46 protein-coding genes and 1 tRNA gene (1 of these 47 running past the window's edge) are annotated in these 57,671 nt (G+C 59.7%); 14 read left to right on the forward strand and 33 right to left on the reverse strand.

The window, feature by feature from the left end:
- Positions 1-341 precede the first annotated feature (341 nt).
- Complete coding sequence (locus PMX21_RS05220) at positions 342-1,415, forward strand: hypothetical protein (RefSeq protein WP_271758488.1); 1,074 nt, start codon at positions 342-344, stop codon at positions 1,413-1,415.
- Here PMX21_RS05220 and PMX21_RS05225 read toward each other — a convergent pair.
- The 6 genes from PMX21_RS05225 to pheS all read right to left on the reverse strand — a co-directional run bounded on the left by PMX21_RS05225 (position 1,412) and on the right by pheS (position 9,015).
- Complete coding sequence (locus PMX21_RS05225; RefSeq protein WP_271758490.1) at positions 1,412-2,260, reverse strand: hypothetical protein; 849 nt, start codon at positions 2,258-2,260, stop codon at positions 1,412-1,414. The two genes, PMX21_RS05220 and PMX21_RS05225, sit on opposite strands and share 4 nt — an antisense overlap.
- A gap of 80 nt (positions 2,261-2,340) precedes the next feature.
- Positions 2,341-3,111, reverse strand: coding sequence for an energy-coupling factor ABC transporter ATP-binding protein (locus tag PMX21_RS05230; RefSeq protein WP_271758492.1), 771 nt, complete (start codon positions 3,109-3,111; stop codon positions 2,341-2,343).
- Positions 3,112-3,155: 44 nt separating this feature from the next.
- Complete coding sequence (locus PMX21_RS05235) at positions 3,156-3,992, reverse strand: energy-coupling factor transporter transmembrane component T family protein (RefSeq protein ID WP_271758494.1); 837 nt, start codon at positions 3,990-3,992, stop codon at positions 3,156-3,158.
- Positions 3,970-5,055, reverse strand: coding sequence for a cobalt transporter CbiM (gene cbiM / locus PMX21_RS05240; RefSeq protein ID WP_271758496.1), 1,086 nt, complete (start codon positions 5,053-5,055; stop codon positions 3,970-3,972). Before cbiM ends, PMX21_RS05235 begins: the two co-directional genes overlap by 23 nt.
- A gap of 245 nt (positions 5,056-5,300) precedes the next feature.
- Positions 5,301-7,754 (reverse strand): phenylalanine--tRNA ligase subunit beta, encoded by a 2,454-nt coding sequence (pheT, locus tag PMX21_RS05245; RefSeq protein WP_195543801.1) that lies wholly within the window; start codon positions 7,752-7,754, stop codon positions 5,301-5,303.
- Between the two features lie 184 nt (positions 7,755-7,938).
- Positions 7,939-9,015: a phenylalanine--tRNA ligase subunit alpha gene (gene pheS, locus PMX21_RS05250; RefSeq protein ID WP_117770495.1), complete on the reverse strand. Its 1,077-nt coding sequence runs from the start codon at positions 9,013-9,015 to the stop codon at positions 7,939-7,941.
- 505 nt (positions 9,016-9,520) lie between these two features.
- Between pheS and PMX21_RS05255 the strand changes: the two genes are divergently transcribed.
- The gene (locus tag PMX21_RS05255) at positions 9,521-11,104 is read left to right on the forward strand and encodes a carboxypeptidase M32 (RefSeq protein ID WP_271758498.1); all 1,584 of its coding nucleotides are present in this window, start codon (positions 9,521-9,523) and stop codon (positions 11,102-11,104) included.
- A 266-nt stretch (positions 11,105-11,370) separates the two neighbouring features.
- Here PMX21_RS05255 and glmM read toward each other — a convergent pair whose 3' ends face one another.
- From glmM to PMX21_RS05270, 3 genes are all read right to left on the reverse strand, one after another.
- Positions 11,371-12,702, reverse strand: coding sequence for a phosphoglucosamine mutase (gene glmM / locus PMX21_RS05260; RefSeq protein WP_271758500.1), 1,332 nt, complete (start codon positions 12,700-12,702; stop codon positions 11,371-11,373).
- Between the two features lie 83 nt (positions 12,703-12,785).
- On the reverse strand, positions 12,786-15,098 hold the full coding sequence (locus tag PMX21_RS05265; RefSeq protein ID WP_271758502.1) for a DUF4012 domain-containing protein: 2,313 nt from the start codon (positions 15,096-15,098) through the stop codon (positions 12,786-12,788).
- 149 nt (positions 15,099-15,247) lie between these two features.
- A complete protein-coding gene (locus PMX21_RS05270; protein WP_271758504.1) occupies positions 15,248-16,270 on the reverse strand; it encodes a DMT family transporter in 1,023 nt (340 codons plus the stop codon).
- 289 nt (positions 16,271-16,559) lie between these two features.
- Between PMX21_RS05270 and PMX21_RS05275 the strand changes: the two genes are divergently transcribed.
- Positions 16,560-16,634 (forward strand) — tRNA-Val (locus tag PMX21_RS05275).
- 317 nt (positions 16,635-16,951) lie between these two features.
- Complete coding sequence (locus PMX21_RS05280) at positions 16,952-17,638, forward strand: DUF5710 domain-containing protein (protein ID WP_195920039.1); 687 nt, start codon at positions 16,952-16,954, stop codon at positions 17,636-17,638.
- A 219-nt stretch (positions 17,639-17,857) separates the two neighbouring features.
- On the opposite strand, the gene PMX21_RS05285 is transcribed toward PMX21_RS05280, so the two are convergent.
- The 6 genes from PMX21_RS05285 to PMX21_RS05310 all read right to left on the reverse strand — a co-directional run bounded on the left by PMX21_RS05285 (position 17,858) and on the right by PMX21_RS05310 (position 23,650).
- The gene (locus tag PMX21_RS05285; protein WP_271758507.1) at positions 17,858-18,676 is read right to left on the reverse strand and encodes a PTS system mannose/fructose/sorbose family transporter subunit IID; all 819 of its coding nucleotides are present in this window, start codon (positions 18,674-18,676) and stop codon (positions 17,858-17,860) included.
- Positions 18,666-19,436 carry a PTS mannose/fructose/sorbose/N-acetylgalactosamine transporter subunit IIC gene (locus tag PMX21_RS05290; protein ID WP_271758509.1) on the reverse strand — a complete coding sequence of 257 codons (771 nt, stop codon included), beginning with the start codon at positions 19,434-19,436 and terminating at the stop codon, positions 18,666-18,668. Before PMX21_RS05290 ends, PMX21_RS05285 begins: the two co-directional genes overlap by 11 nt.
- Before the next feature lie 44 nt (positions 19,437-19,480).
- Positions 19,481-19,951 carry a PTS sugar transporter subunit IIB gene (locus PMX21_RS05295; protein WP_117746736.1) on the reverse strand — a complete coding sequence of 157 codons (471 nt, stop codon included), beginning with the start codon at positions 19,949-19,951 and terminating at the stop codon, positions 19,481-19,483.
- Between the two features lie 43 nt (positions 19,952-19,994).
- Positions 19,995-20,963 carry an SIS domain-containing protein gene (locus tag PMX21_RS05300; protein ID WP_195920042.1) on the reverse strand — a complete coding sequence of 323 codons (969 nt, stop codon included), beginning with the start codon at positions 20,961-20,963 and terminating at the stop codon, positions 19,995-19,997.
- 132 nt (positions 20,964-21,095) lie between these two features.
- A complete protein-coding gene (locus PMX21_RS05305; protein ID WP_158554614.1) occupies positions 21,096-21,812 on the reverse strand; it encodes a GntR family transcriptional regulator in 717 nt (238 codons plus the stop codon).
- Positions 21,813-22,144: 332 nt separating this feature from the next.
- Positions 22,145-23,650 (reverse strand): Sau3AI family type II restriction endonuclease, encoded by a 1,506-nt coding sequence (locus PMX21_RS05310; RefSeq protein WP_195920043.1) that lies wholly within the window; start codon positions 23,648-23,650, stop codon positions 22,145-22,147.
- A gap of 142 nt (positions 23,651-23,792) precedes the next feature.
- Here PMX21_RS05310 and dcm point away from each other — a divergent pair, with 142 nt between their 5' ends.
- Entirely contained in the window at positions 23,793-25,055 is a 1,263-nt protein-coding gene (gene dcm / locus PMX21_RS05315) for a DNA (cytosine-5-)-methyltransferase (RefSeq protein WP_271758513.1), read from the forward strand.
- A 126-nt stretch (positions 25,056-25,181) separates the two neighbouring features.
- Positions 25,182-25,673, forward strand: coding sequence for a hypothetical protein (locus PMX21_RS05320; RefSeq protein ID WP_195920044.1), 492 nt, complete (start codon positions 25,182-25,184; stop codon positions 25,671-25,673).
- Between the two features lie 100 nt (positions 25,674-25,773).
- On the opposite strand, the gene PMX21_RS05325 is transcribed toward PMX21_RS05320, so the two are convergent.
- Positions 25,774-27,240, reverse strand: a complete 1,467-nt coding sequence (locus PMX21_RS05325; protein WP_271758515.1) for an ATP-binding protein — start codon at positions 27,238-27,240, stop codon at positions 25,774-25,776.
- A 621-nt stretch (positions 27,241-27,861) separates the two neighbouring features.
- Between PMX21_RS05325 and PMX21_RS05330 the strand changes: the two genes are divergently transcribed.
- The 4 genes from PMX21_RS05330 to PMX21_RS05340 all read left to right on the forward strand — a co-directional run bounded on the left by PMX21_RS05330 (position 27,862) and on the right by PMX21_RS05340 (position 32,365).
- Positions 27,862-30,906 (forward strand): insulinase family protein, encoded by a 3,045-nt coding sequence (locus tag PMX21_RS05330; RefSeq protein WP_271758517.1) that lies wholly within the window; start codon positions 27,862-27,864, stop codon positions 30,904-30,906.
- Positions 30,907-31,061: 155 nt separating this feature from the next.
- The gene (locus tag PMX21_RS10080; RefSeq protein WP_084591735.1) at positions 31,062-31,325 is read left to right on the forward strand and encodes a type II toxin-antitoxin system HicA family toxin; all 264 of its coding nucleotides are present in this window, start codon (positions 31,062-31,064) and stop codon (positions 31,323-31,325) included.
- Entirely contained in the window at positions 31,318-31,647 is a 330-nt protein-coding gene (locus PMX21_RS05335; protein WP_022094981.1) for a type II toxin-antitoxin system HicB family antitoxin, read from the forward strand. Before PMX21_RS10080 ends, PMX21_RS05335 begins: the two co-directional genes overlap by 8 nt.
- A 121-nt stretch (positions 31,648-31,768) precedes the next feature.
- Positions 31,769-32,365 (forward strand): 5-formyltetrahydrofolate cyclo-ligase, encoded by a 597-nt coding sequence (locus PMX21_RS05340; protein WP_271758519.1) that lies wholly within the window; start codon positions 31,769-31,771, stop codon positions 32,363-32,365.
- Positions 32,366-32,388: 23 nt separating this feature from the next.
- On the opposite strand, the gene metA is transcribed toward PMX21_RS05340, so the two are convergent.
- Positions 32,389-33,315 (reverse strand): homoserine O-acetyltransferase MetA, encoded by a 927-nt coding sequence (metA, locus tag PMX21_RS05345; RefSeq protein WP_006235124.1) that lies wholly within the window; start codon positions 33,313-33,315, stop codon positions 32,389-32,391.
- Positions 33,316-33,526: 211 nt separating this feature from the next.
- Between metA and PMX21_RS05350 the strand changes: the two genes are divergently transcribed.
- The gene (locus PMX21_RS05350) at positions 33,527-34,504 is read left to right on the forward strand and encodes an L-lactate dehydrogenase (RefSeq protein WP_271758521.1); all 978 of its coding nucleotides are present in this window, start codon (positions 33,527-33,529) and stop codon (positions 34,502-34,504) included.
- Between the two features lie 94 nt (positions 34,505-34,598).
- Here the strand turns inward: PMX21_RS05350 and PMX21_RS05355 are convergent, their stop codons facing one another.
- The 12 genes from PMX21_RS05355 to PMX21_RS05410 all read right to left on the reverse strand — a co-directional run bounded on the left by PMX21_RS05355 (position 34,599) and on the right by PMX21_RS05410 (position 48,084).
- On the reverse strand, positions 34,599-35,567 hold the full coding sequence (locus tag PMX21_RS05355) for an SIS domain-containing protein (protein WP_271758523.1): 969 nt from the start codon (positions 35,565-35,567) through the stop codon (positions 34,599-34,601).
- Positions 35,568-35,711: 144 nt separating this feature from the next.
- Positions 35,712-36,467, reverse strand: coding sequence for a GntR family transcriptional regulator (locus PMX21_RS05360; protein WP_271758525.1), 756 nt, complete (start codon positions 36,465-36,467; stop codon positions 35,712-35,714).
- Between the two features lie 2 nt (positions 36,468-36,469).
- Complete coding sequence (locus PMX21_RS05365) at positions 36,470-38,452, reverse strand: RecQ family ATP-dependent DNA helicase (protein ID WP_271758527.1); 1,983 nt, start codon at positions 38,450-38,452, stop codon at positions 36,470-36,472.
- 266 nt (positions 38,453-38,718) lie between these two features.
- Entirely contained in the window at positions 38,719-39,438 is a 720-nt protein-coding gene (locus PMX21_RS05370) for a GntR family transcriptional regulator (protein ID WP_271758529.1), read from the reverse strand.
- Between the two features lie 218 nt (positions 39,439-39,656).
- Positions 39,657-40,664 (reverse strand): YitT family protein, encoded by a 1,008-nt coding sequence (locus PMX21_RS05375; RefSeq protein WP_022095157.1) that lies wholly within the window; start codon positions 40,662-40,664, stop codon positions 39,657-39,659.
- 355 nt (positions 40,665-41,019) lie between these two features.
- Positions 41,020-41,649 (reverse strand): HAD family hydrolase, encoded by a 630-nt coding sequence (locus PMX21_RS05380; RefSeq protein WP_271758531.1) that lies wholly within the window; start codon positions 41,647-41,649, stop codon positions 41,020-41,022.
- Positions 41,650-41,809: 160 nt separating this feature from the next.
- Positions 41,810-42,793 (reverse strand): SIS domain-containing protein, encoded by a 984-nt coding sequence (locus tag PMX21_RS05385; protein ID WP_022095159.1) that lies wholly within the window; start codon positions 42,791-42,793, stop codon positions 41,810-41,812.
- A gap of 199 nt (positions 42,794-42,992) precedes the next feature.
- Positions 42,993-43,826 (reverse strand): PTS system mannose/fructose/sorbose family transporter subunit IID, encoded by an 834-nt coding sequence (locus tag PMX21_RS05390; protein WP_271758533.1) that lies wholly within the window; start codon positions 43,824-43,826, stop codon positions 42,993-42,995.
- Positions 43,827-43,839: 13 nt separating this feature from the next.
- The gene (locus PMX21_RS05395) at positions 43,840-44,634 is read right to left on the reverse strand and encodes a PTS mannose/fructose/sorbose/N-acetylgalactosamine transporter subunit IIC (RefSeq protein WP_006235136.1); all 795 of its coding nucleotides are present in this window, start codon (positions 44,632-44,634) and stop codon (positions 43,840-43,842) included.
- Between the two features lie 36 nt (positions 44,635-44,670).
- Positions 44,671-45,594 carry a PTS sugar transporter subunit IIAB gene (locus PMX21_RS05400; protein WP_271758535.1) on the reverse strand — a complete coding sequence of 308 codons (924 nt, stop codon included), beginning with the start codon at positions 45,592-45,594 and terminating at the stop codon, positions 44,671-44,673.
- 183 nt (positions 45,595-45,777) lie between these two features.
- The gene (locus PMX21_RS05405; protein ID WP_271758537.1) at positions 45,778-46,860 is read right to left on the reverse strand and encodes a DMT family transporter; all 1,083 of its coding nucleotides are present in this window, start codon (positions 46,858-46,860) and stop codon (positions 45,778-45,780) included.
- A 231-nt stretch (positions 46,861-47,091) separates the two neighbouring features.
- The gene (locus tag PMX21_RS05410) at positions 47,092-48,084 is read right to left on the reverse strand and encodes an SIS domain-containing protein (protein ID WP_271758538.1); all 993 of its coding nucleotides are present in this window, start codon (positions 48,082-48,084) and stop codon (positions 47,092-47,094) included.
- A 205-nt stretch (positions 48,085-48,289) separates the two neighbouring features.
- Here PMX21_RS05410 and PMX21_RS05415 point away from each other — a divergent pair, with 205 nt between their 5' ends.
- Positions 48,290-49,012 (forward strand): GntR family transcriptional regulator, encoded by a 723-nt coding sequence (locus PMX21_RS05415; RefSeq protein WP_195247000.1) that lies wholly within the window; start codon positions 48,290-48,292, stop codon positions 49,010-49,012.
- Between the two features lie 21 nt (positions 49,013-49,033).
- Here PMX21_RS05415 and PMX21_RS05420 read toward each other — a convergent pair whose 3' ends face one another.
- The 4 genes from PMX21_RS05420 to mfd form a co-directional block, all read right to left on the reverse strand.
- Positions 49,034-49,624 carry a GNAT family N-acetyltransferase gene (locus PMX21_RS05420; protein ID WP_195247001.1) on the reverse strand — a complete coding sequence of 197 codons (591 nt, stop codon included), beginning with the start codon at positions 49,622-49,624 and terminating at the stop codon, positions 49,034-49,036.
- 78 nt (positions 49,625-49,702) lie between these two features.
- Positions 49,703-50,728, reverse strand: coding sequence for a threonine aldolase family protein (locus tag PMX21_RS05425; protein WP_271758541.1), 1,026 nt, complete (start codon positions 50,726-50,728; stop codon positions 49,703-49,705).
- Between the two features lie 45 nt (positions 50,729-50,773).
- Positions 50,774-51,637 (reverse strand): phosphatase PAP2 family protein, encoded by an 864-nt coding sequence (locus tag PMX21_RS05430; protein ID WP_217750338.1) that lies wholly within the window; start codon positions 51,635-51,637, stop codon positions 50,774-50,776.
- Between the two features lie 215 nt (positions 51,638-51,852).
- A complete protein-coding gene (gene mfd, locus PMX21_RS05435) occupies positions 51,853-55,485 on the reverse strand; it encodes a transcription-repair coupling factor (RefSeq protein ID WP_271758544.1) in 3,633 nt (1,210 codons plus the stop codon).
- Positions 55,486-55,807: 322 nt separating this feature from the next.
- On the opposite strand from mfd, the gene PMX21_RS05440 reads away from it, so the two are divergent.
- Both PMX21_RS05440 and PMX21_RS05445 read left to right on the forward strand, forming a co-directional pair.
- Positions 55,808-56,764, forward strand: coding sequence for an FHA domain-containing protein (locus PMX21_RS05440; RefSeq protein WP_271758547.1), 957 nt, complete (start codon positions 55,808-55,810; stop codon positions 56,762-56,764).
- 142 nt (positions 56,765-56,906) lie between these two features.
- Positions 56,907-57,671 carry the 5' end (the start) of a DUF6273 domain-containing protein gene (locus tag PMX21_RS05445; RefSeq protein WP_271758549.1) on the forward strand. The gene runs 1,245 nt beyond the window's last position, so only the first 765 of its 2,010 coding nucleotides appear in the window; the start codon lies at positions 56,907-56,909; its stop codon lies beyond the right edge, outside the window.

The following is a 57,671-nucleotide window of genomic DNA, read 5'->3' on the forward strand; positions in this document are numbered from 1 at the left end:
CGCCGCACGGCAAAACACGCACTCATTTCTTTACCAAAAGCGCGAAATCCACCCTTCGAGGCCCAAAAAATAAAGCCCCAAGCGCTAAAAGTGTTCGCCCGGTGGCAAACCCACACCTTAACCGACGCTGCTAAATCGTTTTAGCAAGAGCAAGATCAACCGCGTTTTCGGAAGTGCGGGGAAAAATTGCTTATCCCCGAGCACAAGTCCTTTTATTTCAACAAAACCCCTGATAAAGTTGGCTTAAATACCGCTTGTGCCTGACCTATTTGTCTTTTTCACCGCACTTCCGAAACGGATAGCTTTTCTAGCCCAAACAACGCTCAAACGATCGGATCGCTATGTCATTTCTTGCCTGCGGACCCACGGCTTTTCAGTACTATCGCATCCCGCCCCAAATACTGGGACTCTATCCGGCAATCCTGCCGCCCGACCATGACCATCGCTTGGTGCATTACTCAAAACAACCGGTATTTAAAGACTTGCTCGGCACACCAGTTTGGAGATTCGTGAGCGAAAGGAAACAACGCGCGAACGGAAAGCTATTTCATAGCCGTCTACTAACCCAAGAACCACCTCCGGGGTCGTTTAGGCAGACTGAACATGGATTTGATGTCACTTCACCGGAGTTCACGCTGCTCAGCCTTGCCACGCAGGTCTCACGCAACCAGTTACTCATGGCGTGCTACGAGATGTGCGGCTCCTTTGCAGTGTTTAAGCCCTGCGAGCGAACGCAACAACAACTCGATGAAGCTATTTCGCTTAAGTTCATTCCACCCAACTGCGGCTGGGAGCGAGTTAACGACACCAAGGGCAATGACACCAACTTGTGGAAGCGCACGCCGCTTCTTACCGCAACGGATATCGCCGCGTTCGCCAAGCAAGCCGCAGGCCTGCGCGGCGTCAAACAACTGCGCTGGGCGGCCGAGCACATGACGGGGCAGGCCGCCTCACCCTTCGAAGTACAGACCTCCATGCTTATCTCGCTCCCCCGCGACGAGGGCGGCCAGGGCATCGAGATCGCCAACAACGCGCGCGTCCCGCTCAGTGAAGCCGCACGTTCGCTGTATGACAAAACCTGCTGCTACGCCGATATCCTCATCGAAAGCGCCACCGACAGCATGGGCGTCATTCTGGAATGCCAAGGCCGCTCTGCCCACGACAGCGATGCCGCGAGCCTCTCCGATGCCGAGCGCGCCACCGCACTCACAAGCATGGGCTACGACGTCATCCAAATTACCTATGACCAGATCAAGGAGAAGAAGAGCTTCGACCACATAGCCGAGCTCATCCATAAAAAGGCCGGGCTTCCCCACATCCCAAAGACCAAACAGGAGCGCATTGCCGAAGATACCTTACGGCAAGAGCTACTTGTCGATTGGGTTGAGCTATTCACTGCCGGGCCGGCCAGCTAGCAGCTAGCAATCAGGGGCAGCGCAGGCACATCGGGCGATTCGACACGGGCGGCAAAACCCGCCTCGGTCAGCTCGATGACCTCGGTAAACGTTGCGTCGAAGAATTCCTCGGTTAGCAGGCGGTATGGCGGATGGTCGGGATCGCCGGGGTTTTCGCGTACAATCTCGTGCATGACGCCGATGGTCTTGAGCACATACTCCTTATGGATGGGATACTGCCCAAAACGCGTCGCCGCAGTATACAGGCGATCGGTCGCGCGCGGAATCGAAACAATGCCGAGCGTCTTGCCGAACCAGTCAAAGTCGCCTTGCTTTTTAATGCGGAACTCCTCGCACGGCTTGCCGCCGTGCGCCTCCAGGTACTGATTCACGCGCGTATTCCATACGGTATCGGCCACCAGATGCGACCAGACACCCAGTGTCAAATCGAGCAACGACTGCGCCACATCTTCGGACGCAAGCGAGAACTCACGAGCGCCGGGACCGACAACCGGCTCAGCATCCCTGTAGCGCTGGGGATAGTGCACGCGATTCAGTCGCTCGCGCTCCTCGATAATCGAGGTCGCCGCGGCTGGCGCACCGGTGGGCGAACTTTTAAGCAACGGTGCCACATAGGTATCCCAGAACTCGTGCTCACGCGGCTTAGGGATAGGCTCGGGCTTGGCAAAGTGCGTAATGCGGTACGGGATGGGATCGGCGATGCCAGGGACCATATAGCCCACGAAAATATCCGGAACCACGCAGCCAAACAAAAAGGCATTGCGGTCGCGCACGCTCTTGGCAAGCGCACCGGTGCGCTCCAGCAAACGCTCCGTCTGAGCGATATGAATGTTCCAGCTTGGCATAGCCACCCCCATAAAAAACCTGGATAACTATACCATCACGGCAAAGCCGCGCGGGCGGCTACGCACGCTCTACGCAGCAACTAGTCCGTAGCACCGCTTTCGGTTCCATACGACGGCGAAGGCGCCTCGACCACATGGTGATATCGATCGATATAGATTGCACGGGCACCCAGGCGTCGCACCAAATCCTGGTGATGTGTGCTCATCAAGACCGTCTTACCCGCCGCGACGTAGGCCAGCAAGAAGTTGACCACGATGTCGCATGAATCCTCGTCGAGCCCATTAGTAGGTTCGTCGAGAACCAAGATATCGGGGTTCATCGATACGACTGCCGCCAGCGCCACACGCTTCTTTTGCCCACCCGAAAGCTGATAGGGCGAGGCATCGACCAGGTCGGCAACTTGAAACAGTTCTATGGCATCGTGCACGCGACGGTCGAGCTCGTCTGCCGGCAGCCCCATCTGCGCGGGACCAAAAGCAACTTCCTCACCCACCGTAGCGCAGAACAACTGGGCGTCGGCATTCTGGAACACAAAGCCCACGCGCTGATGGAACCGCTGGGCCGTCGCGGAATCCTTGAGATATGCCGCATCGACCATACACCCGTCAAACAGGTATGCCCCTGCGTCCGCGAGTTCAAGGCCGTTAATAAGACGCATAATCGTCGTCTTACCGCAGCCGTTGGGACCGAGCAGGGCAACGAGTTCACCACGATCGACCTGCAGCGACACGCCATCGACAACCGTATGCCCCGCATAGGAGAACACCACGTCGCGCAACTCAATAAGCGGCGCGCCCTCGGCGCCGCCCGCACCGTTCGTGCCCGCCGCACTATTCATATCGATCGTCAAAACGTCGCCCTTCCCTACTCACATCGACGGCTAGACCGCCCGCGCTACAGTACCGCACACAACACGGCGAGCAACGCCACGCCGACCGCATAGACCGCATCGCGCCAGCCAAAGCCGCTCCGCGCGGGAGCCGGATACGCGCCGGCAAAGCCGCGGCAGAGCATGGCCTCATCCATCGCGCGGCTGCATTCCATCGCCTTGATAAAGGTCATGCCCATGATACCCGCGATCGAATCGGTACGCGAAAATCCCTCAGGCGCACGGCCAACGCTGCGCAGCATGACCGATTCGCACAGATCGTGCGCCGTGCGTCCCAGCACCTCGATATGCTTGAGTGCCATATCAAAGGTAAAGATGACCTCGTCGGGCAGGTGCAGCATTTTGAGCGCCGCCGACATGCGGCTCCAGGTAAGCGTCCACGAAACGCCCAGCACCAGCGACACATTAATGAAGGTCTTGAGCGCGATCTTGAGCATGGCGCCCGTGGCAGACGCGCCCAGCAGCAGGGCAGGCAATGCCAGAACCACCGCAAGCCCCGTGGCGCCGAGCGCCGGTACAATGGTCGCACGCAGCCCGCGTACGGGGCGCACGGCAACGAGCACCAGCGCAATGGCCGCCATCAACATGAGGTACAGCGGGCTCTGTGTCAGACACACGCACAGGACGCAGACGAACATCCCCACCAGGCGCACCGGAGCCGAAACGCAAGAAAGGGCGCGGTCGACCAGCGACCCGCCCTCGTGCGCGCCTCCACCCAGGCGAACCCGCTCAAGCAGGCTCGCCAGGTGCAGGACGTTCTTTTGCATCACACGATGCCGAGCCCCCGCAGGCTCGTATCGCTCCTCGGTCGCAAGCCAGCTAGGCAGCTCGGCTATTGCCATGAGCACCGCTTTCCTTGACCGTAAGCGAGATCAGGCGGAATGCGATGGTGAGCACCGCCACGCCAATCACGCCGGACAGGATATACATGGCAGCCTGGCCGGCAAAGCCAAGGCCTTGCTCCTCGGAATAGGCCTGTAGGTAATCGCCCGTGGGCAGCGCATCGGCAAAGGTCGGAGTATCGAGACCGACCGAAGCCTGCAGGCTGTCGTCACCAGCCTCCTGAACGGCGGTCGCGGCGCCCTCGGCGTCCCACTCACCCCAAGCGTCACCCGTGGCCAGCAGGCCCAGCGGCGTGGCCACGACAAGCACGGCAACCAAGATGAGCGTGGGGACCAGCGAGGTCTTCTTGGCAGCAGCGCCCTCGGCAGCAAGCTGGCCATCGACGGCCTCGGGCCCGACGATAATGCTCGGCGCCGTCTTCTTAATGAAACCGTAGATGGCGGCCGTCGCCACGCCCTCGATCACGCCGGCAACCAACATATGCGGGATCAACATGGCCGGAATAGCCACGGACAGCGGGAAGGGGCAGTACAGCGGCGCGCCCGAAGCGTTGGTAAAGAGCATCGGCTGAATACCAAACTCGATTGCCGCGCACAGGGCCGCCAGGCACAGGCCGACCCAACCGCTCACGATGGCAGAAATCGAGGTGCCCCAGCTCTTGTCGTGCAAACGGCTGTTGAGCGCACGGAACACGACAGCAGCGGCAAACGGCAGCACGAAGGCCATGTTAAAGCAGTTGGCGCCAAAGGACAGGACGCCGCCGTCGCCAAACAGCAGCGCCTGCAGCGCCAGCGCGACCGAAACCGCGATGGCAGCGGCCTCGGGACCCAGCAGCAGCGCGATGAGCGCGCCGCCGACGGCGTGGCCTGTGGTGCCGCCAGGCAGCGGCACGTTGAACATCATGAGCAGGAAGGAGAACGCGGCGCAGATGCCCAGGAACGCCATGTGCTCGCGATCGAGCGTGGCGCGCACCTTTTTGATGCAGTGGATCCAAACGGGCACCATCGCCACCGCCATAACGGCATCGGTCTGCGGGGACAGATAATTATCTGGAATGTGCATGTACGCCTCCCGGTTATCGGCGCACGGAATTGCAACGCCGCTTGAATCACCTTTCCAGTGTTACGTAATGTCAGATTCGTAACACGCCGCGGGCTATCATAGCAAAACGGCGCACTGCCGACAAAGCAGCACGCCGTTATGTAATGCGCGTGTCATATATGCAGGCTCAACGGTGCCTTATACCGAAAACAGCAGTCACGTAAGACTCGGCGGCAGCCGACGCTGGCCTATATCCGGCGCAGGACCTAGCCGCGGACCTCGCCGTTTACGCCCTTGCACACCTTGGTGACGATCTTCTGGTGCGCTTTTTCGACCTCTTCGCTGGTGAGCGTGTGGTCGTCGGAGCGATACGTAAGCGCAAAGGCCATGGACTTCTTGCCCGCACCGATACGGACGGGATCGCGGTAGACGTCGAACAGGCGCACGCCCTCGAGCAGCTTGCCTCCGGCGCTGGTAATACGGCGCTCAAGATCCTCGCAGGTCACAGTGTTGTCGACCACGATAGCAAGGTCGTGCTCAACGGCCGGGTACTGCGAGAACTCGCGGTAGTTCTCCTGGTTGCGGGCGCCCTTGATCAGCTTGTCCAAGTCGAGCTCAAAGGCAACGACGACCTCGTCGATGCCCATGGCCTCGCGCGCCTTGGGGTGGATCTCGCCAACCCAGCCCAGCACGGTGCCGCCGGACAGAACCTCAGCCGCACGACCCGGCTGCAGGAAGGCATAGCCCTCGCCCTCGACGGGACGGAAGCGAACCTTCTCGATGCGCAGCTGAGCAAGCAGCTCCTCGACAATGCCCTTGCCAAAGAAGAAACGCAGCTTACGGTACTTCATGTTCCAGGACCGCTCGCTCCACTGGCCCGAGAGCACGCCCGCCACGGACTTGGTCTCCTTGGGCAGGCTGGCGTTCTCGCGACCGTGGAACAAGCTGCCGACCTCGTACAGATGCACGTTGGGCGTGCCGTGGGCCTCGTTGTAGGCCACAGACTGCAACAGGCCTGGCAACAGCGAGCGGCGCATCTCGGTCTGCTCGGCTACCAGCGGGTTCATGAGCACCACGGGGCAACCGCGACCCTCGGTGGACATACCGATCTTCTCCAGGTCGCCCGGGGCGGCAAAGCCAAAAGTCGTGGTCTCGTTGAGGCCGCAGGCGCGCAGGATCTCGCCGACCTTACGAGTGAGCTTCTGCTCGCGGGTCAGACCGCCGATGTGGTTCTTGGCAGCCGGAATGGTCGCCGTCACGCGGCCCATGCCCCATAAGCGCAAGACCTCCTCGATCAGGTCGATCTCACGCGGCAGGTCGGGACGGAAGCTCGGCGGCGTGACCATAAAGTCCTCGCCGTCGCGCTCGACGGTGCAGCCCAGGCGGGTGAGCGAGCGCTCGATAAAGTCGGACTCGATGTCGGCACCGCAGATGGCGTGCACGCGGGCCAGGCGCAGCTTGATGCTGTCGATGGTCTTGGGCGCGGGGAACACGTCCACATAGCCGGGAGCGACCTCGCCGCCGGCGATCTCCTCAATCAGCGCGCAGGTAACGTTGGCAACATCCACGCAGCCGGTCTCGTCAACCTGGCGCTCAAAGCGAATGGAGGCGTCGGAGATCAGCGAAAGGTCGCGGCTGGTGTGCGAGGTGCGGCCGGCGTTGAAGCAGGCGCTCTCGACCATCACGTCAACGGTATCGTCCTCGATCTCGGAATCCATGCCACCCATAACGCCGGCCAACGCCACGGGGCGCTCGCCGTCGGTGATGAGGCCCATGCCGGCGTCGAGCACGCGCTCCTCGCCGTCGAGCGTCGTGAACTTCTCGTCCTGCTGGGCGGCACGAACCACCACACGACGGTGGCCATCGCGCTCGGCAAAGGTGTCCAGGTCAAAGGCGTGCAGCGGCTGACCGGTGAGCATCATCACGTAGTTGGTGATGTCGACGATGTTGTTGTGCGGGCGCACGCCTAGGGCGTTGAGGCGCTTGACCATCCAGTCTGGCGACGGGCCGACCTTGACGTTGCGCACGATGCGGGCAACGTAGCGGTCGCACAGGCCCTCGTCGGCGATCTCGACGGAAAGCTCGTCGTCGGTCGCGCGGCCGGTCTCGACCTTGATGGCGGGCAGCTCAACGTGGAAATCGCGGTCGAAGATGGCGCCGGTCTCGCGGGCCATGCCGATCATGGACAGGCAGTCGGGACGGTTGGGCGTGATCTCACAGTCGAGCACGGTGTCGCTCGAGCCCACGTACTCGGCAAACGGCATGCCGCAGGGCGTATCCTCGGGCAGGATCATAATGCCGGAGTGGTCGCCACCCAGGCCGAGCTCGCGCGCGGAGCAGTTCATGCCCATGGACACGACGCCGCGAAGCTTGCTCTTCTTGATCTTGACGTCGCCGGGAAGCACGGCGCCAATCATGGCCGTGACGATGTGGTCGCCGGCCTCGAAGTTCTGCGCGCCGCAGACGATCTGCAGCGGAGCGGGATTGCCGTCGGCGTCGAGATTCTTGTCGCCCACGTCGACCGAGCACACATACATGTGGTCGCTATCGGGGTGCGGGATCTTGGTGAGCACCTTGGCGGTCACCACGTGGTCGAAGGACTCGCCCACGGTGTCGATCGCCTCGACCTCGGTGCCGGTACGGATATATTCGTCCGAAAGGGTCTTGGGATCCTCCGGAATATCGATCATGGTCTTGAGCCAGTCGTAAGAAACACGCATCTAGCTCTCCTTTCATACTGAAAGCCTGCGAAGAGATGCAGGTGGAAACTTCAACTTTGTGAACATTCCTTACAAAGCGAGGGTTGTCCAAGTGCGGCAGATCGGCCCGAAAGAGGAGCGCCGCGTACTTTGGTACGCAAGCGACGAATGAGCGCCGAGGTGTCGTGCTTGGGCAAGCCGCAGCCTAGAACTGATTCAAGAAGCGCATATCGCCAGTCATGAGAGTTCTAAGGTCAGGCAAGTCGTAGCGCAGTGCCGCGACGCGCTCGGCGCCAATACCAAAGGCGAAGCCGGTGTACTTCTCGGGGTCGATGCCGCAGTTGATCAGAACGTTGGGGTCGACCATGCCGCAGCCCAGGATCTCAATCCAGCCGCTGTGCTTGCAGAAGTTGCAGCCCTTGCCGCCGCAGACGTGGCAGCTCACGTCCACCTCGCAGCTGGGCTCGGTGAAGGGGAAGAAGTGCGGGCGGTAGCGCGTCTTGCGGTCCTCGCCAAACATGCACTTAACAAAGTAGTCAAGCGTGCCCTTAAGATCGCCAAAGGTGATACCCTCGTCGACGACCAGGCCCTCAATCTGGTTGAACTGCGGCAGGTGACAGGCGTCGGCCGTGTCGGGACGGTAGACAGTGCCCGGGCAGATCATGTAGATGGGCGGCTTCTGCGACTCCATGGTGTGGATCTGCACGCCCGAGGTCTGGGTGCGCAGCAGCACGTCGGACTCGCCGTGAGCGTGAGCCTCGGGATGCGCGACGCTGCCGGGGTTGTTGTCGACCACATAGAACGTGTCGCGAGCCGAGCGGCTCGGGTGATCCATGGGCGCGTTGAGCGCGGTGAAGTTGTAGTAGGAGGTATCGACCATGGGGCCGGACTCGACGGTGTAGCCGATGCCGCAGAAGATGTCCTCGGCTTCCTCGATGATCTGCTTGATCAGGTGCTGGTGACCGATCTGCGGACGGATGCCCGGCAGCGTGATGTCGACGGCCTCGTGCTCGAGTGCGTGCTTGAGGGCGGCGGCCTTCATCTCGGTGGTGCGCTCGTCGAGCATGCCCTCGATCAGCTGGCGCATCTCGTTGGCGCGTTTGCCCATCATGGGACGATCCTCGGGAGCGAGCTTGCCCATCATGCGCATCAGGCCGGTGATACGGCCCTTGCGGCCGAGCAGCTCAACGCGCGCGGCCTCGAGCTTGGCGGCGTCGTCGGCGCTAGTGACGAGCTCCTTGGCCTCTTCCTCGAGTTTGACCAGATCATCAATCAGACTCATGTCTTCCCTTTCGTCTCTCGCACATCCGCGCTCCGGGACGGCTAACGCCGCCCGATGTTGCGGATGCGCGGCCCGGTTCGGTAACAAAAAAAACCGCCCTCGGGCATGTACATTGCCCAAGGACGGTTGAATTCCGCGGTACCACCTTGTTTGACCCGGCGGATGTCTGGCCCGCCGCGCCCACTCTGTGCCTCTTGTCGCGAGGCTCACGGCTTCCCTACTGGGACTTTGCTGCCACTGGCCGCGTGCCCGTTGAGGTCGCTGCTCGGGAGTGAACGCTTGGCCCTTGCCACCGCAGGAAGGCTTGCAGCCCATGACCTTCCCTCTCTTGCCGGCGACGCGGCGGGCAAAACCCTCTCCGTCAACGCATTGGGCTATAGGATAACACATTTCGCGAGCGCATCGCCGCGTTCCGTTTTGTTCGCGCTGGGTACAAGGCAGGTAGCTGTGCAAATTGGCCGCGCACCCGCCTGCGGCGCTCGGCCTGCGAGATTAAGGATACGGTATGGGAAAGAAACTCGATAAGAAGGCCCAGGCCGCCGTGGCAAAGGCTGCCAAGGGCGTCAAGGCTGCTAAAGTCGATAAGGCCGTCAAAAAGTTCCGCAAACTCGAGGGCAAGCTGTGGACTCGCGAGTACCTGCTCAAGATTGCCGAGTTCGATGGAGCGACGATTGCTCCTGCCAACGGTGCTGCCGCCCGTGCCGACGCCATGGGCACGCTTGCCGGCGAGCATCACAAGCTGCTGACCAGCGAGAAGTCCGTTGAGCTCGTACGCTCGTTAGCACGCGAGACGGTTGCAGGCGGACACGTAGACGACCCGCAGCTGCTCGACGAGATCCGCGTGCTCGGCCGCGACCAGCGCGAGGCAAGCGTTATTCCTACCGAGGAGGCCGAGGCCTGGACCAGGCTCACCTGCGAGGCCGACGCCGTGTGGCACAAGGCCAAGACGGCCAACGACTGGGCGAGTTTTGAGCCCTATGTAGATAGAATCATCGCCCAACTTAAGCATCAGGCCGAACTCATGGACCCCAAGCGCGACCCATACGACGTTTGGCTCGACCAGTACGAGCGCGGCCTTTCTGCCGAGAGCTTCGATGCGTTTTGCGATGAGGTCAAGGCGACGGTCGTGCCGCTCGTGCACGCCATCGGCGAGCGCGGCCAGCAGCCCGCTGCCGACTTTTTGCACGCCCGCGTGCCCGAGGCCGCCCAGCGCGCCATGAGCTTCGACCTTATGAAGCTCGTCGGCCTGAACCTGAACGACACCACGCTTGCCTTTACCGAGCACCCGTTTAGCGAGGGCTTTGCCGTGGGTGACGCGCGCATCGCGACACACATCTACGAGGACGATTGCATCTCCAACGTCTACAGCATCATCCACGAGGCGGGACACGCCATGTACGAGCTGGGCGTCAATCCCGCCTATGCGCGCACCTGTCTTGAGGGCGGCACCTCCATGGGCATCCACGAGAGCCAGAGCCGCTTTTTCGAGAACACCGTGGGTCGCAGCCGCGCCTTTATGGGACCGCTGCTCGAGGTGCTGCGCCGCCACGCACCCGAGGTCTACGGCGACGTCGACGAGGACACGCTCTACCACGCCGTGAACATCGCGCAGCCTTCGCTGATCCGCACCGAGGCCGACGAGCTCACCTATCCGCTGCACGTTATGGTGCGCTACGAGATCGAGCGCATGCTGTTTGCCGGCGAGGCCACGGCCAAGGACATCCCCGCACTTTGGAATCGCTTTATGAACGAGTACCTGGGCATTCCCGTTCCTGACGACACGCACGGGTGCCTGCAGGATACACACTGGAGCGGTGGCTCGTTTGGTTACTTCCCCACCTATGCGCTGGGCAGCGCCTACGACGCCATGTTCGTGCCGGCCATGTGCCGCGACGGCATCGACCTTACCGGTGCCTGCGCGAGCGGCGATCTGGCGCCCGTCCGGGCCTGGCTGGGCGAGCACATTTGGCAGTGGGGCCGCGCCAAGGACGCGCCGGAGCTCATCAAGGGCGCGTGCGGCATAGCGTTCGATGCCCGCTACTACTGCAGCTACCTGCAGGACAAGTTCACCACGCTCTACGAGCTGTAAAGCTTAGGCGACACGCCAACGCAAAGGGGACGCCGCGGAACCAATCCGCAGCGTCCCCTTTTTTCACCCAATAACTAGGTACCCAATGACTAGTTCGTTGACGCTAATGTCTTGGCAACGTCAGCGAAAACGGCCCCAAGCGAGCAAGGTGACGTGAAATGAAAGGGCGCTGACCTTCTGGTCGCGCCCTTGAAATTGAACGTCAGATTGCCGCTTGGGGCCGTTTGCAGCGTCGAGCAGCTACGCGGTTTGGTAAAACCGCGTAGCTATAAAGCCTCGAGCGCGTTGGCGATGCGCTTCATGGCGGCATCGGCGGATGCTTGGTCGGGCGCCTCGGCCAGCACGCGGATAACCGACTCGGTTCCGCTCTTGCGCACGAGCACGCGGCCCTCGCCTGCCAGCGCAGCCTCGGCCTCAGCGATGGCGTTCTGCACGCCCATGCTCTCGAGCGCGGCGTCCTTGTCCGCCACGTGCACGGCCACCTGCGCCTGCGGCAGCAGCTTGCACGGAGCCGTGAGCTGCGAGAGCGTCTCGCGCTCGGCACGAATCACTTCCATCACGCGCAGCGAGGTCATAATGCCGTCGCCCGTGCACTCGATATCGCCAAAGATCGTATGGCCCGTCTGCTCGCCGCCCAGGCTGTAGCCGCCCTCGCGCATCTTGGCATACACGTGACGGTCGCCCACGCCGCTGGTCACGGCGCTCAGTCCGGCAAGCTCCAGCGACTTGACCAGACCAAAGTTGCTGGCGATCGTCGGTACCACGGTACCGCCCGAGAGACGCCCGTGCTTGTTCAGATACACGCCGCACACGTACAGGATCTGGTCGCCGTCTACCACGCGGCCGCGTTCATCCACGGCCAGGCAGCGGTCGGCATCGCCGTCATAGGCAAAACCCACGTCCAGGCCCTGCTCCACCACGTGACGCTGCAGGCGCTCCATATGCGTGGAGCCGCAGTCGACGTTGATGTTAAAGCCATCGGGCGCGGCATTGATCACGCGCACGTCGGCACCGAGCGCGTCAAACACCGGCTTGGCCACCGAGGAAGCCGAGCCGTTGGCGCTGTCGATACCGATCTTGACGCCCTGCAGCGAAAAGTTCGCACTTGCAATGAGCGAAGCAATGTAGCGGTTGCGACCCTGCATGTAGTCCACCGTGGCGCCGATGTGGTTGCCCGTGGCCAGCGGCACCTCGCTCTTGCCATCGATGTAGTCCTCGATGAGCTCCAGCACGTCCTCGTCCATCTTAAAGCCGTCGCTGTTGACGAGCTTAATGCCGTTATCGCAAAACGGGTTGTGGCTCGCGCTGATCATGATGCCGCAATCGAAGCAGCCTTCCACAGTCTGATGCGCTACGCCTGGCGTGGGGATCACGTGCAGCATATAGGCGTCCGCACCGCTCGCGACCAGGCCGCTCACCAGCGCTGCCTCGAACATATAACTCGAGCGACGTGTGTCCTTGCCCACGATGACGCGCGCCTTAGCACTGCGGTTGGCGCCGTAATACCAGCCCACAAAACGGCCAATCTTATAAGCGTGCTCTACCGTCAGCCCAACGTTGGCCTCGCCGCGAAAGCCGTCGGTGCCAAAGTACTTCATGCGCTCTCCTTACAAAATAGGGGCGAACAGATTGCCTGTCCGCCCCAAAATGGTACTCGATTATCTGCGCTACCAGAAAAACCCTACGCCGACGCGCTGTCGCGAGCCGCCTGGCATGTAGGAGTCTGACGCAGCGTAAGCGGCTTGTCCCCCGCCTCGGCCGACGTGGTCAGCGTATACGTGATCGTCGTCGTCTCGCCAGCATGCAGGTCAACGGTGCCCGAATAGAAGGGGATTCCATGCCACATAGCGGCGCCAAGACCAAACTGGGTGCCCTCGACGGTCAGATCAGTAATGTTGCCGCCCGTCGGGGCAAACAACGAGACATTCAGACGCTCGTCGTCACGCGCGGCATCGGGTGCGCTCGCCGCAACGTAGTCGGGCAGCTTGCCAGCCTCCTCCTGCGTCATGATGTTCGTCAGGGTAACGGTGATGCGATAGGAGCACGTGCCGTCGCCGTTCTTCACGCCCTGACCAATCTGAGTGTCGGCGTTCAGATACCAGTCGAGCTTGGAGAAGCTCAGGTTGTTAAAGTAAACGCCGGCAACGGGATCGGCACTCGGATCATCCGGATCGGGCAGCGAAGCGTCAATGCCCGTCTCTTTGATGGCATTCTGCTCATCATCGTTTCTCATCCACGCGATCAGGCGGCCCTCTTCGGCACCGCGCTCAACGGCGCTGACAAGCTTCGTAACATCGACATCGCCGATACCGCCAAGGATCTTGTCGAAGGCAGCGCTGGCGACGGATGCAAAGATGCCGTCCGACTCCTCGACCGGATAGTTCCAGTACACATCGTGCATGAGGACCTTTGCGGCGTTGGTGCCGTCGACAACCGTTCCGTCGGGCAGTGACACGTTACCGACCAGGCCCAGCAGATACTGCAGGAACACCGGGTCGATACCGATGACGCCATCAACGTCCTGTCCATACTGGGACTTCCACAGCGCGGCGACACGCTGCGAGTTGCGGGGCCAATCAGGCGAATAGGTATTGCCCGAGTTGTACAGGTTGCTGTGGTTGCCGAACAGCGCCTCATCCTCTTCGTCGACGCTCTCGACCGCCTCATCCTCGCTGAGTCCAATGCAGGGAACAAACTCGCCAATCGACATCTGACCGTCGGTGACCGAAATCAGGCCCTGCGAACCGCCAAAGCCGCCGCAGGCACGAATCTCGACGTTGTTCATGGCGTACATAAGGTAGTTGCGCGTCTGGCCGTTGGCGCCGAGCATCTGGGGAAGGACGGGGGCGACCTTCTCCGCCGCGTCAACCGCGCCGTTGAGGGTGGCAAAGCCGTCCTTGGCCTTATCGACCAGCTCGGTCACCTGGGAAATATGAGTATCGCCAATGCCCTGGACCTTCTCGTTGGCGCTCTTGAACACCTTCGAGCTATTGGAAAGCGAATCGGCGACCGCCTGTAGCGCGGACACGTTAATCATGCCGTCCTGGAACAGCTTGCCGGGCGTAGCCTGCGAGAGGTTGTCGGCCATGGGAACCAGCGCATTGCTCGAGACATCGGACAGGGCGTCAATCATGGTGCGGGCCGCATTGATATCGCTGCCATACACCGGGATAAACGAAGCCGCCGCCCACAGCGGGCTCGAGGTCTTCGCCTTCATGCTGTTACAGAGCTCATCGATCTTCTTCGCGTCGTCAGGCAGCGTCGAAAAATCGCCCGACGTGACCTTGTCCTTAAGGCCACCGACGATCTCGACAGCCTCCTTCGCTTCGCTCTTTACGGTCTTTGCCGAGTTAAGCAGCATAAAGCCGCTTGCGCCAAGCGCAACGAGAAGCACCGCGACTACAGCGGCAATAATGGCGCCGGTGTGACGCTTTTTGTGCTCGCCCTTGCGATGGCGATGACGGACCAGACCGTCAGAGGTCGAACTCGACGAAGCGTCGCTACCGTAGTTCAAGCCAAAATCGTAATAATCTTCCTTGGAACCCGAGCCCGCAAACTCGGCACCGCTATCATCCAGGCGGGCGAACGTGCCAGTCTCGGAGGCGCCGGTGTAGATCGTGCCAAGGTTACCCGTAAGCCCCGCGCCACCGGCAGAGGGAGTATTGTTGTCGGCCTTGCCGGCATTAACGTTGCCGGCGGCATTCGCGGCGTTGGCAGCACCTGCGTTGTTCGCAGGTACCGAAGGAGCCCCGCTCGGCTGCGACGCGGAGGTTGCACCGCCCGCAAAGACATTCCCTCTTGCACGGCCGGTCTTTTTTGCCTTTTGAGACTGCTCGTACAGAGCGGTAAACATCGCCGTCTCGCCCGGGGACACGCGCTTACCGGAGCCGCCCTGTCCAGCGTCGCCCGGCGTGCCGGCCTTACCAGCCCCGTTCGGACGCGGCGGAACTGCAGGACGGCCGCTATCGCTGCCCTTAAAGTGATTACCAGCCATAAAGAAATCCTCGCAATTGAGTCGCAATGAAAAAGTCCATAACGTTACTAGTTTATGGCATTTTGAGCATCGACAGCTAAACTCCAGACACGGACATCAATTGGCGAAAATGCGGCACAACACCTTTTCTGTCTTGGCGGCGGCGTCAACTACACCGTGAGGAACATCATCACGATGATCATGGCAAAGCCGATAAGGTCGGTCGGCAAAAACACCGTGCCCAGCATAACGGCGCTGGTGATGGTCGCCGAAACCGGCTCCACAGTTCCGATGAGGCTCGCACGCACCGAGCCGATGTCCTTAACGCCCTGCATATAGAGCATGTAAGCAAAAAACGAGCCGATAACCACGAACACCGCGAGCGCCTCGATACCGGCGGCATCGAGCGCCGGCATATGCGCCCAGGGCTGCACGAAGACACATGAGACCACGCCCGCCGTGAGCATTGCCGAGCCCGTGACGATGGGGCTACCGTATTCGGGCAGGATCTTGGCGGGAATCACCGCCATACACGCGGCGCTGACCGCACACATAAGACCTGCTGCCAGGCCAAGCGTCGAGATATTCAGGCTGGTGGGGTCGCCGCCGGTGGCGATTAAAAAGGTTCCACCCAGAGCCAGGCCAATGCCGACGACTTCGCGAGTACGCGGCATGCGGCGATCGGTCACGCAGGCGTAGCCCATGATGATAACGAGCTGCAGGCACTGGAGCACCGTCGCGGTTCCGGCGTTCGTCAGGCGCACGGCCGAAAGATAGCAAAACTGGTTGAACAGCAGGCCAAAGGCGGTAAAGAGCAGCAGCTGCTTGCGATCGGCGGGTGTGGTCCAGAGCTTAATCAGGCGCTCGCGGTCGCGCGTAACAACCACGGCCATAAAGAGTAGACCGGCGAGAATCTGACGCACGCTCATAAGCCACAAGGTGTCGACGTGGTAGATATCGAACAGAAAGCTCGCGCTGGTGCCCGAGAAGCCCCAAAACGAACCGCCCACCAGCGTAGCCAAGACGCCCGTGATCATCTTGCGCGACGACGCATCGTTAAGGCGCTCGCGCCAGGCGCGACGGGTGTTGCGGCTGAGCTCGTCGGTGCCCTCGGGCACATCAATGTTCGATATATCGGTCATCGGCACCGAAGCCCCTGTGCCTTCGACCTGCTCGACACACTCTTTGCTCATTCCACTCCCCCGAAACAGCCTAGAAACAATTCGGCTTACCTTACCACGGCGAAGTCACCAGCTGGAGGCTTGTCCGCTTATCGGTAGGACAATTCCGCAGGCGTCTTTCCATAGCTCGATACCGCAATGGCCTTGCATTATGCGACAGCCAAATCGCGGCAGCAGGCTCTTTTGAAATGGATATGACAAAGCCCCCGAATTCCACAATGTAAGCGATTTTTAAAAATGTTCTTGCCACCGAGTTCAGGCTCCGTTATATTATCCCTTGCGCACTTGCGCACCCTTGATCGGGCGTTTAGCTCAGGGGGAGAGCGCTTCCCTGACACGGAAGAGGTCAGAAGTTCAAATCTTCTAACGCCCACCAAATGTTCGCAGCTCAGAGGCTATGTCCTCTGGGCTGTTTTGTTTTATGTCGCCAAATCCGCTGGCAGCTCCAACCGTCATCGCAACGTAACATCAATTCACCTGACGAATGGCTGCCAAACAAATTCAATACCCCAACAGCAACAATAGCCAGGCAGAAAACTGCGCCGCAAGCTGCTCCAACCGCTCAATAGCCACCGAGGCCGAGACCAACGCGTCTCGAACCCATCCGAGCCGCAGCTTCTCGGCAAAACGCCACAACGTCCACACCCTGCGGTATCCTTGAGCCACTTACACCTGCAGCACCAAGGAGCCACCATGCGCACCGAGCTCGATGTTCCCTTTTCGCACAAAGAAGAAGCCAAGGCGTTGGGCGCCAAATGGGACCGGACCAAGAAGATCTGGTATGTACCCAGCGGCGTCAACCCCGAGCCCTTTGCCGAGTGGCTGCCCGGTGTTGACCGATCCGACCCCTCAGCGCCGTATATATATCTTGTACTGGGCAAGCGCGAGTGCTGGAAGTGTCACAAAGAGACCTCGGTCGCGGCCTTCGGCATTCCCTATCGAGCCGATAACGACGAGAGCATCGCCATCGCGCACGCGCCCAACGAAGCCGGGCACATTGCCATCGACACGGCCAACGCCAACGCACTCGCCATCGTGCCCGCTCTTGGCTGCGTGCCGGGCGAGATCCGCGACTACCTTCATAAGCGCTGCGGCTACAAGCCCGTAGGCGCGCGAGCCTCCAAAGCCCCGTCGCTCGGCAACACGTGCACCAGTTGTGACGCGTTGCAAGGCAGCCGCTATCTGTTCGAAGAGCCCTCGTCCCCGTTTGCCCTCACTGCCATCAACAAGCTGCCGGCACTGGAGTTTGTGCGCGTCGAAGTTGCCGGCGTCTTTGGCGTCCCGGCCACGCGCACCGACTTTGACCAGGCGCTCTTTACCTGGGCACGCGACCATCACGCCGAGTTCCACAAGAGCCTGTTCGAGGGAATTTACCTGTAGGGCAAAGCTCGAAAATCGAGTATACCCAGGTAGCAAGGTATATCTAACGGGAAACCGAGAGGCCGACACTTAGCTGACCAACAATCGATAATCGATACTCCGACTGAATAAATACAGAAACAACCCCCCCCCGCATCGGAGTCAGTGCAGGGGGGGGCAGTGCCTGAACCAAAACTCAGCCGGATGGCAATCAGCTCACGCTAAGCAAGGATATCAACTCTAGAGAATTCCAACCGCAGAGCATGCAATCGAAAAGACGACTATCGAGACAAGAACGACCGCAGTATTTGGCTTCTTTCCCATAACCCAATAAATCACAGCTGTTGCGATTACCGAAAGCAGGCATGGCATAATCTGATCCAGCACGCCTTGAATGGCAAGGGCCTCATCGCCCGAACCGAAAGCCAGCGGAGTTGTAACGCTCACCATTGAGGCAATCATTGCTCCCACCGCCATCATGCCGACGACGCCAGTCAGTCTCGTCAGACGTTTCATGATATTTGTCTCGGACAGCTTAACGAGTAGCTTGCTGCCCATCTCGTAACCTTTAATGGCGCAAATGTAGCGCACGGCTTGTGCAGGTATGTTAAACAGTAAGAAAAATAGGACAGCGCCGAGCGGGTTCCCCTGCATTGCGATGGAGCAGCCAATTCCGGCAGTAACCGTACGCCAAGTTGTTAGAAACAACGAATCGCCAATGCCGGACAACGGGCCCATAAGCGAAGTCTTCACATTGCTGATAGCTTCTCCACCAATTTCTCCGCCGTTCGCCTTCACCTCCTCCATTGCTGTCACAATTCCACAAACCAGTGTCGCGAGATAGGGAGTGATGTTAAAGAACTCAAGATGGCGCTTCAATGCGTCTGCGCGATCTTCTTTCGACGGATACAGCTTCTTGATAATTGGGCCAAGCGTAAATGCATTCGCAAGGTACATTTGCCGCTCGTAATCCCAGGACCCCTCGAATGTCATTGAGCGTAGGAAATTTTTATTGAGATCGGACTTGGTGATTTTCGATCCACCTTCTTTAGAACTCATCGTCGTCTCCTTCCACAGAAGCCGTAACAGCGACAGCGGATTCGCGATCTTTAAATACCATCAACAGCACAATTCCGGCGGCGATGAGCGAAACACCCAAGATTGGCAAGCCCAGATACGCACTGAGAACGAATCCAAAGATCAAATAAGGCAACAATTTCCGGTCCATGATGGTCCTAAGCAGAATGACAAAGCCGAGGGCGGGCAAAATGCCTGCGGCAACCGTCAAGCCATGCTGGACAAATTCGGGAATAGCCGCAAGTACGCCTTCCATAACCGGAGCACCCAGCGCATAAGCTGCGGTCACATACAGCGCCTGGGGAATAATGAACCCGAAGAAGCTAGAGATAAGATGGGTCCTGCACACCCCGTCAACGTCTCCTCGTTCGGCATATCCATCGGCGGCGCGATTAATAAGAGGAATCAGAACGATGTAGCAAAAAATCCTGATTACCATTCCGAGCATTGAAATTGGGATTGCCAAAGCAACGCCGGCGCCAGCATCTGAATGGGAAATGATCGCAAACGCAGTGCCCAAAATGCCACCGGAAATCACGTCAGGAGGCGCAGCCGCTCCGATTCCCTGAGCGCCCATAAGGGCCAGCTCAATCGTGGCGCCGATAATACAGCCACTTGCCAAATCACCGAATGCGAGACCCACAATTGTTCCCGTTATCAGGGGTCTATCAAGCATTGATTTACCAAGAAACCAATTCGAGTAGCTAAAGCATGAAATAAGAAAGATCAACAGAATGTCCATTGCATCTCCTTTCCTTAGCACAAATATCTGTCTGCGCTAAAGGCCTACAGAGCCTCCGCCAGTCGCAATGCCTTATCTCCTGGCAAACTCCGAATTACGATATCGACTCCCGCCTCAACAAGCGCAACAAGGCTCTTCTCTTCGTCCGGAGAAACGTAAACGCACCGACTAATTTGTCGGGTTCCCTCTCTCGGTATGACGTTTCCCAGATTAATTGCCTTAATATCTGGGCACCCTTGAGCGAGAAGGCAAGCATCTTTTACGGTTTTGACGACTATAAACAGACGGTATTTGTCCGTTATGCCACTTCTGATCGCCGCAATCGAATCATCAAGTCCTTTTATTACAAGCTTGCATCCAGAAGGCTTTGCCATTTTCAGTATTGCGCGTTGGGCATCATCTGCAGCAACCTCGTCATTTGCAACAAGAATGCAATCAGCCCCTAATGCAGACAGCCAAGATACGGCAACCTGTCCATGGATAAGTCTCTCATCCACCCTCGTTGCGACGATCATAATTGTCACCCATTCCTAAAAGCGAGTCGATAAAACCAGGCGTTTAATACTCGACATGCCACATATAACGGCGCGTCATCAGATCGTGTTTCCTGATATCCCCGAGTGCAGACAGGAGCCTACGCTGTGCCGCATCAAACACAAAGTGATTGAAGAACTCGCAGACGCTTGCCGGGAATTGATTGATATAGAGCTCCTTCGCATCCAGCACCGTGACGCGGTCGGCATATTCATCAAGGAACTTCTTTGCACGCTCATCGTTGGAACGATTTCGGCCATCACTCATAAACAGAACGAAGGGAGTAGTTCGGTCCACAATCTCAAACGGCCCATGGAAGAACTCGCCGGTATTGATGAGGGGCGCATGGACCCATTGCATCTCCATCAAGCTGCAAATGGAGAAACCATAGCCGACACCCAGGGCAGGGCCGCCAGCAAGCGGTACGATAATCTTATCGTCCTTGTGCGAACGGGCAAACTCTTGCGCGCGGGGCTCGATATAACGAACGACCTCATTCACAACGTCCTGCAGCATATCAAACGCCGCGTTAGCGTCATTCAGATACTCATAGCCATCGAAAGCAGAGAGGATCTCAAAGGCGAGCTTGAGAATAGGAGCGGCGTTGCTCTCCATATATTTAGTCTCGGGATTAAAGATTGTGTTAAAGGGGACGTGGTAATCAGCAATCTTGCTCATATTGGCATTGGGATCATGGCAATAGGCAATCGTAATCGCCCCGGCATTCTTCGCGACCTCGGTCGCCACCATGGTCTCGGGGGTTCCCGAGAGCGAGCAGAATACGGCAATGGAGTTCTCATCCAGGGCCTTCGGGGTGGCGTGCACGAATTCGTTACTCGTAATCATCTGTGCGTCGATACCCTTGCCCTCGCGCTGAATCAAGTAGAAGGCCGGATACTGAGCAAGGAGAGACCCTCCGCAAGCCACGAAGTAAACGTTCTTGGGATGGAAATCCTTGGCGAGCAGGTCCTGGACGATTTTCTCTTCTTTCATCGCTACTCCTTTGTATTAATACATGTCCTACTACATGTATTAATTAGAGAATAATCCACGCTGCAGCGTAGTCAAGAAAAAACTGTCGTTTTCCCGCGAACGGCAGTTTAGAGTCGTAAGCGGCAAGCGCTTCTATGCGTAAAACTGATAAAGACCCGGATCGTCGGCAATGGCATGCTGATCGGCAACATGCAGCGGATGCCCTTCCGAATCTTTAACGAAGGACCTATTGAATAGCAGAGCCGAACCAAGGTCGACCTTGAGGAGCTCAGCGTCTCGATCGTCCGCATAGACAATTCCTATACGACGAGTAAGTTCCCCCGGCATCACGCCATGGCGCTGCAAAAGTTCGTATAAAGACCCTTCGAGATCGTGTTCGGCCAAGAACGCGAAGGAAGCTCGAAAGTAATTGGTTTCGGACAGTACCGGCCTACCATCAGAAAACCTAACGCGACAGAGCTTAAAAGCAGGCGAATTGTCTAGGCCCAGAAATGAAACCACTTCCTTTGGACAATCCGCTTCGAGAGAGGCGGACACAATCCGTGCAGACGGCTCCTTTCCCTGCAATCGGCAAAGATCGGAAAAGCTGACAGAAGAACGTGCATGTCCGTCAGAAGCAGCAGACGTACTCTCGTTATCTGCAACGAATGTGCCTCGCCCATGCTCTTTTACCATCAGGCCTTCATTTACAAGATTCGCCAATGCGTGTCGCAGCGTCACGCGGCTGACGCCAAACTGCTTGCACAAAATCTGTTCTCCCGGGACTTGCTCACCAGGCCCCCAGGCACCCGATTCAATATTCGCCTTTAAACGGTCTTCAACCTGAAGATATAGCGGCTTTTCATCCATCATTACCTCCTGACAGTCTGATACTTGTAATATTACATGTATTGACTTTCCGTCAGCTGCATATGCGTCACCATTTTCAAATTAGTTGGAGAAAACCCTTTATAGAAATGAGGAAGTGCGAAGCATAACGCGCCGAGCACGATGTCTACGCGTTCCCCATTGGAGCGCTGCGGGCGTAGGGCGGTGCATCTCAGCTCATTTGATTATCTTGACTGGCAATTTAGTCATCAAAGCTACGGCTCCGCCTCGTCATAGGTAATGGCGAGGCGGAGCCGCGATCAGAAATAGCGACGTTACGAACAGAACGCCGTTGAGAATCCCATGCGAAAACGCTACAGCCCCAGAATATGCTCCAGGTAGCCCTTGTTGAACCAGAACGATTGCTTCGTCATCCAACGCCCGTCGGGCAGTTCGTAAGCATTCCTTGCGATGTCACCGATCTCTGTTCCATCGGCAAACTTGTAAGCCGCTTTTGACGTATGCGGACGAACGTGAACAATTGGGTTGTCCGCCATACCGGGCAGATTGTTAGTCACTTTGAGCTTTCCGCTCGCATCCCGATACGGATTGAGCTCAACGCCCTCACGTATTACCTTTCGCGTCTCATCCCAACAAGCTTTCGCAGGGCCTTCGATTTCGTTTTCTCCCATCGCCCAGAACAAACAACGGTCGAGACGCAGCACGCCATCGTGGTCCTCGCGAAACACAACGAAGAAGAAGCGATTAGTCTCAAGGCATGCATGAAAAGGCGACGTTTCCCAGTCTTCCTCAATTAAACGCTTGAACTCAAACGGTGGGAACGACATAGCTTGTTCGATGTGCCCCCTGTTGTTAACTCGAACGGTTCGGACGGAAATGCCTGCCTTGACGAATTCCTCGGCAGCATTGTTTTTGATTCCGAGCATACGATAGACGAGCGTTGTCCATTGCGCCTTATTGCCCGTGTACTCCAACCCGTATTGCTCCGCAATCTGACGATCAGTTTCGCCATAGTGTTGCTCGATAAGTCCAGTTACGTAACTTTCGAAATCGATAGACTTGCCATCGTCCTGAACAATGCTCTCCCCGACTCGCGGAGCACCGAGGACATAAGTATGGAGCACATAGTCCATATACGAGCGCTTGAGGGAAAAGGCGCGACGCTTTGCGCGATGACGCTCAATCTCACCCGTATCGGTATTGAAGTATTCATAATACTGGTCCGCCCACATCGTGGCCTCAGTTGCGCCCTTCGTGCAAGCACCCAGATAAGTCGTCATGCCTTCTGAAAGCTCGTCCGCACGGCCATCCTGAATATAGGAAATAATCTTCTCGTAGTCGGCGCGAATGATTTTCATGTCTTTTTCGGGAAGACGCACCATGACAGCGCGCTCGATACGCTGGTCATATTTGTCGATAGAACGATCTCGGCCGTAATAAATCAACAGAATATTGCTGAGCTTAGTCTTGAGGTGAGAATTGTCATAGTCGAGCGAAACAGGACGGTCGTAAGGGATCATGGTCAGGACAAGACGCTCACCCGCAGACTTACGGCCATTCTTGAGCACATCGAAACACGTTGCCTTGAGCTCAACGCCCGCCTCGGGAAAATCGGGACGGTCGTCGCTATTGGCCTTGTAGCCAAAGTAGCGCTCCTCGATAAGAGTACCCATACCGCCTTTGTACTTTTTGGAGCCAAAGTCCTTGGGCGCACTCTCCCCTTCCGGGGCAATACCGAGCTCGAGAATATCGCGGAACGTCATGCCGTCGAGATTGGCAGCGTAGCGCTCAATGCTTGAAGGGTCAGAAAAATCAGTATCGTCAAGCATGCGCTTGAAATCGAGGCGCTTCTTGGACACGGGATACCTCCGAAACTCGCAACTAACCCCATAGTAGTTCAGAGCAACTACTAACGCCCAGAAAATTGAGGTCTTGATCTTGTCCCCTCGATCGGCTATTGTTGTGAGCACCATAAACGGACACAGCAGCGATTGGAGAAACGTGTCTGAGATTAATATTGCCGAGCTTTTTGCGGGCGTCGGTGGATTTCGTTTAGGTCTCGAAGGCTATGCCGACCCTCGACATCCCGAGTTTTATATGAAACCAGCCGGCCCCTTCCGCACCATTTGGGCAAATCAGTGGGAACCGCCCGGAACCAAAGCGCGTCAGTTCGCGGCCCGTTGCTACATGGATCGCTTCGGCGATGATTCCGTTGTCAACGAAGACATTAATAGGGTCTTGGAACAAGCCGAAGCGGGCGAAATCGAAATCCCCAATGTCCAAATGGTCGTTGGCGGTTTCCCCTGTCAAGACTACTCTGTCGCGCGTCCGCTCAATCAGGCACACGGCATCGAAGGAAAGAAGGGTGTCCTCTGGTGGGACATCTATCACTTCCTCGAAATGAAGAAGCCCAAGTTCGGTCTCTTTGAGAACGTCGACCGCCTGCTCAAGTCGCCCGCGTCTCAACGCGGTCGCGACTTCGCCATCATCCTAAGCTGTCTTGCCGACCTCGACTACACGGTCGAATGGCGCGTGGTCAACTCTGCCGAATACGGTTTCCCCCAGCGTCGCAAGCGTGTTTATATCTTCTGCGAAAAGGACGCTGGCAAGGTTGATCTCGTTGATCGCATGCACAACGGCGTCATGGCTAAAGCCTTCCCCGCCATCTATCCCGACGAGATGTCCGAGCTCGACGTTTTACCCGACCCCTACGAGAACTCAACTCGTTTTGGCGTCGGCCAAAAGACCTCTCAATTCAAGAATGCTGGCGTCATGCAGGGCTGTCATGTTCTGACCTGCGACTTTGCCGAAGACTATCACGGTAAGCGCCACGTGCTTGGCGACGTGCTTGTCGACGAAGCTGATGTCCCGGAGCAGTTCTACATCTCCGACGAAAAGCTTCCCGACTGGCGCTACCTTAAGGGCAGCAAGCGCGAAGAGCGCATTAACAAAAAGACAGGCTTTACGTACACGTATTCCGAGGGAGCCATGAGCTTCCCGGATGCCACCGACAAGCCGAGCCGCACCATCCTCACAGGAGAAGGCGGCACAGGAGCGAGCCGCTTCAAGCACGTCATCGAATGTCCCGATGGCCGTTTCCGCCGTCTTGTTCCCGACGAGCTCGATCAGCTTCAGGGATTCCCGAAAGGCTGGACCGATACGGGCATGACCGACGGCCATCGAGCCTTCTGCATGGGCAACGCACTCGTCACCGGCGTGCCCCATCGCATTGGCGAAGCTATGGTCGAAGTGTACGGCCTCTAAGGCAAGCAATCCGGAGCCGACAGTTCACGCTGTCGACTCCGTTTTTTTCATCCCACTCCCCTGTATACTGATGTAGCACGTGTTTCATCCGGGCTTGTTGGGCCGGATTGTTCATGGGAGGGTCTTATGGCTGCTTCGAATCCGCCTAAGGGGAGCGTTTCTTCTTCGTCCATCAAGCCGGTGACGCGCAAGGCCGTGCGTTGCCAGCGCGAGGTCGCCTGGCTTGTCACGCAGGCAGCAGGCAGGCTTGTGGCGACCACTCAGGACGTCAATGCGCCTACGCCGAGCTTTGTGCTGGCAGTGGCGCTGGATCGAGTACGCCAGCTGGAACTCGCCGCACAAGAAGACGGCAGCCATCTTGGCTACCAGGACGCTATGGCACCCGACCTGTTGACCTTTTGCCACATGGCCAAGTTGCCCGCCGCGCCCAATGCGCTTTCGGACGCAGGCTACATGTTTACGCTTTCGGGCGCGGAACTCATCCGCGATATCTACGCATACTGCAGCGAGCTCGCCGAGCGCAGCGTTTTTGGCACGGCTGAAGTCAAACCGGGAAATGTCATCAAGCTGGTTCTTAGGCTGTTCTTGATAGACGGGTTCGGGGCCATGCCGGCGTAAGCCGAGCCTTTAGCATCACCGTCGACTGGGCAACAACCGCTTTACCTTAATGGACGCCAATCGAGGGTCGATTATTGGGTCGCCTCGTCCACTAACGCATCTATCCCACGCGCTCCGACAGTCGATACTTGCGGTTGCGGCTCGTCGCCGGCGCCGTGGGCTCAAGCTCGCCTTGAGCAATGAGCGCGTTGACGCGCGACCTAACCTGGGAAATTGTGAGCCCTGTGTGCTCTACCAGCTCGCGCGTCCCCAGCTCGCCGTAGTGTTTGAGTGCCGTCACAATTAAGCCCCCGCCATGATCGACCGGCTCGATCTTTGAACGGTAAAGTACGACCTTGAACCGATCGAATCCCGGGCAGAACAGGGGCTCGGCCAGACCATGCGCGCGCATGGCATCGATCATCATCGGGATGCCCGAGCCATTGCCCTCAGCCGGCGAACCTGCGCCATCCGGCAGCGGGACAATCGACATGAGCTTCACAAGCGTCGCGTTACGGCATCGGGAGCTGCCGTCAAACAAGTTCTCGCGAGTCTTTCCCCCGTAAAGGCCGCCAGGATTCGTCACCTCGACACGATCGTCAAAGACGTCGACGGCAATCGATTGTCCACAGAACCGATCCCCGTATTCTCGATGGATTACGGCGTTGGCGATTGCCTCGCGCAGAACCTCCTCGGGAATCTCAAGCGAGTCGACACGCGAGACGCCTTGGACGGTCGAGGTTCGCCGCAAATTCTTGGCGACGGCTGCGACGGCATCCGAGATCATCTCGCCCAACGTTCCCTCACAGATTGTGCGGTCCATGAATCTCAGCGACCCCGCCATGCCCTTCTGAGTTCCCGCATGGACAGCCACGTCAATGAAGAGCTTGGGATAGAACTGCTGAGGGTAGGTGCCCACAACTAGGAGTCCAGCCTTGGTGACATTGTCCTGGGAATCAAGGATATTTAGGCGCTCCAGCTTCGTTTGTTTGTCCGGCGCGCCGCGCATTGCCCGGGGCGTCAACGAGAAAGCCCGATCTATCGTACGGTCGACCAGCGTCTCGTCGAGATCGTCCGCGCCCGCACCCGCCACCGCGTCGCGATCGCTCGGAGTCGCTCGACCGCATGACGCCAATGCGAGCACCTCGGTCGATGAAAGCGGCACATCTTTGTCATCGATGCGCTTGTAGCTGCCGCCCTGGGCGCCCCGCTCTATGACATAGCAGGGCTTGCTCGACGGATCGAGCTCCTCAATCGTAATGACGAGAACGATGACGCCCTGAAGCTCCACTCGCTCGATTGTGTATTTAGGCGGATTGGCCAGCTTTCCTCGACCGCCCGCATCACCCATGCCTGACACAAATTGGTTGAGCACTTTCTCGGTCTCGAAGTTCTCAACCGGGACAAAACCTGCGCGCTCACTCACTCCGAGCACGATGATTCCGCCGGCAGTGTTCGCGAATGCGCTCACCGTTTCCCACACGTCGCGGGAAAGCGTCGTGGCGCTCTCCTTCACTTCGACGTTAAGATCATCCGAGCCCATACGCCTTAAAGACTCAAGCAGACCGGTCAGCTCGTTTTCGTTCATCTGCACGTCCTTTCGCTCGGTCCTGCGGAGAATGCCACGGATAGATTTCCCTCGTCTCTCAGTTATCTCTCGTAATTATCTCTCATCTATCTCTCTATCTCTCGGCTTAGAGATAAGAGATAGATAGAGATGGAATGTCTACCATTTGCTTCATTTATACATATTTTTGCTGGTAGAACAATCGGTATTGAGACAATACCATGATTGCCTGTCTCTTTGCTGCTCAGTTATCTCTCATATTTTTCTCTCATCTTCCTGTCATCTCTCATATTAGAGACGAATGAGAGACGAGAGATACGCGAGTGATGGACGAGCGAGGATTTTCGGACGGTCGGATATCGAGAGTGGATATTTGGACGGTTTTTGGGGCTTTTGCGGCAAATTCCGTCCAAATATCCACTCTCGTTCGATAGGTATCCGGAAATCCTCGCTCGTCCGTCCGAATATCCACTCTCGTTTGGCGAGTGTCCAATTTTCCACGCTCGTGCGGCGGGCACGCGGGACCTATGCCCAATCCGGCTGCATCGTCTCCAGTTCGCCGCAGGGTCGCGGCCCCATATGGGTATACTCTCGAGGATTCGACTCGATTCGCCCCCGCTGGGGCGTCAAAGGAGACTGCATATGCCCACCACCTCAACCGACCCGCGCGCCGCAGCCGCTACACTGCTGGTGCCCGGCACTACCTGCCACGGCTTTGCCGTCGAGCACCGCGAGACCGTGCCCGAGCTCGACTCGGACGCTTACGTGCTGCGACACACTGCCTCGGGCGCTCGCCTGCTGTACCTGGCATGCGACGACGAAAACAAGGCCTTTGCCATTGGCTTTAAGACGCCGCCGGCCGATTCCACCGGCGTGTTCCATATTCTTGAGCACTCGGTGCTGTGCGGATCGGCTAAGTTCCCCGTCAAGGAGCCGTTTGTCGATCTGATCAAGAGCTCCATGCAGACGTTTCTCAACGCCATGACCTACCCCGACAAGACCATCTACCCCGTTGCCACCACCAACGAGCAGGATCTGTACAACCTGATGGACGTGTACCTGGACGCGGTGTTCAACCCGGCCATCTATACCAAGCCCACCATTTTTGAGCAGGAGGGCTGGCACTACGAGCTGGACCTGCCGGAGAGCGTCGAGGGCGAGGGCGAGGGCGGCTCCGCGAGCCTGCGCGAGGGCACGCTGCGCTATAACGGCGTGGTGTTCAACGAGATGAAAGGTGCGCTGTCCGACCCCATGAGTGTGCTGGACGATGCCGTCAACGCCGCGCTCTATCCCGACACCGCCTATGCACACGAGAGCGGTGGCGACCCGCGCGCGATTCCCGCGCTCACCTACGAGCAGTTCCTGGACACGCACGCGCGCCACTACAATCCTTCCAACTCTTATATAACGCTCTACGGCGACCTGGATGTGGACCGCGCGCTGGCGTTTTTGGACGAGCGCTATCTGTCGCAGCCGAGCGCTGCGAGCCGCCGCATGGACGCCGCCGTTGCCGCCGGCGAGGACCCGTCCGCGCTGGCACCCAATCCACTGGGCGTGCAGGTACCCGTGACCTGCGAGTACAAGCGCATCGAGATGGCCACCACGCCCGAGAACGCCCTGGTGGGCCTGGGCCTGGTGCTGGGCAGTGCGCTCGATCGCAAGCGCACGATCGCGGCGGACATCCTGTTTGAGGCACTGCTGGGCTCCAACGAAGCGCCGGTTAAGAAGGCCATTCTGGCCGCCGGCCTGGGCGGCAACGTGGTGAGCTACACCGCGGCCGAGAGCCTGCAGCCCTACGAGCTCATCATGCTGCAAAACGCGCAGCCCGGCGTGGCGCGCGAGCTGCGTCGCGTGTTCCAAGACGCCTGCCGCGACCTGTGTGAGCACGGCGTTCCGCGCGAGCGCCTGGAGGCCATCATCAGCAGCAACGAATACGACCTGCGCCAGCGCGACTATGGCATCGCCGACGGCGTGGCCATTGCGTGCGACGCACTGAGCACGTGGCTCTACGATGACGACGCCGCGACGCTGGCGCTCAAGTACGGCCCGGTGTACGAGAAGCTGCGCGGCGAGCTGAACGGCACTTACTTTGAGGACCTGTTGCGCGAGCTCGTGCTGGAAAACGATCACATGGCGCTGGTCGAGCTGGTGCCGGTGGACGCTGCCGAGGGTGCGGAGAGTGCCGAAGCTGCCGAGCTAGCTGCCAAGCGCGACGCCATGACCGATGCCGAGCTGGCGGACGTGACCGAGCGCACGGCCGCGCTGCGTGCCGCGCAGGAGGCCGAGGACACGCCCGAGGCCAAGGCCACGCTACCGCGCCTGCGCGTGTCCGACATTGGCGAGGCACGCCCCGAGCCGCCGCTCGTTGTGGACACAACCGCGCCCATCCCCTGCCTGCGCCATGGCATCCCCACTAACCGCCTGGCCTACGCCATGCAGTACTTCGACCTGAGCTGCGTCGCATTTGAGGACCTGCCCTACGTGACGTTGCTCTGCCGCCTGCTCAAGCAGCTGCCCACGCGCGAGCACTCGGCCGAGGAACTCGACAACTTGCTCGCCGGCAAGCTCGGCTTTTTGAGCTTTACGACCGAGGTCATGACGCAGCCCGACGTGGACGACGTGCGCCCCTACCTGCTGGTGAGCGCCGGCGCCCTGTCCGAAAAGATCGACGCACTGGCAAGCCTGCCGCGCGAGGTGTGGTCGAGCACGCTTTTGCTCGATGCCGACGCCGACCGCGTTCGCGACGTGCTCACGCAGATTCGCATTGGGCTTGAGCAGGGCTTTATCAACAACGGCCACTCGGCGGCGCTGGGTCGCGCGATGAGCTACAGCTCGCCTTCGGCCGTGGTGCGCGAGCAGCTTTCGGGCGTAGATTTCTACCTGTTCCTGCGCAATCTGCTCGAGCACTTTGACGAGCGCGTGGACGGGCTGCGTACCAAGCTTGCCGAGCTGGCGGAGCGCATCTTTGTGGCCGATGGCTGCATGGCGAGCTTTACCGGCAGCAACGAGGACTTTGACGCATACTGGGATGCCGCGGGCGACCTGGGGCTAGGTGCGGGCGATGGTGCCGATGCCGGCCGCGACGCTCTCGTGGTGCCGACGCCGCGCGACCGCCACGAGGCTTTCGTCATCCCCAGCGATATCTGCTTTGCGGCAAGCGCGTCCGACCCGCGTCGCCTGGGCATCGACGTGACGGGCGCCTGGGCGGTTGCCGCCAACGCGCTCTCCTACGACTACCTGTGGAACGAGATTCGCGTGAAGGGCGGTGCGTACGGCTGCGGATTCCGCGCAGCCGGCGAGCGCCAGACGGCGTTCTACACCTACCGCGACCCAGCAATCGACCCCTCGATTGAGCGTGTGGCGCGCGCAGGCGAATGGCTCGGCAGCTTTGAGCCCGACGAGGCTGCCTTTGAGGGCTTTATCGTAAGCTGCGTGAGCGGCATGGACGCGCCGGTGAAGCCGTACGCGCTCACCAAGCGCCGCAACACGACCTACCTGGCCGGGCTCGATCCGCACGCACGCGAGGAGCGCCGCGCCCAGATGCTCGCCGCCACGCCCGGTGAGCTTCGCTCGCTCGGTGCCGACGTGACGCGCATTGCGGCCGAATCGCCAACCTGTGTTTTTGGCGGCCGAGACGTCATCGCCAAGAGCAACGCCGGCTTTAACGTAGTCGACCTGCTGGGCTAAGGCACGGCAAGCAAAACTACCACGAAGGGCGCAGTTCACAGGCGCCCTTCGTGGTAGTTCGAACACTTGTTCTATACGCACACATGTTCTATAGTAGAGGTGCTTGCATCGAACTGAAATTGCAACTAGAATATAGTTGCAGAATGTGAGGCGGGATGACTCGATCCGATAAACTCATCGCCCAGCTGCTTAGCTGTCCTTCAACGTATAGATTTGCTGACTTTCTTAAAGTTATGGCTTCATATGGCTTTGAAATGGACAGCAAAGGCAAGACGTCCGGATCGCGCGTTCGCTTCTACAGGCCATCAGATGGCAGGATGTTCGTAATGCACGCACCTCATCCATCTGACGAATTGACAGCGGGGACCATTCGAAACATCGTTCGCTTTCTGCAAGATGTCGGAGGTAGTCATGAGTAACGTTTTGGCATACAAGGGTTATTTCGCCCCGGTCGAGTTCGATGCCGAACAGCATGTGCTAACAGGTATGGTCGCCGGCATTAGGGACGCAATCGTATTTGAAGGCTCCACGGCTGAAGAAGTGGAGCAATGCTTCCACGACGCCGTCGACGATTACCTTGAGTTTTGCGCCGAGAAGGGCAAGGAACCCGAGCGGGCTTTTAAGGGCTCGTTCAACGTAAGAACGGGCTCTGAGCTCCACAAGCAAGCAGCGCTGGCAGCGGCAAAGAAGGGTGAGTCACTCAATAAGTTTGTGACTGAAGCGATCGCTGCGGCGCTGTGAAGCCAACGTCGAGTCGAAGCCGCCACACAGGGCGCCTTTGTGGCGGCTTCGACGTTTGCCCAGATAAAACCTGCCAAAATAAACCTGTCCCTTTTTGGCAGGTTTGCTAGAGGAGGCTGGGATGGATAAGGCCGAGCTGCGGCGGACGGTGATTGCCCGGCGCGACGCTCTTGATTTGGATATGCGGGCGGCAAAGTCTGCTGCTGTATGCGCGCGACTCGTTGAGTTACTGGGCAGCTCGGATCCCGCGGCCCCGCGCACCGTTGCCGTCTATGCCGCCATAGGTTCCGAAATCGACCCCGCCGCGTTTGCCGCAGCGGCCGCAAAACATGGCTGGCGCGTGGCCTATCCGTGCATGCTCTCGGCAGCTGACACCGTGGCTTGTGGCCAGCGCATGTGTATGCGGGCAATCTCTGCCGACGATGCGTCCGCGGCTCCGTTTATCGCCCACCCCACGCGGGCCTTCGCGGCCACGGACGTCGACAGCGACCACTTCCCTATCGTGCCTGCCGAAGCTCTCGACATGATTATCGTGCCGCTTGTAGCCTTCGACCGCGCCGGCGCGCGCCTGGGCTACGGCGGCGGCTGCTACGACCGCTACCTGCCCACGCTCTCGCCCGCATGTCAAATCATCGGCATCGCCTTTGACGAGCAGCGTGTCGACCATGTTCCCACCGATGCCCACGACCTGCCGCTACCCCACATCATCAGCGCCTAACGGCTGGCGCACCTCCCGACGGCCTAGTGTTCCTCGCCGGCGCGGGCCAGGTCGTAGGGCGTGGTCTGGTAGACGTAGTAGTTGAGCCAGTTGGTGTAGAACAGCTGAGCCTGGCTGCGCCAGACGTTGCGCGGCTCGGCGGTGGGGTCGTCGCCCGGGAAGTAATGCGCCGGCACCTGAGGGTTGAGTCCGCGCTTCACGTCGCGCTCGTACTCCAGGCGCAGCGTGTCGGTGTCGTACTCGGGATGGCCAAAGACAAAGAAGCGGCGGCTATCGGTCGACTTGACGATGTACAGGCCCACCTCGTCGGACACGGCCACGACCTCAAGCTGCGGCTCAGCCTCCACGTCCTCGCGGCGCACGTCGGTGTTGCGCGAATGCACGGCATAGAAACGGTCGTCGAAGCCGCGGACCAGCGGGCTTTGCGGCTTCACCAGATAATGCTCGAACACGCCGCTCGCCTTGGCCGGCAGGTCGTACTTCTGGATACCGTAATGATGGTACAGGCCGGCCTGCGCACCCCAACAAATGTGCAGCGTAGAGTGCACGTGCGTGGTGGACCAATCCATGATCTGGCAGAGTTCGGGCCAGTAGTCGACCTCCTCGAACGGCATCTGCTCCACCGGCGCGCCCGTGATGATCAAGCCGTCGTAGTGGATATCGCGGATGTCGTCGAACGTGCGGTAGAACGTCTCCAGGTGGCCGGCACTCACGTGCGTGGCCTCGTGCGTTTTGGTGCGCAGCAGGTCCACCTCCACCTGCAACGGCGTATTGGAGAGTTTGCGCATGATCTGCGTCTCGGTGGCGATCTTGGTGGGCATGAGGTTGAGGATGAGCACGCGCAGCGGACGGATGTCTTGGTGCAGCGCGCGATACTCGGTCATGACAAAGATGTTCTCGCTCTCGAGCTGCGCGGCAGCAGGAAGGGCGTCGGGAATACGAATGGGCATGGATGCTCCTTACGAGTCAGTTGCAGCTATGGTACAACGAGCGGCCCCATCCGCGCGAGTGCATCGCCCCGAGACACCGTCAGCGGCCCAAATCACTCCAAAAGTAGAGATTAAGGCGTGTCCCAAAAATCTACGGCGCTTTAGCCTAGCAAAGTGGCAGCAGGACGCTACAATGGTTCGACGCGAAAAACTCGGCCGAAAGGATACGTATATGTACCAGACGCGTAAGATCGGTGTGGTCGGCCAGGGCCACGTAGGAGCACATGTCGCCAACAGCCTGCTCATGCAGGGCATTGCCGATGAGCTGTACCTCTGCGATTTCAACGAGGCCAAGGTGACGTCCGAGGTCCAGGACCTGCGCGACTCCCTTTCGTTTGTCCCGTACAACACCAAAATCGTCAACTGCTACGACCACTACGAGGAGCTGGCCTGCTGCGATGTCATCGTCAACGCCGCCGGCAAGGTCGCGCTGGCCGCTGGCAACCGCGACGGCGAACTGTTCTTTACCACCGACGCCGCCCGCACCTTTGCCAAACGCATCGTCAATGCCGGCTTTGACGGCATCTTCGTGAGCATCTCCAACCCCTGCGACGTCGTGTGCACCGAGCTGTGGCACCTGACCGGCTACGATCCCAAGAAGATCATCGGCTCGGGCTGCGGTCTGGACTCCGCCCGCCTGCGCACCGAGATCTCCAAGAAGGTCGGCGTGAGCCCCAAGTCTATCGACGCCTACATGATCGGCGAGCACGGCTTTAGCCAGCTGGCCGCCTTTAAGGCCGCAACCATCGCCGGCAAGAGCCTTAACGAGCTTCAGGCCGAGAACCCCGACAAGTACGCCTTTGACCACATGGAGGTCGAGGAACTCGCACGCAAGGGCGGCTACGTAACCTACCAGGGCAAGCAGTGCACCGAGTACGCCGTCGCCAACTCCGCCGCGCGCGTCTGCGCCGCCGTGTTGCACAACGAGCACGCCGTGCTTTCGGCCTCTACGCTTATGACCGGCCAGTATGGCGAGGAGGGCATCTTTACCTCCCTGCCGTGCGTGATCGGTGCCGAGGGTGTCGAGGAGGTCTACACGCTGGACCTGTCCGAGCACGAGCTCGAGGGCTTCCACAAGAGCTGCCAGCACATCCGCGATAACATCGCCCAGCTCGACTGGTGGGACGCCGAGGCCTACGACGCCAAGTAGTCCTCCGGTTGATGCGACAACTCACTCATACGGACACAATGTAAAGCGGGCCGCGACACGCTTGCGAATCGAAGGTGAATGCTTTTCCCGTTACCTAGTACTGTTCGATGCCCATGTAGCGACGAACCTCGGGGCTGTGGTCGAACACCTTGCCGCGCGCGGCGCGCAGCTCGCAGCTCATGTTGTAGAAGAAGATCGGCTCCAGGTACGAACGCACGCTGGCGGGCACCTCGCCCACGCCGTACTCGAGCGCGTCGAGTACCATGATCGTGTCGGTGTGCGTGTTGAGGAACGCCAGCGCTCGCTCCTCCATGGGGCGGCACTCGCCCGATCCAAGCTGCACAAAGTAGGACACGCCGGGCTCGGTAGCCTCGAAGGGGCCGTGGAAGTACTCGCCGGAGTGGATATAGCAGCAGTGCTGCCATTGCATCTCCATGAGCGAGCAGATGGCCATGGCGTAGGTCTGGCTAAAGTTGGGTCCGGAGCCCAGGATATAGAAGAACTTGTGCTGCTGGCAGAGCTCGGCAAAGCGGGCGCCCAGCTCGGCGTTGACCTTCTCGCGTGCGGCGGGCAGCAGCGCATCCATCTGCTTAAGGCCTTCGTACATGTCGGCGAGCGCCTCGTAACCCTCCTGCTGGTCGAGCAGCTCGGCGGCGATCAGAGCGCCGATACCCTGCGGGACCTCGGCCTGCGGCACGCCTTCGCCCCACGGATAGACCCAGGTGGTCCACTTGCCGTTATCGATCTTGGAGCCCTCGCAGTCGGTCATGGCCACGACCTCGGCGCCGGCTGCCAGCGCCATCTCGCAGCCGTCAACGACCTCCTGCGTGTTGCCGCTGTGGCTGCAGGCGATGACGAGTGACTTCTCGCCAAGACTCTTGGGGGCCATCAGGCAAAACTCGCGCGCCGTGTAGACCGTCGAGGTAAACGTGGTTGCCTCGCGCTTGAGCAGCTCGTTGGCCGGCATCAGGTCGATCATCGAACCGCCGCAGGCGATCCAAAAGACGTTCACAATCTTGCCCTTGCGCTCGATAATTTCCTGAATCAGATCGTGTGCGTTCATGGTGATGGCCTTCCTTGTGTGACGGTTTTGAACGACGACAGCTCGTACCTGCGGTCGTTCTATGTTGTCCTATTTATAACACGCACGACGACGCTCGTGAAGTCATTTTACCAAACTTGTTCTATATTGTTCTATCTGTGGACGTTAGATGTCGAACACGTAGCGCGAGCCCACGATCTTTTGGCGTCCGAGCAGCAAGGGTCGCTCGCCCGCATCGGTAAAGTACGCCTCCATATAGAAGAGCGGCTCGCCGACCGGCACCTCCAGCAGCGGGGCTGCCTGAGCATCGGCAAGCGCAATCTCCACGGTGCAGGGGTCGGATTTGAGCGGCGCGCGGCCCGAATGCTCGGCAACGAGCGCAAAGATGGAATTGTTCGTGAGGTCCTTGTCGGCAAGCGTCTGCAGATAGGGATGGTCGGCCAGCACAAAGGCGTTGTTCTCGAGCATGACGGGCACGCCGTCTGCCGTGCGCACGCGCTCGACAACGATGAGCTCGCAGCCGGGTTCCACCCCAAAAAACGCCGCGTCCTCGCGCGTCGCCGCAACCACCGTGCGCGACACCAGACGTGCTCCGGCCACCATGTCGTTGGCAGCACAACCCTCGGAAAAGCTCTGAACGTCACCCTTCTGGACAATCTTGCGCTTGAGCTTGGGCGCGCACACAAACGTGCCCCTCCCCTGCTGGCGGTTGAGATACCCCGCGCGCGACAGCTCCTCGATGGCGCGACGCACGGTGATGCGTCCCACGCCGTAGTACTTCGCGAGCTCCATCTCGGAAGGAATGCGCGAGCCGGATGCGTACACGCCACGCGCGATCTCGCCTTTTAGGTCGTCCATTACCTGCTGGTACAGCGGCACGGCGGACACCTCAGTGCGCTCGGTTTTATCGTCGGATGCCATCGTTACGCTCCATCCCGTGCATGCTCGGATTCAAACTCTTCTATCGCCGCCATAAACTGCTCGCCAAAGGCGTCGGCCTTTTTCTCGCCGATGCCGTTGACCTGGATAAGCTCGTCGCGCGTCTGAGGACGTAGACGGCACAGGCCGCGCAGGGCCTTGTCAGAGAAGACCATGTACGGTGCCATCTCCAGCTCGGTCGAGATCTCCTTGCGGAGTGCCCGTAGGCGCTCAAACAGCTCGGCGTCGTCGCCCACGCGCGGTCGCTGATCCAGCTCGGCCTCCTCGCGCAGCAAATCCACCGCACGGCGGGCACGGGCCGAGGCCTTGCGCTTGGACGCGCGACGCTTAACGGTAAAGGCGAACGTCTCGTCCTCGACCTCGCCGGCACGCGGGCCCAGACCCACGACCGGATACTGGCCCTGCGAGGTGGCCAGGTAGCCCCGCCCGCACAGCTGGCCGATGATGTCCTTGATGCGCCCGACCGATTCGCTCGACAGCTCACCGTAGCCGCGATCCTCGTCCAGATGCATCTGGCGAATGCGCTCGGTGTTGCCGCCGTGAAGCACGTCGGCGATCAGCGACTTGCCAAAGCGCATGGGGCGCGTGGCCACATATTGCACGGCGGCGCGGGCCATGTCGGTGACGTCCTCGACCTCGAACTGTGTGAGGCAGTTGCTGCAGTTGCCGCAACCCTCGGCGTCATCCGTGGCGGTGGCGCCCGCACCAGCCGCGGCAGCATGCTCGGCCGCGGCCTCGTCGCCAAAGTAGCGCAGCATGTATTCGCGCAGACAGCCGGTGGTATTGCAGTAGCCCTCCATCTGGCTGAGCAGACGATATCGATTCTGGAGCGCCCACGCGCGTTGCTCGTCGTCAAGTGCCTCGTCGGCAGCGTCGCCGCGATCGATCAGAAAACGGCGCATGCGAAAATCGTTGCCGTTCCACAGCAAGTGGCAGCTGGCCGGGTCGCCGTCACGACCGGCGCGGCCCGCCTCCTGGTAGTAGGCCTCGATACTCTCGGGCACGTTGTTGTGGATCACGTAGCGCACGTTGGGCTTGTCGATGCCCATGCCAAAAGCGTTGGTGGCAACCATCACCTGGATATCGTCGTCGATAAAGGCGCGCTGGCTTTGCCGGCGGGCGTCGTTGCCCATGCCGGCATGGTAGCGGCCAACGCGAATGCCGCTGGGGCCCAGCGCCTCGGCAAGCTCGCCTGCCAGCGCATCGACCGTCTTACGGGTCGAGCAATACACGATGCCGCTCTCGCTCGAATGCGCAATCACATAGTCGCGCACCCACGCGGCCTTGGCCTTGTCGCCCATCTCCTCGCAGCCAAAGTAGAGGTTCTTGCGATCGAAGCCCGTCACCACCGTCGCGGGGTTTTGCAGGCCGAGCATCTGCTGAATGTCCGCGCGCACACGCTCGGTCGCCGTAGCGGTAAAGGCCGCCACGATGGGGCGCTGCGGCAGGGAATCGATGAACTCGCGAATCTGTAGGTAGGCGGGGCGGAAATCCTGGCCCCATTGGCTCACGCAGTGGGCCTCGTCAATGGCCACGAGCGGCACGCCAATGCCGCCGTCCGCTGCGGCCTCCTGCGCAAAGGCTAAAAAACGCGGCTCGAGCAGGCGCTCGGGCGCCACGTACATAAGCTGGTAGCGGCCCTCGCGCGCTCGCTTGAGCACGGTGTTTTGCTGGGCCGGAGTAAGGCTGGAGTTGAGATAGCTGGGTCGCGCACCCGCCGCGAGCAACGCACGGGTCTGGTCCTCCATAAGCGACAGCAGCGGACTCACCACAAAGGTGATGCCAGGCAGCATGAGCGCGGGCACCTGGTAGCAAATGGACTTGCCGGCGCCCGTGGGCATCACGCCCAGCGCATCGCGACCGGCAAGGATTGCATCGACCATGCGGTCCTGTCCCGGGCGAAACGAGGTGTAGCCAAAATAGGCGCCGAGCGTGTCGAGCGCCATCTGCTGCATGTTATCGGTCATGGTTTCCTAACGTCCAAGTCATCTGCCGCCGATTATACGCCGCCACGCGGACCGGCGTCGCCCGGCTGCCGGCCACGGGCAATACGATCCAAGGCGGACGAGCGTGGATTTTCGGACACTTTCCGGATGAGCGTGGATAATCTCCCACTTTGAGGCCGTCACCGAGCCAAAAACGGGAGATTATCCACGCTCATTCTGCAGATTGCCGCTTAGGGACGTTTGCAGCGTCGACCGGTCCGCCGTTCGTCAGAACGGCGGAACCAGCCCTACATGACCATAACGTAGCGGCTGCCCACGTAGTACTGCTTACCCATCAGGACCGGCTCTCCATTGGGACCGGTAAAGCCGGCACGCAGGTTGAGCAGCGGATCGTGCGGAGCAATGCCCAGCTCGGCCGCCTGCTCGGCGTTAGCTCGAACGGCCTCGACCGTACGGTAGCCAACCGAGACAATCGGCGTTCCGCCAACACGCTCGACCTCGGCAAAAATCGACTTGTCCTCAAGATCGGCCGTCAACAGCTCACGGTAGGCGTCAAACGGCACAAAGATGTTCTCCTCAAAGATGGGCTCGCCGTCGGCCGTACGCACGCGCTTGATATGCAGCAGCAGCGCATCCTTCTGCAGGCCAAAGAACTCCATCTCGTTTTGGCGCGCCGGAACGATCTGGCGATCGATCACGTGCGCACCGGCCTTCATGCCGTTGCCGGCACACAGCGCGGTAAACGTCTGCAGCGTCGAGGCGTGAAACTGGCGGTTGATGTGCGGCGTGGAGACAAAGGTGCCGCGGCCCTGCTGCTTAACCAGGTAACCATCGGAGCACAGCTCCTCGACAGCGCGGCGCACCGTAATACGGCTCACCTCGTACTGCTCGGCTAGTTCAAGCTCGGACGGAATACGCTCCTTGGGTGCATAAACACCTTTCTCGATCGCATCCTTGATTTCGTCATAAATCTGCTGGTAAAGCGGTGCATTTTTGGGCGCAGGCATATCTGATCACTCTTATCAAAATAGCTAAATTTCTAATACGTATATAACGTCTAGTTTCATGTTACCTCATATTGATAAAACGATACACCCTCCCTACCAAAAAGCGACAGCTTCATTTTGGTAGGTTTTATCTGGGCAAACGAGAGCCCTCGAAAGCAACGGGGCTTTCGGGAGGCTCGTTCGGATGGGTTGCGCAGGACCGGCAAAATGCCAATACCCTACTTGCCGTCATCCTGCTGCAGGCTGTCCTGTTCGCTGAGGCGCGCCTGCCTGCTGGCCATGCGTGCGGGCTTGTCGGGATCGGGAACGGCCGTGGGCATGGGCTCGTCGACATGACCGCCCCACCAGCCGCCCACAAAGTTGAGCGTGTGGAACACGTTGATCACGGCGCCGGGATCAACGTCGCACACCAACTTGATAATGTCCTGGCTCTCGTAGGTCGAAACAACGGTGTTCAGCAGGTACATCTTTTCGCGGCTGTATCCGCCGACGACCTCGGCGCAGCTAATGCCGTGCTGAAAATGGTTTACGTAGGCAGTCATGACCTCGTCTGCCTTGCGCGTCGTAATCTGCAGCGTCACGCGATCGTAGCGACGATAGAAACTGTCGATAGTCTTGGTCGAAATAAACTGGAACACGATGGAATACGCCGCCTTGTCCCAGCCAAACATAAAGCCAAAGATCGCCAGGATAAAGCAGTTGAAACCAAAGATGACGCCCCAGATGGTCTTGCCCGTGTGGTTGGAAACCCACAGCGCGATAAAGTCGGTGCCGCCGGTGGATGCGCCGGATTTAAGCGCGATGGCAGCGCCCAGACCCGAGACCACGCCGCCAAAAATGATGAGCATGATCTTGTCGCCCAAAAACGGCGCGAAGTGAAAGACGTTGAGGAACAGCGATGAGAGCACGACCTGCATCATCGAGAAGATGACGAAGCGCTTGCTAATGCCGCTCCAACATAGGAGCGCCACGGGGATGTTGAGCGCGAGCATACCGAGCGAAATGTCGATGTGAACGCCGCCCAGCGAGGTAACGCGATCGAGCAGGACCGCGACGCCGGTGAGACCGCTCGGAAGCAGGTCGGCGGGCTGAATGAACGCCTGGATCAGGAATGTCTGGAGGACGGCAGAAATTGTGACCGCCACGGCAGTAATGGCACGGCGGACGATGGTGAGGCGGCCGAGCATGAGCACGCGGTCCGTGAGCTGATCGATGGCGTTCGCCACGTAGGCTCCTTTCGAAGGCAGATGTGGTTGTGGGGCATGCCCGCGATTGTAGCATGGAGCGTGCGGGGGCGCTTCAATTCAACCTCCCTCGACAACCAAAACGGGACCAGCAACCCCCACGACCAAAGGGCAAAATTCCAAGTGAGTAGACTTTTTACGATCTGCCGAGCACACCCAAAACCGCCACCCCTGTGACCTGCGGTTTTACAAAGGAAGATATGCATTGTGCTCGGCCTGCGCCAAAAAGTCTACTCACTTAGTCCGAATCGAAGCCAAACGGATCAAAATCGAAACCAAATTGAGCCAGTCCACCGCAAAAAACGTTTGAACCCGTGCTTCTCGCGGCGGATTGACACTACACAGCGGCCAAAATGTCGGTCAGATTATCAATAACGGCATCGGCTCGCGATTGATCGAGGTTGACGCCCTCGTGCGGACGCAGTGCCAGGACGCGGGCGCCGGAACGTTTGCCAGCCTCGATCCCCAAAGGCGAATCCTCGATAACCAGGCACTCGGCAGGCTCCACCCCCAGCGCCTCCATGGCACGCAGGTAGATCTCGGGGTCGGGCTTAAACGCACTGCACTCGTGACCGCTGATGGTGTAGTCCAGCACGTCGGCGATACCGGCAATCCCCACCAGCTCGTCAATGAGCTCGCGATAGGACGAGCTTGCGATGACGCACTTCACGCCGCGCTCGTGCAGCTTGCGCATCACCGGCTCCGTCTGCTCGTTGAGCAGCTCGGCATACGGAACGGGATGGTCCGGGCTATAGACCTGCTTGTACTCCACGCGCAGACGCTCGCGCAGCTCAACATCGTCGGGCACCAGCGCCTCCCAAATGGCCGGCTCGTTAGACCCCGAAAGATCGGGGATCTCGTCAAAGTGGAACCCCTTCTCCTCCATAAACGCCACGCGACGACGGTTGTAGAACCACTCGGTATCGACCAGCACGCCGTCCATGTCAAACAGCACTGCTTTGATCATACGCATCTCCTCCCACCTGCCAAAAAGGGACAGGTTTATTTTGGTAGGTTTTATCTGGGGTTTTGTGGCGCGACGGATACGCCCTCCCCAAAGCAAAAAAGGGGACGGGGCGCAAACCCCATCCCCTCTCAATCAACCCGTAAGGTCTACTTACTTGTGATTAGTAGGAAAGCTTCCACATGTAGCGACGCATGGTCAGCGGGTGCTGACGGGCCTCGGCGATCTGGTTGCCGTACTCGCGCATAACGGCGAGGTGCAGCAGCGGGTTGAAGTAGGTGACGACGCTCGCGGGCACGGCGTCAGCCAGGCCGTAGTCCTTGGAGTCGATCAGAGCGACCTTGGCGCCCATGCGCTCAAGGAAGGTGAGGGCGCGGGCGTCCATCGGACGGGTGGCGCCATCGGACATGAAGAAGACGTAGGGCTTACCCTCGGTGGAAACCTCGAACGGGCCGTGGAAGTACTCGCCGGTGTTGTAGGCGGCGGCGTCGATCCACTGCATCTCGGTGAACAGGAAGGCAGCGTGAGAATAAGCCATCTTCTCGGAGGCACCGGAAGCCATGAAGTAGATCATCTTGTCGTCCTTGAAGTCCTCGGCGAACTTCTTGGCGAGTTTCTTGCAGGACTGAGCGGCGTTCTCGCAGAGCTCGAAGACGTTGGTGAGGCCGGTGATCATGTCCTCGTAGTGGTCATAACCCTCGGTCTGCTGAAGGATCTCGACAGCAAGAGCGATGGCATAGCCGGGCTTCTCGCACTTGGCAGCGAAGTTGGCGTGGAAGCCGTGAACGATGACGTAGTCAGCGTCGACGGTCAGAGCGGAGCCAGCCTTGTTGGTAAGGGAGACGACCGGGCAGTTGTGCTTCTTGGCGGTCTTGTTGGCCTCGACGGTCTCGGGCGTGGAGCCACCGAGGGAGCAGGTGATCACGAAGGTGTGCTCGTTGACCCAGGAAGGCGTGTCGTAGTTGAACTCGTTAGCGGTGAAGATCTGAACGTTCAGCTTGTCCGTGTTGTTGGCCAGGAAGTACTTGGCGGGGTAAAGGTCGGACATGGAGGCACCGCAGCCGACGAAGGCGACGCTGTGGATCTCGTGGTTGGACAGGACGTCAGCGACGATCTGCTTAGGGAGGTTAAGGTCGATCTCGTACATCTGACACATTCCTTTCATTTTTTGCGGCGCCACATTGCCGGGCGCTCGCAGGGTTACCGTGGTTTGGACCGAGTCGCCGGCCCATTGAGGATGCGACAAAGGGACTGTCCCATTGTCGCATTTTGGGGATGGAAGCCTGCCTGGGGTATGGGATGCCAGGCAGGCCCCCGGGGGAAAGCGGTTAGGCGCTTAGTCGCGACTAGGCCAGGATGCCGACCGCGGAGAGGGCGATGCCGCCCACAATGGCGATCACGAGAAGCCAACCGGTGTTGACGTTCTTCTTGATGAGCCAGTACATAAGGCCGGTGAGGCCGAGGGAGATCATCTGGGGCATCATGCCGTCCAGGATGTCCTGGATAACGACGGTGCCGTCAGCGAACTGCAGCGGGGTGGTGGCGCCGATCAGCGTAGCGATCATGCCGCCCACGGACATAAGACCCACGATGCCGCAGACATACATGAGCTTCTCCATGAGGTCGCCGCCCTGAAGCTTACTCAGGTACTCGTGGCCGCCCTGATAGCCCATCTTGGCTGCGAACCAGGTGATCAGCACAGAGGGGACGATGGAGATGAGCATGGCCAGGATCGGGCCCATGATGGAGCCCTGCTGAGCCAGCTGAACGCCCAGGCCAAAGGCGATAACGCGGATGGTGCCCTGGAAGAAGGAGTCACCGATGCCGGAAAGCGGACCCATGAGGGAGGTCTTGACCGCGTTGATCGAATCGGGATCGAAGTTCTCGGGATCCTTGGCGTACTCCTCCTCCATGGAGGCGGAGAGGCCTAGGATAAAGGCGCTCGTCTGCGGGGTGCAGTTGTAGAACGCCATGTGACGGTGGTAAGCCTCTTTCTTAGCAGCGAGCTGCTTGGGGTCGGACTCATCCGGATAGAGGCGATCGAGCGTGGGAACCATGCCGTAGAGGAAGCCCATGTTCATCTGACGCTCGTAGTTCCAAGAGGCCTGGATGGCCCAGGAGCGCCAGAAGAACTGGCTGACCTTCTTGTTCAGGGACACGTCCTTGGTTGCGGTTGCCATAGTGTGTTCCTCCTTAGTCTTCGTCGTCTTCGAGCGGATCGTAGTCGGAATCGACACCGGCGGCTGCATGGGAACCGTTGAACTTGAAGCCCATGAAGACGACAGCCAGGCACACACCGATCAGAGCGACCGCGATGACGGACAGGTTGAGGTAAGCGGCGAGCAGGAAACCGATGAACAGGAACGGAGTCATACCCTTCTTGATCATCATGGTGAGCAGCAGGGCCAAGCCGTAGGCGGTCATGATCTTGGTCGAAACGTTAAGACCAGTGGACAGCCACTCGGGAACCATGTTGACGATGGCCTGAACCAGGTCGGTGCCAACAAAGACGGCGAGGAAGATCGGCAGGAAGTACATGACGGCGTACAGACCGGAGCCGGCGCAGATGTGCATACGGTAGGCGGTCTTGAACTTTCCGTTATCGATCGCGCTATCTGCCACATGGGTGAGGGCGGCGATGATGGAGCGGAACACGATGCCGAGGAGCTGACCCAAGACGGCGACCGGGATGGCGATCGTCATGGCGGTCTCGGCGGAAGCATCGGTCAGGCACGCAAAGGCAGCGGCCACGATGCCGCCCAGGACCATATCGGGCGGAACGGCGGCGCCGACCTGCACCAGGCCCATGGACACGAGCTCGACGGCGGCACCGACGGCAAGGCCGGTGGGCACATCGCCCAGCAGCAAACCAACGAGCGTAGCGCCAACGAGGGGCTGCTCGAAGTTAAGACGACCGAGCAGGCGGGAGTCCCACATGCAGAACACGCCGACGAGGCCGACGAGCACCGCACTGATGAACGTATTCATACCCTTCTCCTTTCAGTCAGGCAAAAGCCTGGTTGATTACAGCTTGGCGTCGATGTCGACGCTCTGATACGTAGGGGTCTGCTGAACATAGAGCTTGATTCCCATGTCGAGCAGCTGGTTGACGTCGGCCTTCTGGGTGGCGTCGAGGAAGACGGAGCTGTCCTTGCCTCCGACCTGATCGGCACCGTCGTGGTTGGCGGTGGCGCCCAGGTTGATGGCGTCGAGCTTGTAGCCCTGGCAGAACTGCAGCATCTCGGCGGTGTTGCCAAAGACGAACATGACGCGCTCGCCGAGGGTGTTGAGCTTGTCCATCTTGGCGAGGGCACGCTCGACGGTGAAGACGTTCAGACGCACGCCCTGGGGCTTGGCCAGCTTAAGAGCGCCCTTCTTGATGTCATCGTTGGCGGCAGCGTTGTCGACGACGATGATGCGCTCGGCCTGAACCTTGGTGGTCCAGGTAAAGACGACCTGGCCGTGCAGCAGACGGTAGTCAAGACGTGCGAGGACGATCTTGGCGGGACCGGAGCTGTGGCGGGACGCCTTAGCCTTCTTGGCGGGAGCCGCGGCAGCCTCGACCGGTGCGTTGGGGTTGGTCAGACCGGTGCGGGCCTCGTTGATGAGGGCCGCGAGCTCGGCGCCCTTGATGGGGACGGGGCTCATAGCGAGCGTCAGCGCCAGCGGAATATTGAAACCGCTGACAACCGTGAACTTCGTGCCGTTCTTGGAAAGCTCGACCATGTTGTTGTTGACCGAGCTGCCGAGCATATCGGTCAGCACATAGACGGTGTCGTCCGCGTTGAACGTGGCGATCATGGCGTCCACCTTATTGGTGATGGGCTCCTTGTCGTCACGAGCAAGCGACACGACGTGGACGTTCGACACGTCGCCGAGAACCATCTCGAGCGTGTCTTTGGCGCCTGCGGCCAGGCCGCCATGAGATGCGAGAATGATCTGATTCATCTTGCCTCCTCCTTTTCGTTATGGTCATTATAACGTCTTATATGTTGCTTATATTGCTAATTAGTATAAAGACCGTTCGCGGGTGAAAATCGACCGTTGACGGGTTTAACGTATTTGAAACGTTGGGGCTGGATAGGCCGGCGCTAGCTGGATAACCCCAGGTCAGACCCTGCGCGCAATCCCCTATCGCACGAAGTACCAGGGGCTTTCCTGTACGGTGGGTTCCAGCGCAATGCCGGTGCGTTCCTTAAACAGATCCATGTCCTGAGATTTTTCGGTCCACCACGCATTGGGCTTAAAGGTCATGCTCTCAATGACATGACCGACAAACACACTGTTGCGCAGCTTGGAGAAGTCGGTGTTCATAATCAGGATGGACGCGAGCACCAGCACGATGCCCAGGACCTTGATCGCGCCGGCGGGCTCGGCGTAGACACCAATGCCCAGCAGTACGGTGACGACCGTCTCGAATGACATTACGACGGGAACTTTCGACGTCTCGAGCCCCATGGACAGACCCTGCATATATAAGACATAGGCCACAGCTGTGGGGATGAGTCCAAAACCAAAGAACAGCAGCAGCAGCTGTGGCGACATTGCCGCGGCGACATCTGGCCACGGAGCCGCGATAGCCGCCATAACCGCACCGCCAAAAACAAGGCCCCAAAACGTGACAGCCAGCGGGTGGACCGTCTTGGTTGCTATCCGGCTAAACACCGCGAGTGACGCGCCACAAAAGCCCGCGATCACGCCCGACGTGACGCCCCAAACCGAAAAATGGAAACCGGAAAGGTCGCCATTGGTCACTGCAAGTACACAGCCACCGATATTAAAAGCGATGGCAACGAGCTTGTTGGGAGTCACATCCTCGCGATAAAGCACGCGGCCGAGCATGACGCCAAACACCGGCGAGGTGTAGAGCAGCACCGAGGCCGTGGACATGCCCACCTCGCCCATGCACTCGTAATAAAGCGTGTTAGCGGTGGCGAGGCCGATAATGCCAAGAAGCGCACAGGGAACAAGCTCTTTAGGACTTGCCTTGAACAGTGCCAGGGGACCCGATGCTTTTCCCTCACGATCGCCTCCCTGGCAACCCATGAACGCCAAGACCGGAGCCATTAAGACGGCACCCGACAACAGGCGAAAGGCCGCCATGCTCTGAGACGAAACACCCATGGCCGAGATGCCGTTTACAAAGATTCCGATGCTGCCCCACATAAGCGCGGCGATCAGCACCAGCACATAGCCCAGATTGCTTTTCTTCAACGCAGCCTCCTCGGTATTGTTTCCAATATGTTTCACACTACGTTATAGTCGTTATATACATTTTTCAAGACACAAATCGGCGAGCGGGAAAGTGATCCGTTTTCCTCCGTCCTCAGCGGATTACTTGGCGGTTGCGGTGGACTAGTTCCCAAATAGAGGCTTCAAGCCCCCAAACAGGAACTATTCCACCGCAACTTATGAGGACATCGAGCTGTTAGGCCGCTCTATCCCCTAGTAGTCGAGCTTCCACATGTAGCGGCGCGTCATGTAGTCCTTGTGGGTGACGGCGGAGAGCGCGCGCATATACACGTTGTTGAGGATCGGGGCAAAGATCAGGTGGTTGAAGTACTCGCTCACGCTGTCCTTGATGTCGTTGAGGCCGAGCTCCTTGGCGTCGAGCTGATAGACGCGCTCGCCACCGTACTGGTTGACGAAGCGGATGCCGCGCTCGTCGTTGCAGCGGCTGCGGCCGACGCTGATGAGCTGGAACAGCGAGGTGCGCTTGTCCAGGATCTCGAAGGGGCCGTGGAAGAAGTCGCAGGTGTTGATGGTGCAGGAGTCGATCTGCAGCATCTCCTGCACGTTGCAGATGCTAAAGACGTAGGCGGCACCAAAGAGCGGGCCCTGGGCCATGACGTTGATGCAGGGCTTGTCGGCGTTCTGCTCGGCCCACTTGGCAGCGAGCGGACGGGTATACTCGACGGCCTTGCGATAGATGGGGTCGACCAAGTCGAAGGCGGCCATAGCGGTCTCGTACTCGGCATAGCCCTCGGTCTGCTGCGTAAGCTCCATGGCGATCATGGTCACGACGGCAGAGTTGGTGCGACCCATGCAGGACTCGTCGACGGCCAGGCTGTCGTACTGGATCTTGTAGTCGCAGACCTCGGTGAGGCCGGACTCGTCAACATAGATGGCGATGGTGCTGGCGCCGTGGTCCTTGGCGACCTGGGCGGCGACGATGGTCTCCTTGGTGCCGCGCATGGACACGACGACGGCTAGGGTGTTCTCGTTGACATAGGCGGGCATGGCGTGCACGAACTCGTTGCTGGTGTAGCTGGAGCTCACGACCTGCGTGGCCTCGTGCTCCATAAAGTACTGGGCAGGATAGTTGCCGCCGTTGGATCCGCCGGCGCCAATCCACACGACGCGCTTGATGCCGCCCTTGTCTGCCTTGTCAGCCAAAACCTGGGAGACGACGTCCTTAACCTGTTCCTGAGTAGTCATCGTGCATCAGCCTTTCTTCTCGTTTGATGCTCTCGATGGCATACAAGTTACATACATGTTTTGGTTATGTCGACTAGTTGTATGCTATATTTGTCTTAGAAATTTTGCTGGTAAGGTTTTCGGTAGCTCGATACCAGCGGTTTTATTGTTGTGTTGAATACATGCTTGCTTAGATAAGCATACAAGTTAGATATAGGCTGATCGCATGAACGCTTCATCTAAAAAGAAACTGAGCCAATACGAGCGCTTGGCGGGTACGCTTCGCGACCGCATCGCCGCCGGCATCTACGCACGCGGAGACAAGCTGCCGTCCGAGATGGAGCTCATGGACGAATCGGGGCTGTCGCGCAGCACCGTGCGCCACGCCCTTAAGGTTCTCGTTGATGAGGGCCTGGTGCGCACCGAGCGCGGGCGTGGCGCCTTTGTGGCCGACACGCCCGCGCTCCACGAGAACAACCTAGTGTTTTCGAGCTATACCAAGCAGGTCGAAGGTCAGGGCATGAAGCCCACCACGCGCACCGTGGACTCGGGCTTTGCCAAGGCGGCCGGCAGCATAGCTAAGTTCTTTGACGCCGCCGTGGGCAGCAAGCTCGTCAAACTTGTCCGCCTGCGCTACCTGGACGACGTGCCGCTGTGCCTGGAGACCACCTACCTGCCGCCAAGCTTCGAGACGCTCATCGATCGCGATATCAACGGTTCGCTCTACGCGACGCTGCGCCAAGAATTCCATCGCGCGCCAGCACAGGGACATAAGACCTTTGAGGTGTGCTATGCCTCGCAAAACGAGGCGTTTTTGCTCAACGTCGAGCGCGGGCAGGCGCTGATCCTGATCACCGACTACGTCTACGACACCGACGGCCGACCGCTCCATGTCTCTAAGCGCATCCAACGCACCGACCGCGCCAAATACACCGAGCCAATCGGCTAACCTGCCAAAATAAACCTGTCCCTAAATGGTAGGTTTGGGGAGGTCGGGGAACCAGGTTGGTTTGGGTTGGTTGGGGACGCGCTCGGCTAGGACCAACTCCATCCAGCACATGTCGTACCAGCGGCCGAACTTTTGGGCGCAGCGGTCAAAGGCACCCACCAGGCGATACCCCATATGGGCATGGAAGTCCTGGCTGTTGTGCGTCAGGTACTCGTCGTCCTTGTCGTGCGGCACGGCGATGAGGGCACACATGTTGGTGATGCCCATCGCGATCAGGCACTGCTTGAGCGCGTCATGTAGTTTGCGGCCCAGCCCGCCGTGGCGCACATCACGCGCCAGGTAGATCGACGTCTCGACCGACCAGTCGTATGCCTCGCGGCTGTTAAGCGGGCTCGCATAGGCATAGCCCACCGGACGCCCGTCCAACTCCATCACCAAATACGGATAGCGCCTGAGCGTACGCTCGATGCGCCCGGCGAACTCCTCAACGCTCGGCACCTCATATTCGCAGGTAATCGCCGTCTGGCGCACATACGGCTCATAGATGGCAAGCAACGCCGACGCGTCATCGGGCGTCGCCAGGCGAATCGTCGGCTCGGACATCTCGGTCATACAACCCTTCTCCCCCAAAAGCAAAGGCCGCCCTGCGCCAAGCTCAGGCGCAGGGCGGCCCCTTGTCATTACATCAGGCTACAGGACAGCCGCCAGCGCGTCGATGTCCTCCTGCGTCGTGGCCCAGCTAGTGCAAAAACGCACCACCGTGTGGGTATCGTCGTACTTTTCCCAGTACTCGATCGCCGCATGCTCGCGAATGCGGGCCATGTCCTCGTTGGGCAGAATCACGAACTGCTGGTTGGTCGGCGTCTCCAAGAAGAACTGGTAGCCGCGCTCGTGCAGCACGCGACGCAGCGCCTGAGCGGTCTCAATCGCCTGGCGACCAATCTCAAAATACAGGCCATCGGTAAAAAGAGCCTCGAACTGCACACCCGTCAGGCGGCCCTTGGCAAGCAGCGCGCCATGCTGCTTAATACGCGGAATGGGATGCGCCGGGGCATGCATGCCGCAGAACACCACAGCCTCGCCGCAGAGCGCGCCGCACTTGGTGCCGCCGATGTAGAACACGTCGCACAGCTGCGCCAGCTCGGGCAGGGTAATGTCGCACTCATCGGCCGCCAGCGCATAGGCCAGGCGAGCACCGTCCACAAACAGCGAAATCTCGCGCTTCTGGCACACCGCGTGAATCGCCGCGAGCTCGGCCTTGGAGTACAGCGTGCCGTACTCGGTCGATAGGCTCACGTACACGGCGCCCGGGAACACCGTATGCTCGTAGCTCTCGTTTTCGTAGAACACCTGGATATAGTCCTCCAGATCCTCGGCGTGCATCTTGCCCTCGTAGCCGGGGATGGTGAGCACCTTGTGGCCGCCAAACTCGATGGCGCCTGCCTCGTGGCAGGCGACGTGGCCAGTCTCGGCAGCAACGACGCCCTCGTAGGGCGCAAGCAGCATGTCGATCACCGTCGCGTTGGCCTGCGTGCCGCCCACCAGAAAAAACACGTCGGCATCGGGGGCCTGACAGGCCTCACGGATAAGCTGCTTGGCACGCTCGGTGTGCGCATCGGTACCGTAGCCGGGCTGCGGCTCCATATTGGTGTCGACGAGCGCCTGCAGCACTGCCGGATGTGCGCCGTGGGAATAATCGTTGTTAAACGCGAGCATGGCAATCCTCTCTTACCGGGTATCGGCCAGATGATTCAAACGGAGCTATTGTACGCCGTTGGGATAGGCAATGCGCGCGGCAAGGCACTCAAGCGCCAGCACCAGGGCAAAGCCGCAGCTTACGTCACTCAAAAAGTGCGCCCCGATCACGATGCGCCCAAAGGCGACGAGCGCCGCGATCACAGCCGCCGCCCAAAAAATCACGCGGCGACGCGACGGTTTTTCCTTAAAGGCTGCCGCGGGAAGCCCGGCGAGCATAAGGCCGATCGCCGCATGCGCCGTGTGTCCGCTCGCAAACGACTTGAACCCGTCCTTGATCACGCCGGCGGCGATATAGGTCCACTTGTCGGGATTGCCGATCACCCACCACGGCTGAAAATTGAGCCCCGGCGTGACCTCGATCACGCGCATGCGCGGGCGCGACCACAGTGGCTTGACGATCACGTTGAGGATGATGGCCTGAGCGATCCACACGGCAAGCACCATCAACGCCCAGCGCGTGAGTTCGTCGGGCTCGGTCGTGCGCGTGAGGCGATAGACGATAAGGTTGGCAGCGATGACCAGCACAAACGTCAGCACCAACTGAGCCGCAATGAGTTTACCGCCAACCCTCAGGGACGAAACGATCTCGTAGCCGGTCAGGCCAACGTTGACGAGGATGCCGAGCGCGGCAAGCCATTTGCTGCCCCTGGAGTCGGGACGCACCGCGCGCACGAGCATAACGCCCGCGATGCTCGCCGTCAGCTCAAACGGCAACTCGCCAGCGGCCTCGATAAAGCGGCCGTACATGCTGCCGATGTTGAACAGCGCGCTCGAGATCTGATAATCGAAGAAACTGCCCACGCCCAGACAAAGACACAGGACAACCGCGATAATGGCGACATCTTTCTTATAGATGTATCCGAACATGCTTTCCTTTCGGTCGGGCGAAGGGCGGTCAACCTGCAATGTGGGTGAGACGAAGATGGCTTTGTCCCGTAAATACCCTTACAGGTTGAGCATAAGTAAGCGAAAACGTTCCATTTGTGGCAAGGTGGCCCGAAGGAGGAGGGAAGCGTACTTGCGTACGCGACCGACGAGTGAGGGTCAGATTGCCCAAATGGGGCGTTTGCAGCGTCGACCCGTTAGTCGTCATCGCTCGCACCCAACTGCTGCAGCAGCATGAGTGCCGCGGCCACGGGGCCGGTGCCGTCGTTGGCGTCGAGACCGCGACCCAGGCCGCTGCCCGCGCCGGCGCCCGCCTTGTAGGGCACCGACAACTTGCGGCTCTTGGGGAAGTTCACCGCGCCATAGCGGGTCTTAAGCTCAAAGGCCACCTTCTTGGGCACGTCGACGCCCAAAAACGTGATGCGACCGCCGCTGAGCGTGACGCTCTCGAGCCCCAGGCGCTCGCCGCGAATGCGGATGCGCGCGCGATTGAACAGGTTGAGTCCCGCCAACGGCAGCTCACCATGCGCGGCCTCGGTCTCTTCCTGCACCTCGTCAATGCTCTCCAGGTCCTCGGCCGCTGCGAGCTTACGGTACACGAGCACGCGCTGGTCCACCGCCGGCAGGTACTCCTCGGACAAGAAGTAGTCGGCCGGCAGGTTAATACCCACGCTCGCCGCCTCCACGCCGGCGTCGTCATCGCCGCGCGCCTCGGCCACGGCCTGGCCCAGCATCTGCGTAAACAGATCAAAGCCCACGCTCGACAGGTTGCCGTGCTGCTCGGCTCCCATAAGCGAACCGGCGCCACGGATCTCAAGGTCGCGCATGGCGATGCGCATGCCGCTGCCCAGGTCCTGGAACTCGGAAAGTGCGGTCAGGCGCGCCGTTGCCTCCTCGGTGAGCGGCAGCTCGCCGGGGAACATAAAGTACGCGTAGGCCTGCGTGGCAGAGCGGCCCACACGGCCCTTGAGCTGGTAGAGCTGCGCCAGGCCAAGGCGCTGCGAGTCCTCGATGATCAGCGTGTTGGCCGTTGCGTTGTCGATGCCGCTCTCCACGATGGTCGTGGCGATGAGCACATCGATCTTTTTGGTCGCGAACTCAATCATCACGTCCTCGACCTCGCGCGGGCTCATCTTGCCGTGTGCCACGCCCACGCGCGCCTCGGGCGCGGCCTCATGCACGCGCGCCACGGCGTCATCGATGGTCTTAACGCGGTTGGACACGTAGTACACCTGGCCGCCGCGGCCCACCTCCAGGCGAATCGCCGCGCTCACCACATCGGGGTCGTACTCCCCCACGTGCACGATCACGGGACGACGCCCGGTCGGCGGTGTGGTGATCAGGCTCATGTCGCGCACGCCGCTCGTGGCCATCTGCATGGTTCGCGGAATAGGCGTTGCCGAAAGCGTGAGCACGTCGATTTGCTCGCGCAGGTTCTTGAGCTGCTCCTTGTGCTGCACACCAAAGCGCTGCTCCTCGTCGATGATCACCATGCCCAGGTTCTTGGGGTTCACGTCGGCAGAAAGCAAGCGGTGCGTGCCGATGAGCACGTCGATCGTGCCCTCGGCAAACGCCTTAAGCGCGCGCTTTTGCTGCGCCGGGGTGCGGAAGCGGCTGAGCACTTCGACCTCGAGGCCAAACGGGGCAAAGCGCTCAAAGAACGTCTCATAGTGCTGCTGGGCCAGAATGGTCGTGGGGCAGAGCACCATGACCTGGCGGCCGGAGTCCACGCACTTAAACGCCGCGCGCAGGGCAACCTCGGTCTTGCCAAAGCCCACGTCGCCGCACAGCAGGCGGTCCATGGGCTTGGGCGCTTCCATGTCGGCCTTGATGTCGGCAATAGCCTCCAGCTGGTCGCGCGTCTCGTCGTAGGGAAAGCTCTCCTCCATCTCGATCTGCTCGGGCGTGTCGGGCGGGCAGGCGATACCGGTAATCGACGAGCGGCGTGTATACAGGTCGACCAGGTCAAACGCCAGCTTTTTGGCATTCTTGCGCGCCTTGTTGGTAGCCCGCGTCCAGTCGGCGGTGTTGAGCCTGGTCAGGCGCGGCTTGTCGCCGTCGGGGCCAACATAGCGCGTGATGCGGTCGACCTGCTCGAGCGGCACGTAGAGCTTGTCGCCGTCGGCATATTCCAGCAAAAAGTAGTCGCGCTCCTTGCCGCCCACTTCCTGGCGCGCGATCTCGCTAAAGAGCGCGATGCCGTGAGTGGCGTGCACCACGTAGTCGCCCGGCTTAAACGGAAACGTGATCTGCGTAATGTCCACCTTGCGGCGGCTGCGCGCGCGGTTGGCATCCATACGGGCGTTGAGGTCGGCGATCGAGAACACGGCCAGGTTGGCATCGGGCACCACCACGCCCTGCGGCAGGGCGGCATCGACAAAGGTCACGCGTCCGCGCGAGATAGTGGGCACGGCAGCACCGGCGGCAGCCTGGGCCGCGCCCGCCTCGAGCGAGCGGGCGTTGAGCGCGTCAGCCTTACGCTCGCGAATTGCAGCATGAGCATCCTGACGGGCAGCACGATCGGCAGAATCTGCCGCCGCCACGCGCACGCGCTCGCCAATGACGCCGGCGTTTTCGGGCGCGGCCGTCAGCGATTCCTCAAAGGTAATGCCCTCGTCGCCAAAGGTGAGCTCCATCGACTCGCGCGCGCCGCGGTCGGGAATGGCAAACACGCAGGCATAGCGCTTGCCCACGACTTCCTGAACGCGCGTCATAAAACGGTTGTCCGAGCCTGCGATAGCAGGCTGCTCAATCTTGAGCTCGGCCGTCACCGCACCGCCGGCACGGATGAGGCTTACGTAGTTCAAGCGCTGCTGGGCACCAAAATCGAGCTGTTGAGCGCGCACGTACAGACCATCCAGGCGGTCAATCCCTGCCTCGCCGGCACGCGCCTCGATATCCTCGTAGGCGCGCAGGCAGTCGTCGAACAGCGAGCGCGGCTCGGACAGAACCACGAGCGCCTTGCCGCTCACGTGCGCCAACGGGCTTACGGTCTGGCCGTACATCACCGGCAAAAAGCGGTCGAGCTCGGGCGTGACGATGCGCGCATCCACCATCTCGAGCAGCGCCGCTAGCTTGCTATCGTCCTGGCTGGCGCGATAGAGCGCCACATGCATGTTGTGGACCGCCTCGTCGGTAAGCGCCAGCTCGCGGCAGGGAAAGATTTCGATGCTGTCCTCGTTGCCGATGGTCTGCCCCGTGGAGCTCACCATGCGGCGGATGCGGTCAATCTCGTCGCCGAAGAACTCGATGCGCACGGGTGCCTTTTCCTGTGCGGGGAACACCTCGACGGTGTCGCCGTGAACGCGAAACAAGCCGGGCGCATCGGCGGCGCCGGCATTGGTGTAGCCCATGCCCACCAGACGCTGCGGCACCTCGTCAAAGGGAATCTCCTCGCCCACCGCAAAGGTCGTGGACTCCCAGTAGTGGCTCTCGACCGGCGGCACGCAGCGCAGCAGCGCGCGAGCCGAGGCGACCATGATGCAGTTGTCCCCGCGCACGATACGCCCGAGCGCCTCGCAGCGCTGGGCCACCACGGCGTCGTCGGGCGCCTGCTCGCGCCAAGGATAGTCCTTGCGCTCGGGAAAGCGGCACACGTGCGCCAGGCCCACATAGGCGGCAAGGCTACGCGCGGCGCGATCGGCCGCATCCTCGCCACTCACGATGTAGACCGTGGGGCGCGGGCAGCGCGCAAACTGGGCGGCGGCCATAAGCGTTCGACCCGACTGAGACACGGCCAGCGTCACGTCCTCGCCAGAATCGAGCCCGGCCTCGACGGTCTGCAGCGCCTCGGCAGTGTAGAGCTGCGCGGCTATACGGTGAATGAGCATGCTGTTCCTCCGGCATTGCAACGCCAAAAGCCCGCCGAGGCAAGCTCGGCGGGTCGTTCGTCAAAGTTCATTGATGTTTATGGTACCGCACGCCCCCGTGACCAAAAGCCAAAGCGACATCATGCCAAATGTTGCCCACAACGGTCTTGCTAACGGGTTTTCCCAGCTTATTAATCCGCTCTCCGCTTTTTGATTTGCTGCCTTCCGGCAGCGATTTACATCGTCCACACCCCCTGGCGAGCATTTCGAGCTACAAAGCGCCTATAATTGACCATGCTTACGTATTCAATGTCACTTTTTGAGGAGGGGGGGGGTAAAACAAATGGCCGACACTCCATCTTGTGCACTGTATGCCGGACTCAAGTCACTCGGTCGCATCAACAACGGTAACGCCGCGCAAATTCTCATGGCCGGCAACGCCCGTTACGGTGGACGCCTCATCTCCGAACGCTTGACGGTCCCATCGTTTATCTCACGCGAAATCGTTCACGCCAAACCCGGTGACCTTCCCGAGCCGCTGTTTGCGCCCTTTGAACAAAGTGCGCACCAGATACTCAACCTCATCATGCAAAACCGAGGCTCCGACCCCCAATCGCTGAGCAAGGTCGCTAAACGCTACATGGAGTCGTGTGTCCCAGACATGCAGGATGCCCTTACCAATTGCGGCGTCGACGGCATGCTCTTTAGAAACGGCGTCGAGCGCATCGAAACCGCTGACGATAGCGACATCAAAGGTCGCCTCTACATCCATCTGGTCTTTTTTATCGTTACCGGCTGCCTTGGCGACCCCGCCCGCGCCATCGAATACACCGAGTCCTTTGTGTCCGACCAGATGCTCTCGACACTCGGCACGGTCGAGACGACCGTCACCTCGTTTTTCTCGACAACCGCGCGCCCCACGGGAGACATTCGCCTGGGGCTGCTGCGCGTCGTGGGCAACTCGGCACGACCGCCGCTGCGCCCCCTTACCACGGACCCGGTGGGCAGCATTATCGGGTCGCTGACGGGCGACGAGAACGCCATCACCGACGTCGATTCCGATGTCTCGCGTCAGCACCTGCGCATTTGGCTCCAAGACGGACGCTGGCTTGCGCAGGGCCTCGGCTCCACCAACGGATCGTTTTTGATCTCGGGAGTCGACCGCTGCCGACAGGCTATCGAACCGCCCAGACGCGAGCGCCCCGCCAACTTTGCCAACACTCCCGTCGAGATTCACAACGGAGACACGCTTTGCTTGGGCGCCACGACGCGTTTTTTGGTCATTCGCATCACAAACTAGCCCGCCCACACATCTTCGACGCACAAGGTGCCGTTATTTGCATCAATCCATGCAAATAACGGCACCTTTTCAATTAAGGCAACGGTTGCGCTACCTTTTCACTAACATTATTGCTATGCATTTTTCTCGAAAGGATCGCCCCGTGACGTACGATACGGACATGGATATCATCGCGTTGTCCCCCTTTGAACCAAACGCCATGTTTGCGACCACCGAAGACTCCGATACCATTCGCCGCTTTACCACCCTGTTGGATTGCGGGGCAGTCGGCGGCGGCTCCCACCATCTTCGCAAGGTCGCCAACACCGAGGGCGAGACCTTTGCGCTCAAGACGCTGTGGCCCCTCAGCGGCTGTGATGAAAACGGCTCCGTTGTCAGCCCCTCGGGCATCAAGACGCTCACCGAGGAGTATCGCAATCTTGCAGTCGTCTCACTGTTGGGCGGCTTTCCCAAAACCTATGGCTACGGTTATGCCGGCAACACACCGGTCATCCTTATGGAATGGATTGAAGGCCTGCCCCTTCGCGATGCCGCGGCAGAGCTAACCGACCCCGCCGAGGGCGGCCGCATTCCCGCAAACACCGTCGCCGCAATCGGAAAACGCCTGGGAGAGATCCTCCTGAGTACCCAAAAGCTCGATGCACCTTTTGTGCACCGTGATATCTCCTTGCGCAACATCATTATTCGAACGACGCGCCGACCCCTTGCCCAGCAGATTGCACACTGTAGTTTTGACCTTTGCCTGGTCGATCTGGGCAGCTCGAGCATCAAGCGCTCGGACCCCTCGTTTACCATGTCCACCGGCATCTGGCGCAACGGCACCCCCGAGTTCGCCCCGCCTGAGATGCTCTCCAACGACATCCCCGAGCTGGCGCCGCTGCGCACGTCGCCCAGCATCGATACATAC

Origin of the sequence: Collinsella aerofaciens (assembly GCF_028209885.1) — a bacterium.
Taxonomy (GTDB): Bacteria; Actinomycetota; Coriobacteriia; order Coriobacteriales; family Coriobacteriaceae; genus Collinsella; species Collinsella aerofaciens_BA.

Coding starts and splice junctions, on each gene's coding strand:
- PMX21_RS05220 (WP_271758488.1), top strand. CDS start 342: ATGTCATTTCTTGCCTGCGGACCCACGGCTTTTCAGTACTATCGCATC.
- PMX21_RS05225 (WP_271758490.1), bottom strand. CDS start 2,260: ATGCCAAGCTGGAACATTCATATCGCTCAGACGGAGCGTTTGCTGGAG.
- PMX21_RS05235 (WP_271758494.1), bottom strand. CDS start 3,992: ATGGCAATAGCCGAGCTGCCTAGCTGGCTTGCGACCGAGGAGCGATAC.
- cbiM (WP_271758496.1), bottom strand. CDS start 5,055: ATGCACATTCCAGATAATTATCTGTCCCCGCAGACCGATGCCGTTATG.
- pheT (WP_195543801.1), bottom strand. CDS start 7,754: ATGCGTGTTTCTTACGACTGGCTCAAGACCATGATCGATATTCCGGAG.
- pheS (WP_117770495.1), bottom strand. CDS start 9,015: ATGAGTCTGATTGATGATCTGGTCAAACTCGAGGAAGAGGCCAAGGAG.
- PMX21_RS05255 (WP_271758498.1), top strand. CDS start 9,521: ATGGGAAAGAAACTCGATAAGAAGGCCCAGGCCGCCGTGGCAAAGGCT.
- glmM (WP_271758500.1), bottom strand. CDS start 12,702: ATGAAGTACTTTGGCACCGACGGCTTTCGCGGCGAGGCCAACGTTGGG.
- PMX21_RS05265 (WP_271758502.1), bottom strand. CDS start 15,098: ATGGCTGGTAATCACTTTAAGGGCAGCGATAGCGGCCGTCCTGCAGTT.
- PMX21_RS05270 (WP_271758504.1), bottom strand. CDS start 16,270: ATGAGCAAAGAGTGTGTCGAGCAGGTCGAAGGCACAGGGGCTTCGGTG.
- PMX21_RS05280 (WP_195920039.1), top strand. CDS start 16,952: ATGCGCACCGAGCTCGATGTTCCCTTTTCGCACAAAGAAGAAGCCAAG.
- PMX21_RS05285 (WP_271758507.1), bottom strand. CDS start 18,676: ATGAGTTCTAAAGAAGGTGGATCGAAAATCACCAAGTCCGATCTCAAT.
- PMX21_RS05290 (WP_271758509.1), bottom strand. CDS start 19,436: ATGGACATTCTGTTGATCTTTCTTATTTCATGCTTTAGCTACTCGAAT.
- PMX21_RS05295 (WP_117746736.1), bottom strand. CDS start 19,951: ATGATCGTCGCAACGAGGGTGGATGAGAGACTTATCCATGGACAGGTT.
- PMX21_RS05300 (WP_195920042.1), bottom strand. CDS start 20,963: ATGAAAGAAGAGAAAATCGTCCAGGACCTGCTCGCCAAGGATTTCCAT.
- PMX21_RS05305 (WP_158554614.1), bottom strand. CDS start 21,812: ATGGATGAAAAGCCGCTATATCTTCAGGTTGAAGACCGTTTAAAGGCG.
- PMX21_RS05320 (WP_195920044.1), top strand. CDS start 25,182: ATGGCTGCTTCGAATCCGCCTAAGGGGAGCGTTTCTTCTTCGTCCATC.
- PMX21_RS05325 (WP_271758515.1), bottom strand. CDS start 27,240: ATGAACGAAAACGAGCTGACCGGTCTGCTTGAGTCTTTAAGGCGTATG.
- PMX21_RS05330 (WP_271758517.1), top strand. CDS start 27,862: ATGCCCACCACCTCAACCGACCCGCGCGCCGCAGCCGCTACACTGCTG.
- PMX21_RS10080 (WP_084591735.1), top strand. CDS start 31,062: ATGACTCGATCCGATAAACTCATCGCCCAGCTGCTTAGCTGTCCTTCA.
- PMX21_RS05335 (WP_022094981.1), top strand. CDS start 31,318: ATGAGTAACGTTTTGGCATACAAGGGTTATTTCGCCCCGGTCGAGTTC.
- PMX21_RS05340 (WP_271758519.1), top strand. CDS start 31,769: ATGGATAAGGCCGAGCTGCGGCGGACGGTGATTGCCCGGCGCGACGCT.
- metA (WP_006235124.1), bottom strand. CDS start 33,315: ATGCCCATTCGTATTCCCGACGCCCTTCCTGCTGCCGCGCAGCTCGAG.
- PMX21_RS05350 (WP_271758521.1), top strand. CDS start 33,527: ATGTACCAGACGCGTAAGATCGGTGTGGTCGGCCAGGGCCACGTAGGA.
- PMX21_RS05355 (WP_271758523.1), bottom strand. CDS start 35,567: ATGAACGCACACGATCTGATTCAGGAAATTATCGAGCGCAAGGGCAAG.
- PMX21_RS05360 (WP_271758525.1), bottom strand. CDS start 36,467: ATGGCATCCGACGATAAAACCGAGCGCACTGAGGTGTCCGCCGTGCCG.
- PMX21_RS05365 (WP_271758527.1), bottom strand. CDS start 38,452: ATGACCGATAACATGCAGCAGATGGCGCTCGACACGCTCGGCGCCTAT.
- PMX21_RS05370 (WP_271758529.1), bottom strand. CDS start 39,438: ATGCCTGCGCCCAAAAATGCACCGCTTTACCAGCAGATTTATGACGAA.
- PMX21_RS05380 (WP_271758531.1), bottom strand. CDS start 41,649: ATGATCAAAGCAGTGCTGTTTGACATGGACGGCGTGCTGGTCGATACC.
- PMX21_RS05385 (WP_022095159.1), bottom strand. CDS start 42,793: ATGTACGAGATCGACCTTAACCTCCCTAAGCAGATCGTCGCTGACGTC.
- PMX21_RS05390 (WP_271758533.1), bottom strand. CDS start 43,826: ATGGCAACCGCAACCAAGGACGTGTCCCTGAACAAGAAGGTCAGCCAG.
- PMX21_RS05395 (WP_006235136.1), bottom strand. CDS start 44,634: ATGAATACGTTCATCAGTGCGGTGCTCGTCGGCCTCGTCGGCGTGTTC.
- PMX21_RS05400 (WP_271758535.1), bottom strand. CDS start 45,594: ATGAATCAGATCATTCTCGCATCTCATGGCGGCCTGGCCGCAGGCGCC.
- PMX21_RS05410 (WP_271758538.1), bottom strand. CDS start 48,084: ATGACTACTCAGGAACAGGTTAAGGACGTCGTCTCCCAGGTTTTGGCT.
- PMX21_RS05415 (WP_195247000.1), top strand. CDS start 48,290: ATGAACGCTTCATCTAAAAAGAAACTGAGCCAATACGAGCGCTTGGCG.
- PMX21_RS05420 (WP_195247001.1), bottom strand. CDS start 49,624: ATGACCGAGATGTCCGAGCCGACGATTCGCCTGGCGACGCCCGATGAC.
- PMX21_RS05425 (WP_271758541.1), bottom strand. CDS start 50,728: ATGCTCGCGTTTAACAACGATTATTCCCACGGCGCACATCCGGCAGTG.
- PMX21_RS05430 (WP_217750338.1), bottom strand. CDS start 51,637: ATGTTCGGATACATCTATAAGAAAGATGTCGCCATTATCGCGGTTGTC.
- mfd (WP_271758544.1), bottom strand. CDS start 55,485: ATGCTCATTCACCGTATAGCCGCGCAGCTCTACACTGCCGAGGCGCTG.
- PMX21_RS05440 (WP_271758547.1), top strand. CDS start 55,808: ATGGCCGACACTCCATCTTGTGCACTGTATGCCGGACTCAAGTCACTC.